Origin of the sequence: Rothia sp. HMSC065G12 (genome assembly GCF_001811455.1) — a bacterium.
GTDB classification, from domain to species: Bacteria; Actinomycetota; Actinomycetes; order Actinomycetales; family Micrococcaceae; genus Rothia; species Rothia dentocariosa.
Window position 1 is genome coordinate 209,592 of sequence record NZ_KV804815.1, and the last position, 57,671, is coordinate 267,262.

Annotated in this window: 51 protein-coding genes, 4 tRNA genes, 1 other RNA gene, 1 CRISPR repeat array and 1 riboswitch (1 of these 58 only partly in view); of the genes, 39 read left to right on the forward strand and 17 right to left on the reverse strand. The window is 49.6% G+C overall.

All coding sequences use genetic code 11. The features are described 5' to 3' along the window. Nucleotides 1-4: 4 nt before the first annotated feature. A CRISPR array of direct repeats spans nt 5-276; the repeat unit is 28 nt; unit sequence ATGTTCCCCGCACCCGCGGGGATGAGCC. 124 nt (nt 277-400) lie between these two features. Then, nucleotides 401-473 (forward strand) — tRNA-Glu (locus HMPREF2804_RS06190). A 163-nt stretch (nt 474-636) separates the two neighbouring features. On the opposite strand, the gene HMPREF2804_RS06195 is transcribed toward HMPREF2804_RS06190, so the two are convergent. The 3 genes from HMPREF2804_RS06195 to msrA form a co-directional block, all read right to left on the reverse strand. After that, complete coding sequence (locus HMPREF2804_RS06195; protein ID WP_239661835.1) at nt 637-1,404, reverse strand: DUF6318 family protein; 768 nt, start codon at nt 1,402-1,404, stop codon at nt 637-639. A gap of 129 nt (nt 1,405-1,533) precedes the next feature. Continuing rightward, on the reverse strand, nt 1,534-2,298 hold the full coding sequence (locus HMPREF2804_RS06200) for a DUF6318 family protein (RefSeq protein WP_070448628.1): 765 nt from the start codon (nt 2,296-2,298) through the stop codon (nt 1,534-1,536). A 134-nt stretch (nt 2,299-2,432) separates the two neighbouring features. Continuing rightward, nucleotides 2,433-2,957 (reverse strand): peptide-methionine (S)-S-oxide reductase MsrA, encoded by a 525-nt coding sequence (msrA, locus tag HMPREF2804_RS06205; protein ID WP_070448629.1) that lies wholly within the window; start codon nt 2,955-2,957, stop codon nt 2,433-2,435. Nucleotides 2,958-3,091: 134 nt separating this feature from the next. On the opposite strand from msrA, the gene HMPREF2804_RS06210 reads away from it, so the two are divergent. Continuing rightward, entirely contained in the window at nt 3,092-3,982 is an 891-nt protein-coding gene (locus HMPREF2804_RS06210) for a Nif3-like dinuclear metal center hexameric protein (protein ID WP_070448630.1), read from the forward strand. A gap of 169 nt (nt 3,983-4,151) precedes the next feature. Here HMPREF2804_RS06210 and HMPREF2804_RS06215 read toward each other — a convergent pair whose 3' ends face one another. Beyond that, a complete protein-coding gene (locus tag HMPREF2804_RS06215) occupies nt 4,152-4,910 on the reverse strand; it encodes an S-layer homology domain-containing protein (RefSeq protein WP_238382316.1) in 759 nt (252 codons plus the stop codon). 271 nt (nt 4,911-5,181) lie between these two features. Beyond that, nucleotides 5,182-5,967, reverse strand: coding sequence for a YaaA family protein (locus HMPREF2804_RS06220; RefSeq protein ID WP_070448631.1), 786 nt, complete (start codon nt 5,965-5,967; stop codon nt 5,182-5,184). A 65-nt stretch (nt 5,968-6,032) separates the two neighbouring features. Between HMPREF2804_RS06220 and rnpB the strand changes: the two genes are divergently transcribed. After that, an RNA gene (gene rnpB / locus HMPREF2804_RS06225) (RNase P RNA component class A) lies at nt 6,033-6,422 on the forward strand. 85 nt (nt 6,423-6,507) lie between these two features. Here the strand turns inward: rnpB and def are convergent. The 4 genes from def to HMPREF2804_RS06245 form a co-directional block, all read right to left on the reverse strand. Further along, nucleotides 6,508-7,080 (reverse strand): peptide deformylase, encoded by a 573-nt coding sequence (gene def, locus HMPREF2804_RS06230; RefSeq protein ID WP_004004524.1) that lies wholly within the window; start codon nt 7,078-7,080, stop codon nt 6,508-6,510. 61 nt (nt 7,081-7,141) lie between these two features. Then, nucleotides 7,142-8,335 (reverse strand): acyl-CoA dehydrogenase family protein, encoded by a 1,194-nt coding sequence (locus HMPREF2804_RS06235; protein WP_070448632.1) that lies wholly within the window; start codon nt 8,333-8,335, stop codon nt 7,142-7,144. Between the two features lie 64 nt (nt 8,336-8,399). Next, nucleotides 8,400-8,472, reverse strand: a tRNA-His gene (locus HMPREF2804_RS06240). Nucleotides 8,473-8,605: 133 nt separating this feature from the next. Continuing rightward, the gene (locus tag HMPREF2804_RS06245; protein WP_070448633.1) at nt 8,606-9,268 is read right to left on the reverse strand and encodes a single-stranded DNA-binding protein; all 663 of its coding nucleotides are present in this window, start codon (nt 9,266-9,268) and stop codon (nt 8,606-8,608) included. Between the two features lie 384 nt (nt 9,269-9,652). Between HMPREF2804_RS06245 and HMPREF2804_RS06250 the strand changes: the two genes are divergently transcribed. Further along, nucleotides 9,653-10,558, forward strand: coding sequence for an HNH endonuclease family protein (locus tag HMPREF2804_RS06250; RefSeq protein WP_048754295.1), 906 nt, complete (start codon nt 9,653-9,655; stop codon nt 10,556-10,558). A 104-nt stretch (nt 10,559-10,662) separates the two neighbouring features. Here HMPREF2804_RS06250 and HMPREF2804_RS06255 read toward each other — a convergent pair. Then, a tRNA-Arg gene (locus tag HMPREF2804_RS06255) sits at nt 10,663-10,735 on the reverse strand. A gap of 172 nt (nt 10,736-10,907) precedes the next feature. After that, on the reverse strand, nt 10,908-12,551 hold the full coding sequence (mptB, locus tag HMPREF2804_RS06260) for a polyprenol phosphomannose-dependent alpha 1,6 mannosyltransferase MptB (RefSeq protein WP_070448634.1): 1,644 nt from the start codon (nt 12,549-12,551) through the stop codon (nt 10,908-10,910). A 255-nt stretch (nt 12,552-12,806) separates the two neighbouring features. Here mptB and orn point away from each other — a divergent pair, with 255 nt between their 5' ends. From orn to fabF, 14 genes are all read left to right on the forward strand, one after another. After that, nucleotides 12,807-13,442, forward strand: a complete 636-nt coding sequence (gene orn, locus HMPREF2804_RS06265) for an oligoribonuclease (RefSeq protein ID WP_070627764.1) — start codon at nt 12,807-12,809, stop codon at nt 13,440-13,442. A gap of 255 nt (nt 13,443-13,697) precedes the next feature. Continuing rightward, entirely contained in the window at nt 13,698-14,045 is a 348-nt protein-coding gene (rplS, locus tag HMPREF2804_RS06270; RefSeq protein ID WP_004004530.1) for a 50S ribosomal protein L19, read from the forward strand. A 94-nt stretch (nt 14,046-14,139) separates the two neighbouring features. Next, a complete protein-coding gene (gene lepB, locus HMPREF2804_RS06275; RefSeq protein ID WP_239664683.1) occupies nt 14,140-14,700 on the forward strand; it encodes a signal peptidase I in 561 nt (186 codons plus the stop codon). A gap of 105 nt (nt 14,701-14,805) precedes the next feature. Further along, nucleotides 14,806-15,933 carry a signal peptidase I gene (lepB, locus tag HMPREF2804_RS06280; RefSeq protein WP_037230864.1) on the forward strand — a complete coding sequence of 376 codons (1,128 nt, stop codon included), beginning with the start codon at nt 14,806-14,808 and terminating at the stop codon, nt 15,931-15,933. A gap of 163 nt (nt 15,934-16,096) precedes the next feature. Continuing rightward, nucleotides 16,097-16,891, forward strand: coding sequence for a ribonuclease HII (locus HMPREF2804_RS06285; protein ID WP_070627766.1), 795 nt, complete (start codon nt 16,097-16,099; stop codon nt 16,889-16,891). Then, complete coding sequence (locus HMPREF2804_RS06290; RefSeq protein ID WP_037230865.1) at nt 16,891-17,226, forward strand: DUF2469 domain-containing protein; 336 nt, start codon at nt 16,891-16,893, stop codon at nt 17,224-17,226. The genes HMPREF2804_RS06285 and HMPREF2804_RS06290 overlap by 1 nt, the downstream gene beginning before the upstream one ends. A 280-nt stretch (nt 17,227-17,506) precedes the next feature. Then, nucleotides 17,507-17,953 (forward strand): YraN family protein, encoded by a 447-nt coding sequence (locus HMPREF2804_RS06295; RefSeq protein WP_238789094.1) that lies wholly within the window; start codon nt 17,507-17,509, stop codon nt 17,951-17,953. After that, nucleotides 17,953-19,497 carry a YifB family Mg chelatase-like AAA ATPase gene (locus tag HMPREF2804_RS06300; protein WP_070448636.1) on the forward strand — a complete coding sequence of 515 codons (1,545 nt, stop codon included), beginning with the start codon at nt 17,953-17,955 and terminating at the stop codon, nt 19,495-19,497. Before HMPREF2804_RS06295 ends, HMPREF2804_RS06300 begins: the two co-directional genes overlap by 1 nt. 50 nt (nt 19,498-19,547) lie before the next feature. Further along, a complete protein-coding gene (dprA, locus tag HMPREF2804_RS06305; RefSeq protein WP_070448637.1) occupies nt 19,548-21,032 on the forward strand; it encodes a DNA-processing protein DprA in 1,485 nt (494 codons plus the stop codon). A 61-nt stretch (nt 21,033-21,093) separates the two neighbouring features. Beyond that, the gene (locus HMPREF2804_RS06310) at nt 21,094-22,164 is read left to right on the forward strand and encodes a tyrosine recombinase XerC (protein ID WP_083297319.1); all 1,071 of its coding nucleotides are present in this window, start codon (nt 21,094-21,096) and stop codon (nt 22,162-22,164) included. A gap of 294 nt (nt 22,165-22,458) precedes the next feature. Further along, the gene (locus tag HMPREF2804_RS06315) at nt 22,459-23,358 is read left to right on the forward strand and encodes an ACP S-malonyltransferase (RefSeq protein WP_070448638.1); all 900 of its coding nucleotides are present in this window, start codon (nt 22,459-22,461) and stop codon (nt 23,356-23,358) included. Nucleotides 23,359-23,414: 56 nt separating this feature from the next. Further along, on the forward strand, nt 23,415-24,440 hold the full coding sequence (locus tag HMPREF2804_RS06320; protein ID WP_070448639.1) for a beta-ketoacyl-ACP synthase III: 1,026 nt from the start codon (nt 23,415-23,417) through the stop codon (nt 24,438-24,440). 202 nt (nt 24,441-24,642) lie between these two features. Then, nucleotides 24,643-24,885, forward strand: coding sequence for an acyl carrier protein (locus HMPREF2804_RS06325; RefSeq protein WP_004004541.1), 243 nt, complete (start codon nt 24,643-24,645; stop codon nt 24,883-24,885). Nucleotides 24,886-24,973: 88 nt separating this feature from the next. After that, nucleotides 24,974-26,242 (forward strand): beta-ketoacyl-ACP synthase II, encoded by a 1,269-nt coding sequence (gene fabF / locus HMPREF2804_RS06330; RefSeq protein WP_070448640.1) that lies wholly within the window; start codon nt 24,974-24,976, stop codon nt 26,240-26,242. 208 nt (nt 26,243-26,450) lie between these two features. Here fabF and HMPREF2804_RS06335 read toward each other — a convergent pair whose 3' ends face one another. Beyond that, a complete protein-coding gene (locus tag HMPREF2804_RS06335; RefSeq protein WP_070448641.1) occupies nt 26,451-27,926 on the reverse strand; it encodes a GH25 family lysozyme in 1,476 nt (491 codons plus the stop codon). Nucleotides 27,927-28,410: 484 nt separating this feature from the next. Continuing rightward, nucleotides 28,411-28,550: riboswitch (FMN riboswitch) on the forward strand. A 123-nt stretch (nt 28,551-28,673) separates the two neighbouring features. Here HMPREF2804_RS06335 and pnuC point away from each other — a divergent pair. The 12 genes from pnuC to lgt all read left to right on the forward strand — a co-directional run bounded on the left by pnuC (nt 28,674) and on the right by lgt (nt 40,668). Further along, nucleotides 28,674-29,393: a nicotinamide riboside transporter PnuC gene (gene pnuC / locus HMPREF2804_RS06340; RefSeq protein WP_070448642.1), complete on the forward strand. Its 720-nt coding sequence runs from the start codon at nt 28,674-28,676 to the stop codon at nt 29,391-29,393. Then, nucleotides 29,390-30,637 (forward strand): bifunctional diaminohydroxyphosphoribosylaminopyrimidine deaminase/5-amino-6-(5-phosphoribosylamino)uracil reductase RibD, encoded by a 1,248-nt coding sequence (gene ribD, locus HMPREF2804_RS06345; protein ID WP_070627768.1) that lies wholly within the window; start codon nt 29,390-29,392, stop codon nt 30,635-30,637. Before pnuC ends, ribD begins: the two co-directional genes overlap by 4 nt. A 191-nt stretch (nt 30,638-30,828) precedes the next feature. Further along, a complete protein-coding gene (gene ribB / locus HMPREF2804_RS06350; RefSeq protein ID WP_070627769.1) occupies nt 30,829-32,106 on the forward strand; it encodes a 3,4-dihydroxy-2-butanone-4-phosphate synthase in 1,278 nt (425 codons plus the stop codon). Beyond that, nucleotides 32,103-32,864 carry a GTP cyclohydrolase II gene (locus tag HMPREF2804_RS06355; RefSeq protein WP_070627771.1) on the forward strand — a complete coding sequence of 254 codons (762 nt, stop codon included), beginning with the start codon at nt 32,103-32,105 and terminating at the stop codon, nt 32,862-32,864. The genes ribB and HMPREF2804_RS06355 overlap by 4 nt, the downstream gene beginning before the upstream one ends. Nucleotides 32,865-32,946: 82 nt before the next feature. Then, nucleotides 32,947-33,420, forward strand: a complete 474-nt coding sequence (ribH, locus tag HMPREF2804_RS06360) for a 6,7-dimethyl-8-ribityllumazine synthase (protein WP_070627773.1) — start codon at nt 32,947-32,949, stop codon at nt 33,418-33,420. Nucleotides 33,421-33,559: 139 nt separating this feature from the next. Beyond that, nucleotides 33,560-35,152, forward strand: coding sequence for an anthranilate synthase component I (locus HMPREF2804_RS06365; RefSeq protein ID WP_048751640.1), 1,593 nt, complete (start codon nt 33,560-33,562; stop codon nt 35,150-35,152). A 24-nt stretch (nt 35,153-35,176) separates the two neighbouring features. After that, nucleotides 35,177-35,860: a Trp biosynthesis-associated membrane protein gene (locus HMPREF2804_RS06370; RefSeq protein ID WP_048754310.1), complete on the forward strand. Its 684-nt coding sequence runs from the start codon at nt 35,177-35,179 to the stop codon at nt 35,858-35,860. Between the two features lie 171 nt (nt 35,861-36,031). Beyond that, the gene (locus HMPREF2804_RS06375; protein WP_070627775.1) at nt 36,032-36,286 is read left to right on the forward strand and encodes an HGxxPAAW family protein; all 255 of its coding nucleotides are present in this window, start codon (nt 36,032-36,034) and stop codon (nt 36,284-36,286) included. 91 nt (nt 36,287-36,377) lie between these two features. Next, nucleotides 36,378-37,172, forward strand: coding sequence for an indole-3-glycerol phosphate synthase TrpC (gene trpC, locus HMPREF2804_RS06380; RefSeq protein WP_070627777.1), 795 nt, complete (start codon nt 36,378-36,380; stop codon nt 37,170-37,172). Between the two features lie 187 nt (nt 37,173-37,359). After that, nucleotides 37,360-38,691: a tryptophan synthase subunit beta gene (gene trpB / locus HMPREF2804_RS06385; protein WP_070448648.1), complete on the forward strand. Its 1,332-nt coding sequence runs from the start codon at nt 37,360-37,362 to the stop codon at nt 38,689-38,691. Further along, on the forward strand, nt 38,688-39,539 hold the full coding sequence (trpA, locus tag HMPREF2804_RS06390; protein WP_070448649.1) for a tryptophan synthase subunit alpha: 852 nt from the start codon (nt 38,688-38,690) through the stop codon (nt 39,537-39,539). Before trpB ends, trpA begins: the two co-directional genes overlap by 4 nt. Before the next feature lies 1 nt (nt 39,540). Then, complete coding sequence (gene lgt / locus HMPREF2804_RS06395; protein ID WP_083308359.1) at nt 39,541-40,668, forward strand: prolipoprotein diacylglyceryl transferase; 1,128 nt, start codon at nt 39,541-39,543, stop codon at nt 40,666-40,668. A 228-nt stretch (nt 40,669-40,896) separates the two neighbouring features. Here lgt and HMPREF2804_RS06400 read toward each other — a convergent pair whose 3' ends face one another. Beyond that, complete coding sequence (locus HMPREF2804_RS06400; protein ID WP_013398977.1) at nt 40,897-41,469, reverse strand: flavodoxin domain-containing protein; 573 nt, start codon at nt 41,467-41,469, stop codon at nt 40,897-40,899. A 509-nt stretch (nt 41,470-41,978) separates the two neighbouring features. Between HMPREF2804_RS06400 and pyk the strand changes: the two genes are divergently transcribed. Further along, nucleotides 41,979-43,457, forward strand: coding sequence for a pyruvate kinase (gene pyk, locus HMPREF2804_RS06410; RefSeq protein ID WP_013398979.1), 1,479 nt, complete (start codon nt 41,979-41,981; stop codon nt 43,455-43,457). Between the two features lie 199 nt (nt 43,458-43,656). Here the strand turns inward: pyk and HMPREF2804_RS06415 are convergent. After that, a tRNA-Leu gene (locus tag HMPREF2804_RS06415) sits at nt 43,657-43,736 on the reverse strand. A 211-nt stretch (nt 43,737-43,947) separates the two neighbouring features. On the opposite strand from HMPREF2804_RS06415, the gene HMPREF2804_RS06420 reads away from it, so the two are divergent. Further along, nucleotides 43,948-44,562 carry an ANTAR domain-containing response regulator gene (locus HMPREF2804_RS06420; RefSeq protein ID WP_048754317.1) on the forward strand — a complete coding sequence of 205 codons (615 nt, stop codon included), beginning with the start codon at nt 43,948-43,950 and terminating at the stop codon, nt 44,560-44,562. A 440-nt stretch (nt 44,563-45,002) separates the two neighbouring features. Here HMPREF2804_RS06420 and HMPREF2804_RS06425 read toward each other — a convergent pair whose 3' ends face one another. Next, nucleotides 45,003-45,467, reverse strand: a complete 465-nt coding sequence (locus HMPREF2804_RS06425) for a PaaI family thioesterase (protein ID WP_048754318.1) — start codon at nt 45,465-45,467, stop codon at nt 45,003-45,005. A gap of 112 nt (nt 45,468-45,579) precedes the next feature. Here HMPREF2804_RS06425 and HMPREF2804_RS06430 point away from each other — a divergent pair, with 112 nt between their 5' ends. Further along, nucleotides 45,580-45,993: a nuclear transport factor 2 family protein gene (locus HMPREF2804_RS06430; RefSeq protein ID WP_037230878.1), complete on the forward strand. Its 414-nt coding sequence runs from the start codon at nt 45,580-45,582 to the stop codon at nt 45,991-45,993. 79 nt (nt 45,994-46,072) lie between these two features. Here the strand turns inward: HMPREF2804_RS06430 and HMPREF2804_RS06435 are convergent, their stop codons facing one another. Continuing rightward, nucleotides 46,073-47,350: a dicarboxylate/amino acid:cation symporter gene (locus HMPREF2804_RS06435; protein ID WP_048754319.1), complete on the reverse strand. Its 1,278-nt coding sequence runs from the start codon at nt 47,348-47,350 to the stop codon at nt 46,073-46,075. Nucleotides 47,351-47,579: 229 nt separating this feature from the next. On the opposite strand from HMPREF2804_RS06435, the gene polA reads away from it, so the two are divergent. Both polA and rpsA read left to right on the forward strand, forming a co-directional pair. Next, a complete protein-coding gene (gene polA / locus HMPREF2804_RS06440) occupies nt 47,580-50,525 on the forward strand; it encodes a DNA polymerase I (RefSeq protein WP_080972532.1) in 2,946 nt (981 codons plus the stop codon). Nucleotides 50,526-50,846: 321 nt separating this feature from the next. Next, a complete protein-coding gene (gene rpsA / locus HMPREF2804_RS06445) occupies nt 50,847-52,307 on the forward strand; it encodes a 30S ribosomal protein S1 (protein ID WP_004004572.1) in 1,461 nt (486 codons plus the stop codon). A 116-nt stretch (nt 52,308-52,423) separates the two neighbouring features. On the opposite strand, the gene coaE is transcribed toward rpsA, so the two are convergent. After that, nucleotides 52,424-53,044: a dephospho-CoA kinase gene (gene coaE / locus HMPREF2804_RS06450; RefSeq protein ID WP_246822564.1), complete on the reverse strand. Its 621-nt coding sequence runs from the start codon at nt 53,042-53,044 to the stop codon at nt 52,424-52,426. Nucleotides 53,045-53,065: 21 nt separating this feature from the next. Here coaE and HMPREF2804_RS11315 point away from each other — a divergent pair, with 21 nt between their 5' ends. The 4 genes from HMPREF2804_RS11315 to HMPREF2804_RS10785 all read left to right on the forward strand — a co-directional run. Then, a complete protein-coding gene (locus HMPREF2804_RS11315) occupies nt 53,066-53,770 on the forward strand; it encodes an IMPACT family protein (RefSeq protein WP_246822565.1) in 705 nt (234 codons plus the stop codon). Nucleotides 53,771-53,909: 139 nt separating this feature from the next. Beyond that, entirely contained in the window at nt 53,910-55,109 is a 1,200-nt protein-coding gene (locus tag HMPREF2804_RS06455) for a hypothetical protein (protein WP_246824197.1), read from the forward strand. A gap of 114 nt (nt 55,110-55,223) precedes the next feature. Then, nucleotides 55,224-57,392: an excinuclease ABC subunit UvrB gene (gene uvrB, locus HMPREF2804_RS06460; RefSeq protein WP_070627781.1), complete on the forward strand. Its 2,169-nt coding sequence runs from the start codon at nt 55,224-55,226 to the stop codon at nt 57,390-57,392. A gap of 248 nt (nt 57,393-57,640) precedes the next feature. Beyond that, nucleotides 57,641-57,671: the beginning of a transcriptional initiation protein Tat gene (locus HMPREF2804_RS10785; RefSeq protein ID WP_246824199.1), read on the forward strand. Its footprint extends 614 nt past the window's final position; the window shows 31 of its 645 coding nt (coding positions 1-31); it begins with the start codon at nt 57,641-57,643; its stop codon lies off the right edge, out of view.

The following is a 57,671-nucleotide window of genomic DNA, read 5'->3' on the forward strand; positions in this document are numbered from 1 at the left end:
CATTATGTTCCCCGCACCCGCGGGGATGAGCCCGTACACGCCGCGGGGTATTAGAAAGGGTCACAATGTTCCCCGCACCCGCGGGGATGAGCCCGACTGGGACCCGCGCAACGAATTCTAAGGAGCATGTTCCCCGCACCCGCGGGGATGAGCCCAGTGGGAGAGATGACGGAAATCACCATCGAATATGTTCCCCGCACCCGCGGGGATGAGCCGAACCCTGAAGAAGCAGCTGCCACACTCTCGCTGTTTTCCCCGCACCTGCGGGGATAATTTTTCAACCCTATGAGGAATACTCCCTTAAATCTAGTGATGCATATCATGCTTATTGGAGTTGGTGGGGTATTTCCTTAACTGTATAGTTATATATGTTGTTCGGGCGGGTCCCGAAAAACAGTCCGGCCCCATCGTATAGCGGCCTAGTACTCCGCCCTCTCACGGCGGCAACACCGGTTCAAATCCGGTTGGGGTCACACTAGGAAAAGAGAATTCCCCGGTTCAGGCGAACCGGGGAATTCTCTTTATCTTTATAAATGCCAAGGGGGTCAGGATTTTCTAAAAGGCACTTATATAACCTTTTCAGCAAAACCTAACCTGCTCGCGTCATAATGTGAATAACCAGAAACGGGGAGCAGCCTACTTATTCTCCCCGCCCGCACTCGCAGACCCTTGCGCACTGGCAGAAGCACCCGCTGCGGCAGGAGCACGGTGCACCATACGCCACGTTCCCTCAAGATAATGAGCCGTCACCTGGCCCGAGACAGCCCCGCTCGGCACCTTAAAAACCTCAGGAAGCGGCTGCGAACGGTTCGTCGTCTTCGTATACACCGCAGACTCCCGATTAACCTTCATCGTTGTCTTCCAGGTATAAAATCCGTTCTTCTCATCCTTCGTTGGGTGATCTGTATCCAAAGACATCGTCAACGGGTTCTGCACGCCAGTCACCCAGCCAGTCTCTGAAGCGTACATATCCTGCATGAAATCGGCAATAGTTGTGTAATCGCCCGTATGATCAATATTCGTGAAATAGTTACCGTCACCCGTCAAAAGCATATAATTCAAAGTCGCGAGCCAGTAGGTTACAAAGGCATGTAGGCCCTCAACCGAATCTTCACGCAGTTTCGCGGGTTCCACAGGAACAGGAACATGCTGCGCCGGATGCTCCTGCGTGCCGGGCTCAAATTCACCAGACGATCTGTAGTTCTCCAACTTCAACTCGCCCTTAAAACTAGGGCCAGAAGGGGTAGCAGATGCAGAAGCAGCCGAATGTGATGGCGATGTAGCCTTGGCAGATGCGCTAGCACTTGGCGCCGCATCCTTGTTCTGCGACGAGCACGCGGTAAAAGTAGCTATAAAACCGGCACCTACAACAGTGAAAGCGCCACGACGCGACATTGAGCTCATGAGAAACCTTCCCATCAAAAAACGTTTCCGCCTGCGCGAAAAACTTCACAAGAATAGAACGTAAAATATATACGTTCTCTATAAAATCTACCGGTAAAACCCTAGCACACCTAAAATGTGTAGAGATCTCTAAGGAGCCTTAGTGCCACCGGGCGAAGCCTGCGAGCCGTCGTCCTTGAGCATACGCCATGCGCCGTTCTCATATTGAGTGATCACCGAGACCCTAGACCCAGACTGCATAAGGTCATTAAGGGGGTAAGTCTCCTGAGTCTGCGAATTATAGATTTCAGTACCTTCACCAAACTCAACGGTAGCAATCCACATATACGATGTTTCACTCCGCGGATTCTTCACCGGTTTTGCAGAGTTGAGTGAAATTTTCATAGTATGCTGTTCCCCAAGAACCCACACTACACCGCTGTCGTATAAGGCTTTATAAAGATCAATACTTTCGGTGTAATCGTCAGCCGGATCAGCTTTACGCGACAGAGCACCGTCACCCGTTAAGTAAAGATAATTTTGTGCCTCAACCCAGAAGGCAATGAACGAATACATGCCGTCCACAGACTCTTCATGCATATTTTCTGGTTCCACAGGAGCCGGTACGTTCTCTGCCTTATGCTCGCGGGTGCCCGGTTTGAACTCACCTTTAGAATCGTATTTCTCTAGTTTTACAGGTCCTTGATAGTTCTTCCCAGAACTTTGCAGGCCCTCCGATGCTGATGGGGAAGCCCCCGCAGCCGAGGCTGCGCTCTCAGCAGATGCGGTACCGCCGGGCGATGGAGAAGCATCATTACCTGCCGGCTGAACCTTTGGCGCACAGGCAGTAACCGTTGCCGCTGTGAGACCTGTACCGGTCAAGCACACAGCTTGGCGACGTGAAACTAGAGTCATGATGCCCTTTCAAATCTGTACTAATTCCATCATAACGTCATCCTGCACGTGAAACATGGAAAATTTCTATTTCTCAAGGACAGATTTACGGGAGTTCAAACTCTCCGTGGGAATAATAATGGTCTGATCTGTATTTAGTCTTTCAAAAGATGAGCATATTGTTTGCGTACTTTCACTACCTTAGGCCCAACTACTATGGAACAGTACCCCTGGTAAGGGTTCTTTGCGTAGTAATCCTGGTGGTATCCTTCTGCTTCCCAAAACTCAGTCAACGGCTTAATCTCGGTGACAACTGGGGCGTCGAAGAATGACTGGGCTCGCTCTTTCGCAGCCTCAAATGCAGCCTTTTGTTCGTCAGAGGAATACAGCAGCACGGAACGGTACTGCGAACCACGGTCGGCACCTTGCTGATCCCAGCTTGTGGCATCATGCGCGGCGAAGAAAATATCCAAAATCGCGTCTTCACCTATAACCGATTCATCAAAATCAACCCGAACAACCTCGTGATGCCCCGTCGTTCCCGAGCATACAGACCGATAATCGGGGTTTTGGGTGTGCCCGCCCGCATACCCGCATACGCTTGCTTTCACACCCTGGAACTGCCGAAAAACAGCGTCAATACACCAAAAACAACCGCCGCCAACAACAAAGCTTTTCATAAGGCCTCTCCCACAAATAGATGTACATTCCTTTACAGCATAGCTGTATCAACTATTATTCCCCGTCCTACCCGATGTCTGCTACGGGACGTGTAATAGCTCGTCTTTCTGCTGCTAGATGCCACAATAGAATCATGACAACACCTACGCTATCCCACATTGTTGATACTTTTCATGGCCTGTATCCGCCGCACCTTGCCGCTAGCTGGGATTCTTCCGGGCTAGTTTGTGGGCGTTTACAGGCACCCGTCGAACATGTGCATTTTGCGGTTGATGCCATATCAGCAACCGCCCAAGAAGCTGTAAATCTTGGGGCCGGTCTTCTTATTACTCACCACCCGCTTCTTTTGCGTGGTACCAGCTTCATACCCGACTCCGATTACAAAGGCAACGTGCTCCATACTCTCATTGAAGGTGGATGTGGCCTGCTCGGTGCGCACACCAATGCTGATGCCGCCGTCGCCGGTGTCAACGAGGCTCTCTGTGAAGCGCTTAATCTGCAAGGATACGAACCGCTGACTGATCAGCAGCAACAGGAACTTGTGGGCGAGGAATATAGCGTTGGAACAGGCCGTGTAGGTGTTCTTGCCCGCCCTCTTACATTGCAGGAACTCTCTAAAGAACTAGCTGCTGCTCTTCCCGCAACAGCGGGTGGGCTGCGCGTTGCGGGATCCCCACAAAAACTTATTCGTCGTGTTGCTCTCTGCGGAGGTGCCGGTGACTCTTTGTTTGAAGCCGTGCGGGCGTCTGAAGCAGATGTCTATATCACCGCAGATTTACGGCATCACCCCGCCAGCGAGTTCCGTGAACAAGAACTTGTGCGAGGTACTGATACTGCGCTTATTGACTGCTCGCATGCTGCAAGTGAATCTTTATGGTTGAACCGTGCCGCAGAACGTCTGCAAGAAACCCTAGCGGACCAAGGATACAGTATTGAAATTTCGGTATCCTCACTAAATACCGACCCCTGGGATTTTCATGTAGATACCGGACCAATTGCTGGTTCAGCAAGCACACCTCGCTAAAAATATTCAGAGCAGCTCGACGGGACTTCTAAAATAAATGTGAGAAAAATTTATATTTTGTAGCATTACTATTTTTCCTGAATAGTATTTTGGTGATAATGCAACGGTATAAGTATGGCGTGCCCCTTATTGTATTAGGAGCACGCCATACTTTTCTAAAATCCGATTGTTAATGTTTCATATGTGCATAACGATAAATAAACGCCGCCATTGCTTCACGTGAAATAGGCTCATAGGGATGGAAAGAACCATCTGACCACCCGGTCGTAATATCTGTGCTGCGAAGCCAGGTAATCTCTTTATAGAAAGGCTCGTCTGGGCTCAAATCCCAGAAAGGAGAGACAGCAGGTGCCTCGAACTGAGGGCTGCCCGCAAAGCGGTAGAAGAACGCCGCCATAGCATTACGATCTACCAGGTCATGCGGGCGGAAAGTTCCATCAGACCAGCCAGTGGTAAGACCCTGCTGATGGAACCAGACCATTTCCTTGTACCACATATCGTTAGGAGAAACGTCTGTGAAAGGCGACTTTTCGGGAAGATCAACTTGCGGGGAGCCTGCCAGACGATAGAAATAAACAGCTATACCCGAACGCTCAATATAATCTTTCGGGTGGTATGTGCTATCGGGGTAACCAATCGTGATTTTACGGTTAAAAAGCCAAGTAATCTCATTATAAAAAGCAGAAGATTCAGGAACGTCAATAAAACGTTTCTGGGGCGAAACGGTCTGCGGAGTTGCGTTACCTTCCACCTGATTTAGGGTCGAGAGATCTTCCTGTGCAATAACGGCAGGCTGCCCCTGAGAATCGGTGGTTTGGGGTTGCTGAGTCTCTGCAAAGACGGGGGTGCTAGGCGCAAGAGTAGCGCCAACTAGGGTAAGCGAGCATATAGTTGTGGGAGCTTTACGAAGTTTAAAAGTGAAAGACATACAATAATCCATCATGGCTAGTGCGATATGACTCCCTACAATGTACCAGGGATGTCATATATGGTAAAGGAGCTTCGAAGATATTTATAAAACTGTTATAAACCTTGTGGGAAAATTTTCTGGACACATTCTTAGAAAATGTGCCGGGTATGCAGAATCTATTTCCTCCACACTTCGAAATTAAGAACAACAGTTCTTTCCCAGGGTGTTGATAGCGGGAGAATTCTCGTAGATACCAGAAGAGTACACACTATATTCACACCTGAAAAATCTATTCACGGATAAGAAGGGTCAGTGTTCCTGCTTTCTTAGGTGTCGGTAAGGTACATTCAAGGTCCCAATCGCGGTCAAGCGCCTCTAAGAATTCTGAAATGCCCGCTGTGCCTTCAAAAGGTCGCTCAGCAAGGGTATGAGTGATCACGTAACGCGCTAACTTTCCGCGATAATGCTTTGCCATATGTGAGACAACCTTGCGTGAACCATCTTCTGCAACGCGTTCAACACGAACCGCTAATGTCTGGGCTGACGGCGATACCCACGATTTTGCGTAAGCGCTGGAGCGGCAGTCAAGAATGAGCTGCCCCTGCGCGTATGCGGTCAAAGCATTCCCCAAAACTCCGCGCCAATATGTAGCCAGAGCACCTATAGCGCCAAGCTTGGTTCCCATAGACAGCCGATACGCAGGAATATGATCCTCAAGTTGCACCACACCCCATAAAGCAGATGAAATAAGAACGGACTTCTGAGCCAACTTCCGTTCATCGGGGGAGAAACTGGCGTAATCCAGCGCCTCAAAGAGCACACCCGTATAGACTTTAGCTGCCGAATGCGCCGGTTCCTCCACTAACCGCGTGTTTCGTTCAATCTCCGCCGTGAGTGATGCACCCACCCCGAGGACATCTAGAGCGTCTTCCTGAGCGGAAACTCGCATGAGTTCTTCCAGCACATCTTCACGTTCGGTTGTGAGCTCTGGAAACGATAACTCGGCAAGATTAACTGGTGCGTGTGTGCGAGGCGCAGGGGTCTTACCCTCAGAAGGAGGCAGAAGAATCAGCATGCTTCTTATTCTACCGGGCAGAAATAGAGCAGCGATAATAACTCCGCTAGAATAGAAGGCTGAAGCAGGGTGCCTGGGCAATCGCGAGATACCTCTTCTGAGGGGTATGTCGAGGAAAGTCCGGGCTCCACAGCACAGCATGGTGGATAACATCCACTCGGGGTAACTCGCAGGCTAGTGCCACAGAAAGTAAACCGCCTCATCGAGGTAAGGGTGAAAGGGTGGTGTAAGAGACCACCAGTGGGCGCGGTGACGTGCTCAGCTAGGTAAACCCCATGCGGAGCAAGGCCAAACAGAACACGCCATGATAGGGTAGTGCGCCCGAGCCTGCGGCGCGTGTTCGGGTAGGCCGCTTGACGCTTATGGCAACATAAGCCCTAGATAGATGATTGCCTCAGGTACAGAGCTTTCATCGGTACCGATGACAGAACCCGGCTTATAGGGCACCCTGCTTCTCATGACGCTCGTATACAACACCGGTGCGCCTAATTCTGTGTATCAAGAATCAGGCGCACCGGTAGTGTGGATGATTTTATGTTTTTAATGTCCGAACGGGTCAGGATCTACACCGGGCATCCAACTATTACCCTCAACAGTCCAGCCTTCGCGTTTAACAACTTTCTTCATGCGAGAGGTCCATTTTTTATTAAGACGATTCACATATAGTTTTCCATCAAGGTGGTCGGTCTCATGCTGCATACAGCGGGCAAACCAGCCGGTTGCCTCAAACCTGAGCGGATTGCCTTCGACATCAAATCCATTGACAGTAACCCACTCAGCACGTTTGAGGGGAAAACCGTAGCCTGGGAACGAAAGACACCCTTCTTCTTCGTCATGGGGGTCGGGCTCTGCCGCGGACACCTTGCCGAGAGTTAGCCTGGGATTAACGATGCACCCGCGGGGAGTAACACCATCTTCATTTTCCATCTGATAGGTAAAAACTCGTAAACCTACCCCGATTTGAGGAGCCGCGAGACCCACTCCGTGGGCTGCATCCATAGTTTCATACATATCGGTAACAAGAGCTTTGAACTCATCGTCAAAGGCCGTGACTGGAGCAGCCGGTCGGTGTAAAACGGGATTGCCATAAATAACAACAGGGCGAATAGCCACAGGTAAATCCTTCGTTCTCGAAATCACAAAGTAAAGAGCTGTTGATAGAGTATATTGGCGTCTACTCAGCGAGTAGGTCAAATCCTATGTTATCGCGCAGAAGCTCGTTTGTACCCCCAAAAATAGGCAGTAGCCGTGCCGCGAGGAACGCTTGGGCTACAGGATGCTCATTAATATAGCCGTAGCCGCCGAAAAGCTGCAGACACCGATCGGTAATTGTGCAGGCCTGTTCAGAGGCAAAGACCTTGGCTTTAGCGGCGTCCTCAGCGGTAAGCTCCCCAGCGTTAAAAGCCGCTATAGCGCGTGCCACGTAGAGTTCGGAAAGTTCGGTATTCATGAGAGCATTAGCTAGTTCAAAACGGGTATTCTGAAAATCTGCCACACGAGACCCAAAAACCTTACGTTCTTTTACATACTCTAGTGTGGCGTTGAGAGTAGTCCTGCTGATGACAGCGGACGCAGCGGCAATCGCTAAACGCGCTTGGGGCAGATGCTGTTTGATATAGGTCAAGCCTTGACCGGGCTCACCGATAAGGTTCTCAGCGGGAACACGTACATTCTCGAAGAATAGTTCGGCAGTGTCTGAGGCTCGAATACCTATCTTGTCGAGCTGTCGCCCCGGGGTGTAACCATCAGATTTTTCGACGAAAAAGAGGGAAAATGAATCCTCAGAAGCACGTTCAGAGGAACCATCAGTGCGGGCCAACACGAGGGCTGCATCCCCCGAAATACCGGATCCGATAAAAGTCTTCTGCCCGGTGAGAAGGTAAGAGTTCTCATCACGTACTGCGGATGTGCGGCATGCACGCAGATCAGATCCTGCACCTGGTTCTGTAAAAGCGCATGAAGTCACGAGGTCACCGCTTACCATTTGAGGCAGCCAACGTTCCTTTTGCTCATGTGTACCGCATGCGAGTAAATAGGGGAGCACCAGATCTTGTTGAAGATGCACCGCGAGCGCAAACCCATATCCTCCAACGGCTGCGAGTTCTTGGGTTAGAACTAATTGATACTCGTAATCGGGCAGATGGGCTCCGCCAAATTCTTCGGGGACCGCAAGTCCTAATACTCCTGCTTCTCCGGCGGCTTGCCATACTGAGCGAGGCATAATATGTGCTTGTTCCCATTCGGGGTAGTGAGGGGTTATTTCGTGTGCCACGAATTCACGGACTGCTTCTCGGAACAGCTCATGGTCTTCAGAAAATGTCAGAGTTGATTGCACAGAAAATCCTCTTTCCTCAGGGGAATAAAACATATAAAGTCTAGTAGGTAAAGCTATAGGGCCGCTATGGGGATTACCATAACGACCCTAGTGACGGGGTGATCGACGGGGGTTGAACCCGCGACCTCCTGGACCACAACCAGGCGCTCTGCCAACTGAGCTACGACCACCATGTACATCATGCGGTTTCCCGCGCGATTGCAACGGATACTACTCTACATGAGTTCGATAACTTGTGACAAATCAATTCAAGGTGATACGCGGCACGCTATATGCGGTTTTTAGAAGTTGTGATGTTGAATTCTAGAAGGGTGCCATTTCAGATATTTGATCGCTTTGTTTCTCATACTCAAAACTATTTGTAGGTTCTGAAGATTGTTGAACAGTCTGGTGCGTATCTGTAGATGCTGAAACAGTGTTTTTGGGTTGTGAAAATTCCCGTTGAGGTGAAGATGCTGTTCCTCGTGGTCCAGTTTCTTGAAGGGCGCGGTTTAGGTATTGCTGTGTACTCGATGGTTGTTGGGGAGCGGCATGGCCGTCCTGCGATACATCCTTCTGAATCGGGTTTGTTGTGTCATCCTGAGTGTGGGATTGCGTGCCGCTGTGCTCTACAGCGCGTGAGAATGTGCTGGTGCCGAAGGTAAGGTCAAGACCGATGCTGCTGGCATCAACTTCGACGGATGCACCTTGAGAACCGTCTTCGCGCTGCCACTGTTGTGTGCGAACGCGCCCGGTGAGGAGTACGGGACTTCCCACTGTGAGGGAGGCGGCAATATTTTGTGCCAGCTTGCGGTAGGCGCAGACAGTGTACCAGCTTGTTTGTCCCTCGCGCCAGGAGTTTGTTGCTGAGTCAAACCAGCGTGGCGTGCTTGCCAACCTAAAATTGACGACTGGAATTCCGGTCGGAAGTGTGCGTAGCTGTGGGGCGGTTGCGGTAAACCCGCGTAGGATAACGGTATCAGCCATGATAGAGCTCCCTGAAATGTTAGGTGGTGTGTTATTTAGATAATGTGCGTCCCCTGTCAGAGTGGGGCGCGGTTTTTCTAGTGTGCCTCAATGTAGTGTGATAAAGAGAGCGTTGTATGTGCACATGTGGATAGCCTATCTGAACGGGACAAGAATTCTGATCCTGTGGATAGACAGGAGAGGCGGGGAACTTCTGATACGTGTCACAATATTGGTAAAGAAAACCCTTTACCTCTGGATTTCTTTCTAGCTCTATAAACCCCTATCCTTGTAGTGCAATACCGGTGAATTCGGTTTTAGCATGAGATTTTTTATCATTCGTAAGCTTTATGAGCGCACTAAATCTAACAGCATATCTATGCCGTAGACGTACTGGAGAACATCGTGACAAAGTCTAAAAGGCCTCCTACGCCGAATCTTCGCGATTTTAAGAAGATTGCCGATGTAGACCCGCGCAAGATTTTGCCTCCAGATATGGATCCTAAGAACAAGCGTTTTCTCTATACTGCTTTGGCTATTCTTGTGATCATCGTGCTGATTATTGCCGTTATCTATATTGGGCGGCATAGCCAAGGCGGGCTGTTGGGTAACCCTAGTGCCTCATCTTCTGCTACAGGGGACGGCGAAGAGCAGAACGTCAAAACTGAGTCTCTGGAAGAGGTCAAGAACCCGCATGATGCGGTTGATCCAGCCACAGCATATGCACCTAACTTATCGACGGCGAAGAAGGAGCTTGCTGCCCTGCCTGTGAAAGAGCGGGCATCAAAAGCCGGGTATACGCGTGAGCAATTTGGTGCTGCCTGGGACGATGTCGATCATAATGGATGTAATACTCGTGATGATATTTTGCGTCGTGATTTAACAAATATTCGTTTCAAAGCGGGAACTCGTGCTTGCACCGTACAAACCGGAACTCTTGACGATCCTTATACCGGCAGGACAATCGAATTTAAACGAGGTAAGAAGTCTTCAAGTGCCGTTCAGATCGACCATGTGGTGGCGCTTTCGAATGCGTGGCAGACCGGGGCTCAAGATATTGGCGAGGAAAAACGTCGTGAGCTCGCGAACGACCCCGAGAACCTGGTAGCAGCAGACGGGCCCGCAAATATGCAGAAATCTGATGCCGATGCTTCTGATTGGCTTCCTGGCAATACGGCCTACCGATGCACATATGTGGCGCGGCAGGTGCATGTAAAAGCAAAGTATCAGCTATGGGTCACTGCCGATGAAAAACGCGTTATGGAGAACGTGCTGAACTCGTGTAAAGACACGAACCCTGTGAAGAAATAACGGTACACACCTGTTTGCAAGAATGCGCAGGTGGTTACGGGGTTATCGGTACAAGCACAAGCGCCGCTCCCTCAATTTGAGGGAACGGCGCTTGTGCGTACAGGTACCCCAGGAGGGAATCGAACCCCCGACCAAGAGATTAGAAGGCTCCTGCTCTATCCTCTGAGCTACTGAGGCATGCATTTCACTGTCTTCGATATCGGTGTGAAATACATTTATAGAGTACACCGAAAAGTCACATTATGGTAAACGAACTCGAAAAATGACACAAATTTATGGAAAAAATCCTGAATCGCCATAGCCTGGTTCCGCGCCATGACAGGGGTTTACCCCCAAGTGTTCGTCGAGCTTAATGTTTTTGTAATATTTGACGGGTGCGCCGCGCACGGAGCCTTTCACGTGTCTGAGGGAAGAGCTGCCACCACATCCGTGTGATAGTTCGCTTTACCTGATGCGGATGGAAGCTCAAGTACACCATACGTCGCGTTGCCGGGTCTAACGCCATCAGATAGACGATATAGGCCAGACAGATCAAAATGGCGATAAGACGCGCCATTCCCTGGTTGAAATCGTTCAGATATGGTGAGATATACAGCTGATCACATACCGCATACGCCATAAAGAACAGGGTTGTCACGAAGTACCACATCAGCTGGAAGTGAGAGCGCAGACCTGTCGCGGCGATCATAGGAACAGCCCAGAGAATGTACCATGACTGAATCATAGGGCTGAAAAAGAGCATGGCGAGAATCGCGAGACCTGCGTATCGCACCACGTTACGGTATCGACCGACAAATGCGAAGCTTAACGCGCTCAGGATGCCTAGAAGTTTGCCAATATTCTCAAGAATTTTCTTGACAGCATCGAAGGAATCACCGTGTGCGAAAAGCCCAATGAAACCGATCACTAAGCCGATGGGAGTGTACCAAATGTACTGACCGCCCGTAGTAGATAGCGCGCTGACCCAACCGAAACCAAGGTCGCTTATGTAACCTAAAATAGCGAGCTCGGCAAGAAGAATAATTCCTGAGATAAACCAGATAGTGAATTTGCGTACCCAGCTGGCGTTATTACCCGCCCACAGCAAGCCAACAAAGGGGAGCACCACAAGTGCTAGAGGCTTCACCCCGACGCCGAAAGTCACCATCGTAACGCCAAGAACGCCACCATAGACATTGGGGTATCGCTTCGCAAAGTAGAGACCTGCAAGCATAAACATGGTCATCAAGGAATCGTTGTGACCACTCGCTATGAAAGAAGCTATGAACAGGGGATTAGCGCCTACCTGCCAGAGCGCTCGCGTTTGATTATATTTGTAAAGCTGTGCGAGTTTTACGACAAAGAACAAAATGCCGATAACGGCGAGGACACTGACAAGACGAAACAAGAAAATGGCGAGATCGATATTTCCATCGACGATGCGAGCGATGAATTCTTCGATTTTGAGTGAGATAGGCCCGTAGGGCGGAGGAGACTCAGCCCATTGCGGGTCCGCACCATTTTGCATGAAGTTCGCTATCTCAGAAACCCCCTGTTTATAGGGGTTCAGTCCGTGAGCCATAACCATGCCCTGCCCATAGTAGGAAAACATGTCGCGGCTGTAAATAGTAAGAGCAAAAACCTGGGGCAGTGACCAGCAGGTAACAATTGCGATCATCCACCTGAGCGAAGAATTATTCCAGGTACCCATCTTCTGGTAGATACGCAGCCACTCACGGCACATAATCATGGCACCTAGTGAAAGCGCGATAATACAAACGATTACCCACGAAACTTCATAACGTATAGTGCGTATCAGATTGTTGCGCCAAAAACCTGAGCTATCTGCAATCCAACCAACGCCGTATGAGCTGAGAGTGATAAGAATAGAGCCAAAGGCACCCAGCAGTAGCGTGCGAAGACGGTTACTGTCAATGTACTTTTGCAGACGCGGCGACGTTGCGGTGGGCTTTGTAAAAAATCTTGACCGCCACTGCATATACCGCGTTTTCATGCGTTAGGAATCCCTTCACTAGGGGTTTTAGCTCTACATCCAATACGCTCTCCATAATACCCGAGCACCTTCATTGTCTCCTGTGTGAAACCCACAAGACTACCGTTCTTCGCACGTGTTTTAGGTCGCGTGTGGAGAAGGTTTAATTCTCATATAGGTCACAATCAAACTTTTTAGGGCGGTAGATACAGAAAATAAGAAAGCTATGAACTGCTGTAGCTGGGAGAGTACGTAGAAAATCTGTAGAGTTAAAGCGTGAGTATTTCAAGTGAACGTATTGTATGGATTGACTGCGAAATGACCGGGCTCGATCTTACACAGGATGCACTGATTGAAATAGGTGTTCTTGTGACGGATTCTGACCTCAATATTTTGGGTGAAGGCGTGGAGCTCGTGATCAAACCCGGTTCTGAGGCACCCGCTGGCGCTCTCGAGAACATGAATAGCTATGTGCGAAATATGCATGAGTCTTCGGGGTTATTAGAGGACCTTGAACACGGCGTATCTATGCATGAAGCGCAGGAAGCAGTTCTTAAATACGTCAAGAAGTATGTTCCTGTAGCGGGCAAAGCGCAGTTGGGCGGAAATTCAGTCGGCATGGATAAACGCTTTTTGGAGCGCGATATGCCAGATCTTATGAAGCATTTGCACTACCGCGTAATTGATGTATCGACGATCAAAGAACTCGCTGCTCGCTGGTACCCGGCTGCTCGTCATAATGCGCCAGTTAAGACCGGAAACCACCGTGCTCTTGGAGATATCAAAGACTCGATTGATGAACTCAAATACTACCGTCGCGCAATTTTTGTTCCAGATGCGCCGGATGCGATTACCGCAGCTCGTATAGCTCGCGACGTAGAAGTGGAACGTCAGACTCTTGAAAAGACGTAAGAGATACGCCCTCTTAGGCTCTGAAAACGTGCTTCGATAGAAGCTCGTAGTTGCCCACCGCTGCAGCATCTGCCATAATAAAAAACTGTGTTTGCGCTGGGCACGCCCCTGCCGTAGGGGGAAGAGCGACCATAACAGTGCGAACCTTAGAACATCAATCATGTTCTAAGTTATTAGAACTTCTATCCACCACCTTGGACGATAGATTTAATCGAGTCTATTTGACCTGCGGCAGATGACTCAGGAGAACAACACATGCAAACTCTTGATTTCCTCGACAAGAAGTCCCTTCGTGACGACATTCCCGAATTTGCACCCGGCGACACCCTGAATGTTCATGTGAACATCGTTGAGGGTAAGAACCGCCGTGTTCAGGTTTTCAAAGGTTTTGTTGTTGGACGCCAGGGCGCTGGTATTCGCGAAACCTTCACCGTGCGTAAGATTTCTTTCGGTGTTGGTGTTGAGCGTACTTTTCCGGTGCACTCCCCGGTAATTGAGAAGATTGAGCTTGTTAGCCGCGGCGATGTTCGCCGTGCCAAGCTGTACTATATGCGTGATCGCCACGGTAAGGCAGCTCGTATCCGCGAGAAGCGCGAGTTCTAAGACATATCAAGGTCTTATACATATGGAGTTAGCCGATTCTTCGGCAGAACCTCAGATGAGGCGTCATTCCGTTAGGGGATGGCGCCTTGTTCTTGTGGCTTGCGCTCTTGCACTATGCATTATGCTGGGCATCCGTACCTTTATAGCGGATGTTTACTACATTCCATCTAACTCTATGGAACCTACCTATATGCCCGGGGATCGTGTTTTAGTCTCGAAGCTGTCTGATAGCTCCCACATACATCGAGGCGATATTGTCGTTTTCGATGGTGCCGGTTCACTGTCGCCTTATAAATCAGGGGATGGGTTCTGGAACGACCCAGTAAAACACACAGGTCAGTGGTTGGGTTTAGCCCCTACAGAAACCGTTTACATTAAACGAGTGATTGCACTTGAGGGCGATACCGTATCCTGCTGCACTGACCAAGGAAAGATAACTCTTAACGGAGAGCCTCTAGACGAGCCTTATATCTACCCACAAGACTCACCTTCAACCACAAAATTTGACGTTGTAGTACCGCACGGACGCATGTGGGTCATGGGCGATCATCGCTCGGTATCAGTTGACTCTAGGTCTTTGCTAGGAGCACCTGGTGGAGGGCTAATCCGAACCGATAAGATTATTGGAACCGTGGATTTTCGTCTCCATTTTTGACATCTGTGTATGTCTACAGGCGTAAAACCCCCAAATAAACTGCATTTGAAGGGCAGACACCTATACAATAGCTAAGAACCATTCGCCCCTAGAAAGGTCTTCGATATGGCTAACCAGTACGGCTCGTCACGTTCATCACGCGATGAGAACTCCGTCCCAGCTAACTATCAGCCGCGGAGCCGCCGTGAGCGCCGGGAGCTTGAAGAGCGCCTGGTCTATGAAGAACAAGAACAGTCGTACATTGAGTCGCAAGACGATCCAGAGGGCGAGTACACGGATTATGCTTATGAAGACGAGCAGAATGTGTATGAACCGGAAGAATATGATGCCTCAGAGTATGTGGAATACCCGGAATATGAGGAAGAACCAGTAGATTTTGAGGAAGCCTCGGCTGAATATGACGATTATCTTTCCGAATATGATGGTAATGATGAGGCAGAATATACGGAAGACATAGAAGCTGATGAGGAAGAACCAGAGACAGAGCCCGCTCCAGCTCTCAGCGCTAAAGAAGAAAAGAAGCGAAGGAAAAAAGAGAAACAGGCTTTAACCCTCAAACAGGCGCAAGCTGAGGGTCGAGTAAGCGAATGGGCTTGGACTCAAGTTCGTGAAACAGGCACGATCATCCTTTATGCTCTGATTATTGCTTTCGTTATTAAAACATTCCTGATTCGCGGCTTTTACATTCCCTCAGGGTCTATGGAAAATACTCTGCAGGTTAACGATCGGGTCTTCATTAACGTTGCCGGGTCGTATTTCAATGACCCCAAACGTGGTGATGTTGTTGTCTTCAAAGACTCACAGGGCTGGATTCCCTCAGGACAGAAGAACTCCAACCCCATTTCCGACGGACTTACCTTTGTTGGCATTCTGCCCGACACATCCTCAAACTACTTGGTGAAACGAGTTATTGGTCTGCCCGGTGATACGGTAGAAAGTGATGGCAGCGGAAAGATCAAGGTTAACGGTATCGAGATCACGGAACCCTATCTACATCCCGGGTCAAACCCCTCAGACATTCCCTTTAAGGTGACGGTACCCGAAGGAAAGTACTTTATGATGGGCGACCACCGCGATAACTCTGCCGATTCCCGGTTTCACATTGCCGACGGGCACGCCTTCATCCCACGAGATGACATAGCGGGAACAGTTTTCGTCATCGCCTGGCCGCTGAACCACTTCGGAATGTTGGATGACGAAAAGAAGGTCTTCGACTCGGTCCCCAACCCGTAATTGACCAGCGCAAACATATTGCCCATTCACGAGGTGGAATAGGAAGAAAATCCTATTCCACCTCGTACCTATAAAACTGTATATCTCATATACACGATGTTTATATAGGCGATACCAAGCCCCTCGTCCGTTTGCATTTTCACGTGGAAAGATAAGACTACACATGCATAGCGCGAATCTTGAGCATGAACAAAAACTTTTTACCGCAGGGTATCGCTTTATCGCTGGTCTCGACGAAGTCGGACGTGGAGCATTAGCAGGCCCCGTAAGCGTAGGTGTTGCCGTGTTAGACCAACAAAATCAGCGGATACTTGAAGGACTCACGGATTCAAAAGCTCTAACCCCAAAACGCCGTGAAGCTCTCATACCGCGCATCCAAAAATGGTGTTCCTACGCTATTGGGCACACTACACCCGCCGAAATAGACGTTTTAGGAATGACCTACGCACTGCGACTGGCGGCGCAGCGAGCACTCGCCGATCTGGCGTATCGCGGTTTATACCCGGAGGCTGCGCTTTTGGACGGAAAACACGATTGGCTTAGCCCGCCGCCTGAGAATCTATTCGACTCTATGGACCCTGTACATCGCCGGTATGAGGAATTGCTTCACCGTGTATGGAACGGTGCTAACTCGGCCGTAGAAAAAGGTTGGAGTGGCCCAGTCACCACGATTATTAAGGGCGATTATCAGTGCGCTTCTATAGCTGCCGCATCGGTGGTTGCCAAAGTCGATCGTGACGCCTTTATGGAATCCTTATCGGCAGAGAACCCACACTACGACTGGGTGAAGAACAAGGGGTATGGGTCTGTTGCGCATCGTCAGGCTATTAGTGAGTATGGACCTAGCATTTACCATCGTCTTTCATGGTCATTACCGGCTACGGAAGAACAGCTGACGAATACACGTATCGGTCGCAGCGAAGTATTGAAAATTTTGGGGGAAGACGGGGAAAGTTAATGAGTGCAGAAGAACTGGAAAATTATGAGACCGATGCTCAACTGGCATTGTACCGAGAGTACCAAGATGTTATGTCGCTATTCAGCTATGCCATTGAAACGGACCGCCGGTTTTATCTCGCAAATAAGGTCGATGTAACGCCTCAGATCCGGGAGGGAACCATATACTTTGAGGTCGTGATGAATGATGTGTGGGTGTGGGATGTTTTTCGCACTAATCGGTTCGTCAAGAATGTTCGAGCTTTTTCGACTCGTGACGTAAATGTTGAAGAACGGCTACCAAATCAGGACTTTACGGTGCCAGAAATTGCTGATCTCCCCGATGATTTAGGATAAAAGCGACCGTAGCGCGGCAAAAAGACTGAGCTTAATATAGCGGTTTATAGCCGGCTCTCAGATTCAAATTTTTGGGGGTTAATAGGAAGTTTTCGCATAAATCGCTGTGGATAACAAAGAAAAGTGTCCCACTCCCTTAGGTTTTCCACAAATCTCAGAGTAGAGCCCGCGTACTATGGATACAGCGGTCATAGTAGAGGCAAGAACATCTGCTATGCGCCAAGAATCTGGGGAGCTAGTGAGCTTCGCATGAGTTTTGGTGTTCTCATGAGGAGCCACTATGACAGCTATAACGTCGCGCACGCCATCGAGCCGCACACTGGGAAAGCCAAGCTGGATTCGTAGACCTGCGAAGGCACATCGGGTGGGGCGCTGGGGCGAAGACCTAGTTGCCCAGATTCTTAGTGTTAATGGGTACCGGATTCTGGAACGTAATTGGCGTCCGCCCGCAGGGCTAGATATTCCGCTGCGGGGAGAGCTAGATCTTATTGCTATTACTCCCCAGGACGAGCTGGCTTTTGTCGAAGTTAAAACTCGATCCTCAGAAGAGTACGGGCATCCTTTTGAAGCTATCAATGGTGATAAGGCTAAACGCACACGTGAACTCGCTATACTATGGTGTCGTCTACGCGAGAACCTTGATTTTGGGCATTTTCGTGTTGATGCTATTGCGGTGACAGGAACTCCTGAAAAGTTCACCTTCGAACACTTGATGGGGGTGGCGTAGTGGGGTTTGCACGTACGTACTCTGTAGCATTGGTTGGGCTTCACGGCCATATCGTTGATGTTGAGGCGGATGTCTCTCAAGGGCTTCCCGGATTTGTGCTCTTGGGCCTTCCTGATACAGCTCTTAACGAATCTAAAGAGCGTGTTCGCTCTGCCGCTAAGAACTCGGGTATTTCGTTAACACAGCACAGACTCACCATTAACCTGACACCCGCAACACTGCCTAAGCGTGGCTCTGGGTTTGATCTTGCGATGGTAATCGCGGCTCTGCAAGCTGAACGAAATTTACATCCTAGCGGCGATTGCGTTTTTCTTGGGGAGCTAGGGCTCGACGGTTCTTTGCGGTCTGTTCCTGGCATACTGCCAGCTGTAAAAGCTGCCGCTGATGCGGGGCACTCGCGCGTAGTGGTGCCCCATGCCAACGTTGCAGAGGCATCGTTAATTCCGGGAATTCAGGTTGCCGGATTTCGGTGTTTGGCAGAAGTATTTTCTGCTTTCGGAGCGAGCACAGAGAACCTGAAATATCCACCAGCGCCGGTTGAGTCGATGACTCCGAATCCTTCTGCGCATACTGCGGTATTAGCTGATATGTCTGATGTTGCGGGGCAACAACAGGGAAGATTTGCCCTCGAAATTGCTGCCGCCGGGGGACATCATATTTTGTTGCAGGGTCCTCCCGGATCTGGGAAAACAATGCTGGCAGAGCGGCTTCCTACTATTCTGCCTCTTCTTGATGATGAAGCAGCTATGGAGGTAACAGCGATTCAATCGCTCTGCTCATCGGACGCATCTTTGAGCGAACTAGTGCGTATACCGCCTTTTGAAGCTCCGCACCATAGCGCATCTGCACCCGCTATTTTGGGAGGAGGCAGCGGAATCCCGCGACCGGGTTGCGTTTCAAAAGCCCATCGCGGAGTACTTTTTCTGGACGAAGCTCCAGAGTTTAAACGTACAGTGCTCGATTCGTTGCGCCAGCCTTTGGAGAGCGGAGAAATAGTTCTTGATCGAGCTGCGGCCTCAGCAATTTACCCGGCCCGGTTTCAATTAGTTCTTGCTGCCAACCCTTGCCCTTGTGGAATGAACGTAGGTACCGGTGCTGATTGCACCTGTACCCCTCGTGAGCGACGCTCATATTTCAACCGTTTATCGGGACCACTTCTTGACCGTATAGACCTCAATCTGATGGTTCCTAAAGTATCCTCCGCCGAGCTTGCTAGCCAAGAACGCGGGGAAAGTTCTCGTAGCATTCGAGAAAGGATTATCACAGCTCGTGCTGCTCAGGTGGAAAGATTATCTCCCTATGGGTTACGGGTTAACGCTGAGACGAATGGAAAAATTCTACGCGGACCGCTTCGGCTGAACTCAACCTTGGTACAAGGTCTTAACCGAGCCGTAGACCGGGGCACTTTAACAGCGCGCGGATACGATCGCGTGTTACGCACCGCATGGACCCTGAGCGACCTAGACGGCACGACCTCACCCCAACAGGAACATCTTGATGTGGCTTTATTCCTGCGGCAGCAAGGTGGGCATCAAGGGCTATAAAAATCATCCACGTTGATGGAATAAACGAGCATAGTGAAGAGAGAAATATCATGTCAGACGTACTTTTAGACGTAGAAAACCATACATATTTTCAACAGCTAATGATGTATCGCCGGAAAGAGCTTGAAAGCCTAGACCAAGCGTACATCCCGGAACCTTTTGAAAGTTCAACACCGTTTCAGTGGCGAATAAATGCGAAGTTGCAGGATGAAGAAGCCGAGCTGCTATTTGAGGAAAACCTGGAACCGGAAGAACGGATACGCCAGGTGCGAGCCTATATTCGGTTATGTACCGCCCTTATTATGCGCTTTGCTGATCCTGCGGACCCTCTGATCGTTGAGGGACTAAAAACTTTGGGGGCTCCGCTTACTTTGTATTGCGTGACTAATCCGGAAGGAATGACGGAAACGTGGTGGAATGGGGGAGAACCCAGCGAAGAAATTGCCGATGTACTTCGTGCCGCAGGGGTCAGTTATACACCCGGTCAGCATTCCATGAGCTATGAGGACTTTACTCGTGGTATCGCGAAGAAGCGTAGGAGATGGCAGGGGCGTCAGCGATTTGAACCTCGACGTGAATGCGCTATGGCGGTATCTTGCGGCATATGGCTTGTAACCCCTGTTGATGATTTTTGGCCTAACTACCTGCAAGATTTAGGGGATGAAACTCCGTATGGCCTGTGGGGCAAGGGTGATCCCGTAAAATTACGGATACTAACAGAGTATTTTCAGAAATGTGTTGCGGTCGTGGGTTCGCGCGATGCAAGTGTGTACGGTGCTGATGCAACATCATATTTAGTACATGAATTAGCACAGAAGGGGCACATTATTATCTCCGGTGGTGCTTATGGCATTGATGTAGCTGCCCATCGTGCTGCGCTTGCCGCAGGAAGTTCTTCGGTTCCTACGATTGCGCTCATGGCTGGGGGTCTAGATCATTTCTATCCCGTACAGAACAGTGAGGTCCTGCACCGTATTGTGGAGGAGGGTCTTATTCTGAGCGAAGTATCTATTGGAAATACCCCCACACGGTGGAGATTCCTAGAGCGTAACCGTCTTATTGCCGCCCTTTCACACGACATTGTGGTGGTGGAAGCACGTTGGAGGTCGGGCGCCCTCAACACCGCCCGGCACGGACTTGAAATCGGACGGGAACTTTGGGCTGTTCCAGGGAATATTAACTCTCCGAACTCTGTAGGTTGTCACAGGCTTATTCGGGATGGCTATGCTCGTATCCTGAGCGAGATACAAGATATCCTGGAAGCTCGTGAAGGGTTCGATGCTCTGCAGGAAGAAAAGCAAAGTCATGATCACGAGCAAAGCACAGTTCTCGATACCATGTCGGAGGTGCAGGGACGGCTTTGGGACATGATGTCCCCGCGGACCTATCGATCGGCGGAGGAGCTTGCGGGCCACATCGGCTTGCCTTTGCGCGGTACTATGGTAGAACTGAGCCAATTGGCGCAACAAGGTCTGGCAGAAAGCGATGGGTTCGGGTGGCGTAAAATACGGCAGGCAGCTCGCTCAGCATCATAGCTTAGTACATGGACTTGCTAACCTCGCAGAAGAGATAGGGGCAGAAGGGGGGGAAAGAGAAATGACAGCAGCATTTTGGGATGATAATAAAGAGCTTTCAAAGACTTTACCTATGCCCGATGCAGTTTTACCGGAAAGTTCATTAGCCCCTACCCTCCCCATATCAGCAAGCCAGCAGGATTCCACCCCAGACCTTGCTCCCGCCTTATCTGGAGAAGTATTTTTACCTATTGTCGAGAATTTCGAACGTTATCTCAGGTACGAGAAGTATCGTTCCGAAGAGACTATCCGATCGTACATATCTGATCTCTGCGGGTTTTTCGGCTTTATCGGACGACGGGGAATTAGCCGTGTTGAAGATGTAAACCTGCAGCTTATCCGTGAATGGCTGGGGTCTATGCACCTAAAACAAAATGCCAAGACAACTGTAGCTCGACGTGGTTCAACCCTGCGCACTTTTTTCAGCTGGGCTCATGAGGAAGAACTCATCGTAGAAAATCCTACCCGGGGAATGAGTACGCCTAAGCGTGACCGACATCTTCCTGCTGTCCTGAGTCAGGAACAGATGAGCTCCGTTTTGGACACCGTAGCACTGCGATGCCGCGAAAATCCGCAGGATATCCGGATGCTGAGGCTTTGGGCTGTTCTAGAGGTTCTGTACTCATCGGGTATGCGTATCTCAGAACTTACAGGCTTGAATCTATCGAGTATAGACCGAGCTAATAAGACGGTTCGCGTTATCGGTAAAGGTAATAAAGAACGTGTTGTACCATTGGGAACCCCCGCGATGAAAGTTCTTTCACAGTGGGTCAAAATAGGGCGCCCGTATTGGATAGCCAAAGGTTCACGCGATGTAACTGCCCTGTTTATAGGGCCACGCGGCAAACGTGCAAACCCTCGACAAATTCGTGAAGATATTAGCCGAATCCTACGTACACTTGAGAATACCGAGGTTTCAGGGGCACATGTCCTTCGTCATTCTGCTGCAACTCATCTTGTTGACGGAGGGGCAGACATTCGTACCGTTCAAGAGCTGTTAGGGCACGCATCGCTCTCAACGACACAGATCTATACCCATGTCTCCATGAAACGTTTAGCAGATACCTATATTCGTGCTCATCCGCGAGCTTGATTGTACGGAAGCGGAAAAGGCTATTGAAGTTTTTCGTGTGCTTGCCCTGCGCGGTAAGCGAAAAATGATGACGTTACAAGAAGCAACTGGTGCTTAGAAGGCATAAGATGTCAAGACCAATATCCAGCGGAGCCTGTGGTGGGCGCTTATGGAATATACCGGCTAGGACAAAAGATGAGTAGAATATCTCTGGAGCGTTTATCATAATATGTGGCATTTTGAGCTACTCCGTACGATGATAAAGCGATAGAATACTATACGCGAGAGCGTCATGAGCTATTTGAAAGGTCAAGAATGTACGCTATTGTCTGCCCCGGTCAAGGATCTCAAAAAAAGGGCTTTCTCACTCCTTGGCTTGAGATTGTCGGAGTTCGTGAACACCTTGAGCGTCTCTCACAAGCAGCAGAGCTTGACCTTATCCATTACGGCACCGAAGCCGAGGAAGAGGCTATTAAAGACACCGCTATTGCCCAGCCTTTGATTGTTGCTGCAGGTATTGTCACCGGGCGTCTAACGCTTGCTCGTCTAGGAACAGAGAATTTACTTTTCGCAGGGCACTCCGTAGGAGAAATTACAGCAGCTGCGCTTTCTGGAATTCTTAGCGATGAAGATGCTATGCGTTTTATTCGCGTTCGTGCCACCGGCATGGCCCAAGCCGCCACTGCATCCCCAACCGGTATGGCAGCAGTCCTGGGCGGCGATGAAGAAGAGGTTCGTGAAGCAATTAAAGCGGCGCAGCTGGTTGCAGCCAACTCCAATGGCGGTGGACAAATCGTTGCAGCAGGCGCACTTGACGCTCTTGAAAAATTCACTGAGAATCCACCGGCTCGTACTCGTGTTATTCCGCTTAAAGTTGCTGGTGCCTTTCACACAGAAGCTATGGCCCCGGCCGTGGAACCACTCAAGAAATTTGCAGACACGATCACGGTTGAAGATCCAAAGCACAAAATTTTGAGTAATCGCGATGGCTCTGTGGTCGCTACCGGACAGGAATTTCTCGATTCTCTCGTCAAGCAGGTTACAAACCCTGTGCGGTGGGATCTGTGTATGGCTCAGATGTTGCAAGACGAAGTCACCGATATTATTGAGGTAACACCTGCAGGAACCCTCGTCGGATTGGCAAAACGCGCAATGCGTGGTGTACCTTTCACCGCCGTTAACGCTCCTGAAGACCTCGAAAAATTTGGTGTATAGGTTTAAGGCGTATCAGATCAGACCCACGAAGAAACAGCTCAAGGAACAGTAAACACGTGACTACCCTCAAACAATATGAGAACAATCGTTACTCCCGCATTTTAGGCTATGGGGCTTCCCGTGGTGAGGTGATTGTTCATAATAACGATATCGTTGAAGCTATCAACTCGTCTGATGAGTGGATTAAGCAGCGTACCGGGATTTCAACCCGACATCGAGCTAGCGAAAACCAAACCGTTAATGACCTTGCAATCGCAGCAGCTCATGATGCGCTCGCCAACTCACACGTGATGGGTGAACAGATTGATGCCGTTATTATCTCAACAATTTCCCATCCGTATGCTACTCCGTCACTAGCTGTTCTGGTTGCGGATGCCATTGGGTCTCGGTGTCCTGCTTACGATATTTCTGCGGCCTGCGCTGGCTTCTGCTATGGTATAGCTCAGGCAGATGCTATGGTTCGTTCTGGTATGGCGCAGAATGTTCTCGTGATAGGCGTTGAAAAACTCTCAGATTTTATAGATAATACGGAACGTTCTATCTCATTCTTGTTGGGAGATGGAGCGGGTGCGGCTGTTGTTGGCGTATCAGATGAGCCTGGTATCGCCCCGACTATTTGGGGATCAGACGGCTCTCGTTGGGGAACTGTTGGAATGACCCATTCCCTCCTCGATATCCGTAACCGTGATTTTGTCGCTAACCCCGTGCAGGAAGACGAAAAGATTTGGCCTACCCTGCGTCAAGATGGACCTTCAGTCTTCCGCTGGGCCGTGTGGGAAATGGCAAAAGTTGCACAGCAGGCTTTAGAATCGGCAGGTATTACTCCGGATGAGCTGGGTGCATTAATTCCGCATCAGGCTAATGCTCGCATTATCGATCAGATGGCAAAAACCCTGAAATTGCCTGAAAATGTCGCTATTGCGCGAGATATTGCTGATGCTGGTAACACGTCTGCCGCCTCCGTTCCTTTGGCAGCGCATCGTCTTTTGCAGGAACAGCCTGAACTTTCTGGAAGATTTGCATTACAGATTGGTTTTGGGGCCGGTCTTGCATATGCGGCACAGGTTGTTGTTCTTCCGTAAGTTATCGAGATCATTCTTAAGGTATCTGAATATAACTTTTATGAGATAGCTCAAATTCGTACCTGCAAACACTAGATTTACAGTACGAATTTGAAAAACTCGGGGTTATTGTGTGAGATACTTACACAGACACGATAAACTCGATTATGCACATGCTCTTAACCAGGAGCGTGCTACCACTTCTATGACAAAGGAGCCCTTCATGGCTAACAAAGAAGAGATCCTCGCAGGTCTTGCTGAGATTGTAAACGAAGAGACCGGTGTTGAAGTTGAAGATGTTCAGCTGGATAAGTCCTTCACCGAAGACCTCGATATTGACTCTATCTCGATGATGACTATCGTAGTGAACGCTGAGGAAAAGTTCGAAGTTACTATTCCAGACGAAGAGGTCAAGAACCTCAAGACTGTTGGTGACGCAGTAGACTTTATCGCAAAAACAGCCTAAATTAGGCTGCCGACGGTGGGCGCGGGCAAGTAACCGCGCCCACCTGTCTAGTTTCACCCTCCACCGATATAACCAAGAAAGTGTGAAGATGTCTCGAAAAGTGTTGGTGACCGGTCTCGGCGCAACCACTCCTATTGGCGGCGACGTCCCCACCACCTGGGCAAATGCGCTTACAGGCGTCTCGGGTATCACTAAAATTGATGAGCCCTGGGTAGAAGAATACAGCTTGCCTGTTTACATCGCTGGGCGCCTCGCAGAGCCTGCTCACGAGTCAGAACGACTCACCAAAGTTGAAGCAAAGCGCTTAGATCCTTCAGGACAGCTAGCACTTATCGCTGCTCGTGAAGCCTGGGAAGATGCTGGTTTTTCGGGTTCCGACGCTGAATCCGCAGAAGAAGTTGATCCCTTACGCACCGGTGTAGCATTTGGTACTGGTATCGGTGGTGTGTGGACCCTGCTTGATGCGTGGGATACATTGCGTGAGAAAGGACCTCGAAGGGTTCTTCCCATGACAGTTCCCATGTTAATGCCTAACGGCAACGCAGCCGCTGTGTCGATGAACCTGAAAGCGCGCGCCGCTGCTCAAACCGTCGTATCTGCCTGTGCTTCTTCAACGGAAGCTATGGAGTTGGGGGTCGATATGATTCGCACAGGTAAAGCAGATGTGGTTGTTGTCGGCGGTTCCGAAGCAGCAATTCATCCTCTTCCGTTAGCGGCCTTTGCGCGTATGCAGGCACTATCGTCGCGTAACGATGACCCCGAAAAAGCCTCACGCCCTTATGATGTGGATCGTGACGGATTTGTGATGGGCGAAGGTGCCGCGGCTATGATTCTTGAGTCAGAGGAGCATGCCCGAGCCCGTGGAGCGCGAGTCTATGCCGAGCTAGCAGGTACCGGTGTCTCTGCTGATGCCTTCCATATAACCGCTCCCGATCCTGATGCTCTAGGAGCCACACGAGCTCTACGCGAAGCACTCAAAGATGGGGATATTGACCCTACTACAGTTGTGCATATTAACGCACACGCAACCTCAACTCCTGCGGGGGATCTACCGGAAGCAACTGCTATGCATGCTACTTTCGGTGAGCATACAAAGAATATTGCTGTTTCTGCAACCAAGTCTATGACGGGGCATCTTTTGGGTGGTGCAGGAGCCCTTGAAGCAGTGCTTACCGTATTGGCGATTTACAACCGCAAAGCTCCGACTACTATTAATCTGGAAAACCAAGATCCGCAGATTGATCTTGACGTTGTGACGCAGGCACGGGAGCTTCCTGAAGGAGAGATTGTTGGTATCTCGAATTCCTTCGGCTTTGGTGGACATAATGCAGTCGTCGCGTTCCGTTCTGTTGAGTAACTCTGCATAATACTGCATTGGGGTCTTCTCAGGAATTACCTGAGAAGGCCCTTTTCGTATCTGTGTACAGCTGAAGCCATGAAAAACAGTTAGGTATGCATACCTAACGCAGCTGTCATATCTGAAAGTACAGCGGGTAATAATATCAGGGAGGATTCCCACAGTTTTGTGGGGAATCCTCCCTGATTATTAATGAGAAGCGACTGTTTTACTTGTGCTTATAGCGGTAGATAAACGCTGCCATCGCACCCCGTTCAACAGGTTGCCAAGGACGGAAGGTGCCATCAGCCCAACCGGTAGCGATACCAGTACCTTTGAGCCACATAATTTCTCGATAAAATTGATTGTTCGCTCCAACATCTGAGAAATTACGGCCTGCGGGCACCGCTGGCTTCCCCGCAAAACGGTAGAAGAAAGCTGCCATCGCATCGCGGTTAACACTATCGTGCGGACGGAAGGTGCCATCAGCCCAACCGGTAGCGATACCTTGCTGATGCATCCAGACAATTTCGCGATAGAACTGGTCTTGAGGCGCTACATCGCGGAAAGGTGAACGTGCTGGAAGATTAACCGGGGGAGAGCCAGCCATACGGTAGAAATAAGCTGCCATCGCAGCGCGTTCTACACCTGCGTCCGGTCGGAAAGTGCCATCCGGCCAACCGGTAGTAATTTTCTCGTTGGCTAACCATTCAATTTCTTTATAGAAAGGCGAGCTCTGCGGAACATCTCGGAACCGGGTCTTAGGAGCCGTTTCTACTCGGGGCGCGGGTTGAGGATGCCATGAACGGTTCTTTGCCCCCGCGTTGGTGGCTAGTGCACGTAAATCGTGAACCGTACCTGGGAAGAAATTCGAGTCTCCAACGAAAGGTCCTTCAGAAGAGAACTGCCAGATATCGTAATTACCCCACCCGGCTGGCATAGGACCGGGATAGTAGTTGTAATTTGCCAGATGCAGGAGGTGGTTACCGAACTCTGTTGCGCCTACGCATTGTCTCCACCAGTAATTAGCGGTATAAATCATAGGATATCGACCGGTGAGGCTGCGGTAGGTCTCCATGAAATCACGAATCCACCAAGTGAGATCGGCACTGCTCATGTTGTAGCAGGTGTTGCCAAGACTCGGATATGGGTTGTATTCAATATCGAGTAGGCCGGGCATTGTAATTCCGTCGTTACTCCATCCACCGCCATGTCTGACGAAATAGCGTGCCTGTTCAGCTCCAGAGGTGGAGCGTGGGTTGGCAAAATGATAGGCACCACGAATCATGCCCGACTGTGCGGAACCGTTGTATTGTTGAGCAAAGTAAGGGTTAGTGTAATAGTTACCCTCTGTTGCTTTTGTGTATGCAAAACGGGAGCCCATATTATATGCACGGTTCCAGTCTACATTTCCTTGGTATGAAGAAACGTCCATACCGAGGGTCCCACCTGTGGGAGTCCACATGGAAGTGGCATTAGGGGAGATTTTGCCAAGAGTTGAGGATTGCGACTCTGCAAGGCGAGCTCGCTCACCTGCACCCATTGGAGTATTCATTTCCTCGTGAGCGGGAATTTGAGCTGTAGCAGAAGCATCAGAAGTATTTTCATGAGCTACTGCCGGGCTTATAGTCCCTAAAGCCAGCGCCATAGCGCCAACGGCTGCGATGGTCTTTGAGATAGACTTTTGCCGGTTAAAAAGTTTCATGTTTACCTGCAATTTTATTTAGTTGTGTATGTGAGAGTGATATGTGCTGCGCATGATTTAAAAATACGAATGAGTTTTTCGATTCTTAAAAATGCACTGCAGTTCGTGCTCTTCAGGGGAAGCATGAACGAAATGTATTCTAGAGATAATTTCCTATAAATTTCAAATATTCTGCTGCTTTGTAGCATGGTTTTTCGGGGTTGTGAGTATTTTTTGAGCATCAGGTATTAATATTCCTTATATTCCAGATTTAATATCATTAAATTATATGTTAAACCTCATATATGGCGAAAATGGTTTTATGTTTTTTAATATAAACAGGTGGGAGTGAACAATACATTCTATATGAGAGTGTATAATATATAAATCACAGACTTAGATGTACATAAATTAGTTATATCTTTACCTACACATGTGCAAGTACTGGTGCCTTCTCCAAGACCTGCTTTTGGCGATCTTGCGTGGTATGCCATAATTGACCCGTAATCGTGCTCCGGGGTCGGTGAAATTCCGAACCGGCGGTGACAGTCCGCGAACCGTGCGTATCAGTTATTGTGATGCTTACGGCCGAACCGGTGCAACTCCGGTACCGACAGTACAGTCTGGATGGTAGGCAGCACGAGCAGAAAGCACGGGATGCGGTCACGGTATATATTCGAAACCGTTATCTAATGTTCCAGCAATTGCCGGAATCAATGCATTTTGTTCTCCCCGGAGTCGCCGCAATGACGATGAAAGGGAGGAACAGTGAACGTTCTGCGGTGGCTCTTCGACGCACAAATACAGTTTGGAGACCAGATTCTTCTTGTGCGCGAAGTTTTAGGTAACCTTTTCGGTTTAGCCTCAGCTTTGGGCGGAATGCGCCGTAAAGTCTGGGCATGGCCGATCGGTATAGCCGGAAATCTGCTGCTTTTTACCGTTTTTATGGGTGCCTTCTTCGGCAGCCCCAACCCCATTAATATGCTTGGTCAGGCTGGGCGCCAGGTTATGTTCATAACTGTTTCTGTATGGGGCTGGTATCGTTGGCGGCAGTCCTGCAGAGCTCAAGGAACGCGTGCCGAGGGGGCAGCTGTAATTCCACGATGGGCATCCAGGCTGGAACGTTTTAGCATTATCTCTGTACTTATTCTTGGCACGATAGCGTTAACTCCAATATTTCGTTCTCTAGGGTCATACGAGCCCGTATGGTCAGATGCTTGGATATTTACCGGTTCGCTTATAGCGACCTATGGTATGGCACGAGGATGGGTAGAGTTCTGGCTAATTTGGGTTGCTGTTGATATTGTTGGTGTTCCGCTGCTTTGGAGCGCAGGCTACTATGCCACCTCTCTGATGTATGTTTTCTACGGATGCTTTACTCTTGTAGGCTTCTTCGTATGGTGGAGTACTCGGAATCGTGAAGAAAAAACCCGAGTCCAAACGCAATTTCCGGATATTACTGTTGACGTGGAATCGAGCAAATCATGACAACGTATCTAGGTCCTGAGATGTATACGCCCGTAAATGATCTTGACTATTCTGCTGCGGAGTACGGTCATCTTCAAGGAATACCCGCTTCGGTAACTGTGAAGGTCCCTGAAGGGGCATTGACCGATGATCGTGCTATGAGTTTGGCTATAGAAGCCGCTCGTCAGGGTATACGGGGGGCTAACCCACTTGTTGGAGCGGTTATTACAAACTCTGCCGGTCAAGTACTGCATATTGGATGGCATCGCGGGGCAGGAACACCTCATGCTGAAGCTGATGCCCTAGCTCAAGCCCGCGCGGCTGGCACGGATATGAGCGATGCAAAAATGTATGTGTCGCTAGAACCCTGCAATCATACAGGCAAAACTGGTCCATGCTCGCATGCTATCAAAGAAGCTGGAATTTCTCAGGTCTTTTATGCATATCCAGATAGGAGCGCTCAGGCTTCTGGCGGAGCAGAATATTTACGCTCTCACGGAGTCGTAACAACGTATATGCGAGAATTTGCTGAGGACTCGTACTCGCTAAATGAACGATGGTTTATTTCGGTCGCAGAAAAACGACCGTTTATTACCGTTAAATCTGCTTCAACTCTTGACGGTTTTATCGCGGCAGCAGACGGCACCAGTAAATGGATAACTGGTTCACAAGCACGTGCTGATGGGCATCTCATCCGAAAACGCGCAGACGCCGTGATGATCGGAACCCGCACTACACTCCTTGATAATCCCTCACTAGATGCCCGTGATATCTCAGGGCAACGCTACAAGAAACAGCCTTTACGGGTTGTCATGGGAGAAACAGATATACCAAGCACCTATAAAGTGTGTGGTCTAGGTACAAGAGACCCAGAAAATTACATGCAGGTTTACACTCATGAGCCCCGAGTCCTTCTTGACGAACTTTACAGTCGTGGGGTGCGACACCTCATGATTGAGGGAGGACCGGGAATGGTTGGCCTATTTACCGGGGAAGATCTTCTTGACGAACTTGTTTGGTACCGCGCTCCTATACTCATGGGGCACGGTAAAAGTGCAATGTACCGACTTATTACCAACACGTTGGAAAATGCCCCTCGTCTGCAGCTTGATGATCTTGGGATGTTTCCATCAGTCCGGGTCTTAGGCGAAGACACCGCAACGCACCTGATACCAAGCCCCCGTAGCACTGCAAAAAATACACCGGGTATTCGTCGTGTACTTCCACGTTTCACGCACAAATATTTTCCAGAACCACGAGAATAAAAACTACAAAAGTTATGCATAATTCCTGGAAACAAAGTGTAGGAAAGGGAACATCGTCTTTGAGATCGTTCCGGTATGCACCTGCACGATATTTCGGGGAATAAAAGACTCATCTTTATAGTTATAGTGCAAGTATCGTAGCGGCATCTGAATTCCATCCTGGTGCAGCTGCCACAGAGGAGAAGACACACATGTTTACAGGAATTATCGGTGCGCTAGGTACCGTTGAATCCGTTCAACCAGTCTATAATGCTCAAGGGGCTTCGACCGGAGCTGCATATATCACTATTAACGCTGGTGACATTGTCTCTGACTTGGACCATGGAGGATCCCTAGCTGTCAACGGTGTATGCCTAACTGCCGTTGATGAGGATAGCATTGAACCGCAGCAATTTCGCGCTTATGCCATGGGGGAGACGCTCACTCGGACCAATCTAGGCACACTAACTCAAGGATCGGTCGTTAACCTTGAACGGTGCATGCCTGCCAGCGGAAGGTTCGACGGACACGTAGTCCAGGGACACGTAGATGGTATCGCGACGGTTACATCAATAACGGAACATGATGCATGGTGCACTGTTCGTTTTTCCATTCCTCAAGAACTTGCTCCGTATCTGGTTGAGAAAGGTTCTATTGCCGTCTCCGGCGTATCGCTGACAGTAACAGCGGTTTCTGCCTCTGTTGAGAGCGCTCCCTGGTTTGAAGTCGGTTTAATTCCTGAAACTCTTAGCGCAACTAATCTAGGGCAGCTTACCGTAGGAGATACTGTCAATCTTGAAACAGACGCGCTCGCTAAATATGTAGCCCGGTTGATGGAAACGAGAAATATAGATTTCCATGAAACTTCCGTAGTTGCACAAGAGCTGGATTCTATTCAGGAGGCCATTGAGGCTATCTCCGCCGGTCGAGCTGTCGTTGTAGTGGATGATGAAAACCGTGAAAATGAGGGAGATATAATTTTTGCGGCTGAATATGCTACAGAAGAACTCATGGGATTTACTATCCGCTATACTTCCGGAGTGATATGTGCTCCAATGAGTCACGAACGCGCAGACAGCATGAACTTACCGCCGATGACCGCGCACAATGAAGATCCTAAAGGTACTGCATATACGGTTTCTTGCGATGCGCGTGTAGGAAGCACAACAGGTATTAGCGCTGCCGATCGTGCCCGTACAGTCAGAATTCTTGCAGACGCCTCAGCGGGCCCTGAAGATTTGAGCCGTCCGGGGCACATATTTCCCTTGCGTGCCGTAGCTGGTGGGGTTTTGGAACGTGCTGGGCATACAGAAGCGGCCGTAGAACTTACTCGTGCGGCCGGTCTTTCGGGCGTAGGCGTTATCGCCGAACTTATTCATGATGATGGAAGTATGATGCGCTTTGAGGCTTTGCGCTCTTTTGCAGCTGCACACAGCCTCCCCATGATTTCGATCGAAGACCTTATTCAGTATGTGAAGGAACGAGCATGAGTGATACCCCAGAAAAGCAGAGCACTCAGCACAAGCACATACCCTCAGAGCTCGAATTTGAGAAACGCGATCTTGCTGAGAGATTTGCCCACCGGTACACAGCTTCGCCTTTAGACTTAGTGCCTCATCCCAGCCCGCAACTGGTGGAATCGACCGTTGAGGTTATTGTTCCTACACCCCATGGAAACTTTGGGGTACGTGCTTGGCGGTTTGCCGATGGTGCTGAGCATATGAGCATTCGTGCTTTAGACGACCAAGGGAACCCTATTGCATTTTCGGGAGAAGCTCAGATTCCCGCAGTGCGAATCCACTCCGAATGCGCTACTGGAGATATTCTGGGCTCCTTCCGATGCGACTGTGGTCAGCAGCTTGAGAATGGGTTGAAAATTCTCTCGCGTTATGGTGGTTGGATTCTCTATATTCGCAATCATGAAGGGCGGGGTATTGGGCTTGTAAATAAGTTGCGAGCCTATGCACTTCAAGATGTTGGCCTTGATACCCTAGACGCAAATTTAGCGCTTGGCTTAGACGAAGATATGCGTGATTACACGCAGGCGGCACTTATTCTGCAAGAACTCGGGGTTCATAATCTGCGACTTATCACAAATAATCCGGCAAAGGTTGACGCGCTGACCGAGCTGGGGCTTGAAGTACATGAGGTAATTCCTGACGAAATTCCGGCGCGTGCTGAGAACGCCAAGTACCTTGAAACAAAACGTCGGCGTATGGGGCATAGGCTCCATGGGCCTAGTATATAGTTCTTCTGGCTGATAACAGCTTGCTGTGTGGTCAGAGGACGACTTTGCGATATAAACCAACGACACCAAGGAGTTAAGAAATATGAGCGGCGCAGGAGCAGCAGATACCACTCTCAATCCTGAGGACTACACTGGATTCAAACTAGCTATTGTTGCGGCAAGCTGGCACACTCAGGTCATGGAAGGGTTACTCAATGGGGCGCAGCACGCCGCCGCTGATGCGGGGCTGGAGCCGACTATTGTGCGTGTTCCGGGGACTTTTGAACTACCTGTTGCAGCAACCCGTCTTGCCGAAAAATACGATGCGATTGTTGCCCTCGGCGTTGTTATTCGCGGTGGAACTCCTCACTTTGACTTCGTATGTCAGGGCGCTACGAGTGGTCTGACCGATGTTTCCGTGCTGACTGGTCGCCCGGTCGGTTTCGGGGTACTCACCTGCGATAATGAACAACAAGCTCTAGACCGTGCCGGACTTCCTGGTTCCTCTGAAGACAAAGGCTATGAGGCAACGGCGGCAGCTTTGCAAACCGCAGCGACTCTCAAACGACTGAGCTAATTAACAGCGCGAAGTGTCAATTTTGATACTTCGCGCTGTTTGTTCAAACCACTGTTAGATGTGGTGGAACTTGTACACTAATACGAGAGCCCCAGGCAACAGTTTGGGCATCAGCAATCGAGCACGAAGGATTAGTCCTATGCAGGATTTGGGCATTATCTCACCCTCTCTTGAAGAATTCCGGGAACGCGCAGTGACTCACCGAGTTATTCCGGTGTGCATCAAAATTCTTGCAGACTCGCTCACACCCATTGGTATTTATCGTTCGCTGGTTCTACACGATGGTGCCGCTGATCCTGGAACTTTTTTGCTTGAATCGGCTAAGATCGCGACCGAGGGGGAATCGGCAGCTTGGGACCGGTATTCTTTTATCGGCGCTTCTTCTCGTTCAACCCTGACCACACGAGACGGCAAGATATATTGGCAAGGGCAAACTCCGGCGGGAGCCCCAACAGAAGGCGACCCCGTTGAAGCTATCGATCAAACCCTTCGTATGCTTCATACTGAACCGGTTCCTGGCCTTCCACCGTTAACATCGGGGTTGGTAGGTTACTTGGGCTGGGACGTAGTACGCCGCTGGGAGAACCTGCCGTATCCGCCAGCTGATGACGTGAATCTCCCAGAATTTGCCTTGAACATGGTTTCTGACATGGCAATCCATGATAATACTGACGGTACAGTGCTCTTGATCGCAAATGCCATTAACTTCAACGATACCGATGAAAATGTGGATGATGCATACGTCGATGCGGTCGAACGTCTGCACCGTATGCTGCAGCAGCTAGAACAGGGTGCCTCTGAAACGGCATCGGTCTTAACCGGAGTTTCTGAGGTAAATGCTCGAATTCATCGTGAGGTTACTCAAACTTGGTCGGTGCAAGGTTATCAAGACGCAATTGATCGTTGTAAGAAAAATATTATTGATGGCGACGTCTTTCAGATCGTGATCTCACGTCGTTTTGAAGTTGAAACTGGCGCGGATGCGCTTGACGTCTACCGTGTACTTCGCCAATCTAACCCTTCACCCTACATGTACCTCTTTAACTTTGAGGATGCTGAGGGTATTCCTTTCCAAATTGTTGGTTCCTCCCCAGAAGCCTTGGTGACCCTCAAGGAGGGTCGTGCGACCTCGCATCCTATCGCTGGTTCCCGGCCTCGCGGTGCAACTCGTGAACAGGATATAGCTCTTGCTGAAGAGCTTCTTGCCGATCAAAAAGAGCGCTCTGAGCATTTGATGCTGGTTGATTTGGCGCGTAATGATCTGTCTCGAATTGCAAAGCCTGGAACGGTCTCTGTTGATGAATTCATGGTGATTGAGCGGTTCAGCCATATCATGCATATTTCTTCCTCAGTGAGTGCTGAACTTGACCCTCAATTCAGTGCTTACGATGTACTTCGCGTTGCTTTTCCGGCGGGGACTCTCTCGGGGGCTCCCAAACCGCGGGCCATGCAGCTTATCGACGAGTATGAGCCGACCCGCCGTGGGGTTTATGGGGGTGTCTGCGGATATTTTGATTTTGCTGGAAACATGGACATGGCTATTGCAATTCGTACTGCTGTTCTCAAGGGAACAAAAGCTTACGTACAGGCTGGAGCCGGTATTGTGATGGACTCCAACCCGGAGTCCGAGACTGAAGAGACCGTAAATAAATCAGCCGCTCCGCTCCGTGCCGTATTGACGGCATCGGGCCTGAAACCTCTGCAGACAAAACGCATTACCACAGCAGATTAAGAACCTGCGGGAGGGCATAATCCCATGAATACACAGCGGCATAAATCCTCGTCTTTGAATCAATCAAATAACTACGAGACAACGAGTACTGCTACGGCTTTTAGTGCGGCGGATGAAAACTTACACTCGAAACCTGCGCGACTACAAGCGCCTGGACTGGTGCTTTTAGCAGGGCTTGCTGTGGCTGCCCTTGCCTTTAGCACGACGCTTTTTCCTTGGGTCCAAGCGCATGTGAATGGGGTCTTAGGGGAACAAAACCTTGACATTAACGGGTCTCAAGCGGCGCCCGCAGTAAGCGCGCTGGCGATGGTAGCTTTAGCAGCTCCTTTAGCGGCACGCATAGCCCCTCAGCTTTTGCGGTATGTTATCGCATTTGTAAGTTTAGGATCCGGGGTGGGTATTATTTTTTCTGCGCTGTCGGTGGTGATGAATCCCGCAGGTGCGGTTGTAACTGAGACCAGCAAGGTAACGGGAACCGTGGCGTCTACAGGTACGTATGCTGTGACTGTTTGGCCGTGGATTTCATGCATATCAGGTTTTCTTATTATGTGCGTGGGACTTTGGACTCTTGCGGTGGCTCGCCACTGGCAAGGTGGGCGTAAATATGACCGTACAGTGCGCAACCCGCAAGAAGCCCCTGGTGAGGTCGACAATATGGATGCATGGGACCTGCTGAGCAGGGGAGAAGACCCTACCGTTGAGAAATAGTTTTAATAGTAAAGAGGCTTCAAATACTGCGAGTTGTACAACATTGCTCGTCTAAATATTTGTACGATTCTCACCAGCAAATTCACAGAAGACGAGTTCATGACCTAAAATCGAAGAAAAGATGTCTGTACGTACTATTCGCGTATTTGTGCACACACATGAGGAGTTTTCTTGAAGGAAGAGAAAGTTGTTATTGTTCCTGAACGCCCGTATGCAAATCACGGCAGCACCGTAGCATCATGGGTTATGATCGCCATTATGACGACCGGGGTACTTGTTGGTGCTGTCGCGTATGATCTGGCTCAGCCCGTTATCGTCTTTGTCGGTGCTGGCATTATCGTGTTGGGCCTAGTGGCTGGATTGCTTCTCAAGAGTGCTGGCTACGGCCAAGGTGGTTCTAAAACCAAAAATACTAAGCGTCACTAGTAAATACGCTATGAGCGCCTCGCCCATGACGAGGCGCTCTCTCTTGTGCTATTAACTTTTGGATATTTGATGACTATGAGAAGGAACACTGTTGAGTACCGTACTAGATGAAATTATTGGTGGAGTACGTGAGGATTTAGAAGCTCGTCGTGCAGAACATCCTCTGGAAAAGGTGCAGGAGCTAGCGCTCTCTACGGCACCAGCTCTTGATGCTGTACGTGCTTTACGCGGTGACGGTCAAACTGTGCGCATCATTTCAGAAGTGAAACGTTCGTCTCCATCGAAAGGTGTCCTGGGGGAAATAGCTGACCCAGCGGAACTAGCGGTGAAGTATCAGCGTGGAGGAGCAGCAGCTATTTCGGTGCTTACCGAAGAACGCCGTTTCGGCGGAAGCCTGGAGGATCTGGATGCGGTTCGTGCTCACGTCAGTATTCCCATATTGCGTAAAGATTTTATTGTTGATGAGTACCAGATTTGGGAGGCACGTGCACACGGCGCAGATCTGGTGCTTCTTATTGTTGCTGCCTTGGAAGAAGATGCCTTGAGCGCTTTCTTAGAGCTTGCCGAATCGCTTGGTATGAATGCTCTCGTAGAAGCACATACTTCAGAGGAAATATCTATAGCTCAGCGTGTCGGATCCAAAATTATAGGTATTAACGTTCGTAACCTAAAAACTCTTGAGGTCAAGAACGCGCATTATGCAGAGCTTGCAGCCGACCTGCCAGAAAGCGTTATTAAAGTTGCAGAATCCGGTGTATCTGGGCTGAGCGATGTACAGAACTACGCCCAGGCTGGTGCTGATGTCGTGCTTATTGGTGAGGCTCTGGTCAAATCTGGAGACCCGGAAAAAACTGTACGTGAATTCTCGGCTGTACCTCATCTCTAATGCAGCTTAGAGCTATCCCACGTAGATGACAATTTTTCACACGTGAATAGGCATAGGGGGTTTCTCTATACGCGCTAACGTTACGTCATTCCGCGTAGAATAGTAAGAATACGAACAAGCCGTACCATGAGTTAAGTGTACAAACCTAACTCATGGATGAAAATAAAAGTACCCGGGAAGGACAACAATGAGCGAAAACCTGGCAGACGCATTTCTTGAGGGGAAATCCCTCAAAAATGCACCCGGTCCCTACTTCGGGCAATACGGTGGGCGATGGATGCCTGAGTCGTTAATTGCCGCCATGGATGAGCTTGAGTCTACCTTCCAGAATGCTAAGCAGGATCCAGAGTTTATTGCGGAATTTCAGCGACTCTCTGCTGAATACTCGAATCGTCCTTCATTGCTAACGGAAGTTCCGCGGTTCTCAGAGCACGCTGGGGCTCGGATCTTTCTGAAACGTGAAGATCTTAACCATACCGGTAGCCACAAGATTAACAATGTTTTAGGACAAGCACTTCTCGCAAAGCGCATGGGTAAGACACGTCTGATCGCAGAGACCGGTGCTGGTCAGCACGGTGTAGCAACGGCAACGGCTGCTGCGCTTTTCGGTATGGACTGTGTGATTTACATGGGTGAAGAAGATACCGAGCGGCAGGCTTTGAACGTGGCGCGTATGCAGCTTTTGGGCGCGAAAGTTATTGCCGTTCAGAATGGCTCCCGTACTCTGAAAGACGCTATTAATGAGGCTCTTCGAGACTGGGTCGCTAATGTCGAGAATACCCACTATCTGCTGGGTACAGCGGCGGGAGCACATCCTTTCCCTGCAATGGTGCGTTTCTTTCATGATGCTATTGGTTCTGAAGCACGCGAACAAATTCAACAGATGACTGGGCGTCTTCCCCACGGAGTTTCTGCATGCGTTGGTGGGGGTTCAAACGCCATTGGAATCTTCCATGCATTCCTTGATGACCACGATGTAAAACTTTACGGTTTTGAGGCGGGGGGAGACGGTGTAGAAACCGGACGTCACGCCGCAACTATTAATCTAGGACGCCCAGGAATGCTTCACGGTGCCGTAACCTACCTGATGCAAGACGAAGATGGGCAAACTATAGAGTCGCATTCGATTTCTGCTGGCCTAGACTATCCCGGCGTTGGGCCCGAACACTCGTACCTTTCAGACTTAGGCCGTGTCAGCTACCAGCCGGTGACCGATACTGAAGCTATGGATGCTTTTCAACTGCTTTGCCGTACTGAAGGTATTATTCCTGCCATCGAATCGGCGCATGCACTTGCCGGTGCGTTACGGGTCTGTCAGGAGTGGGCGCATCAAGATTCTGAGTCTGCCCGTGAAAAAATAATGGTGGTGTGCCTATCTGGTCGTGGCGATAAAGACATGGAGACCGCCTTGAAATGGTTCGATCTAGGGAAAGCAACCCCGTCATCTTCTCTCATGACAGGCAATAAAGAGGCAGTTGCTGAGAAGGCAGTGCAGGCAGAAAGCGAGGCGCACGCATGAGCTATCAAGACGCACAGCCGCATGCGGCAAAGTACGAAGTCCTTGACGGTACCTTCCCGCCCCAAAACCCGAACTCGCCTCTCGTGCAGCGGTTACGCGAATGCAAAGAAGATGGGCGTGCAGCACTTATCGGGTACCTCCCCGCAGGTTTTCCCAATTTTGAAGATTCTGTGGCAGCAGCTATCGAACTAGGCAATAACGGTGCCGACATTATTGAGCTGGGTGTACCGTACTCGGATCCGGTCATGGACGGCCCCGTTATCCAGCACGCCACAGGTGCCGCATTAGAAGGCGGCTTCAAACTTTCTCGGGTTTTTGATGCTGTACGGCGCATTACCGAGGCAACCCAAGCTGTCGTTGTCGTGATGACGTATTGGAACCCCGTACTTGCCTACGGTGTTGATAATTTTGCACGTGACCTTGCGGCTGCTGGAGGAGCTGGAATGATCACTCCAGATTTAGTACCCGATGAAGCATCGGCTTGGTTCGAAGCCTCTGAAAAATACGGGTTAGATCGTATTTTCTTGGCGGCCCTATCGTCATCCCATCAACGTTTAGAGACTATCGCTAAGGCTTCGAGCGGGTTCGTTTATGCCGTTTCTGTCATGGGCGTTACAGGGGCTCGCACCTCAGTCTCAGAAGCTGCCCAAGGACTTGTCGAAAACCTTCATGCTGCAGGTGCTGAATACGCGTGTGTTGGTTTAGGCGTTTCAACTCGTGCCCATGTTGAAGAGATCGGAACTTATGCAGATGGTGTGATTGTAGGAACGGCACTTGTAAAAGCTCTAGCTGATGGAGGTCCTACTGCGGTGGGAGCACTAACTCGTGAACTTGCAGGACGTGCATAGTATGAATGTTATATTATCGGAATCCTTTACCTCAGCAGTATCCCTTCCTCTGGCGTCAATCCCGTCGCCGAGTGTATCTTATCTTCAGCTTGGGCCGTTTCGTATCCATTTTTACGCACTTTGCATTTTAGCCGGAATAATCGTGTGTCTATGGCTTAGCGCTCGGCGCTGGGCACAAGTTGGCGGCACACGTGAGCGCGTATATGACGTGGCAATGTGGGCTATTCCCGCTGGAATTATTGGGGCGCGTGCTTACCATGTGCTCATTACAGACCCTGGCAGCTATTTTGGTCCCAATGTCTCTGATCCTTGGGCTTTCCTGAAGATTTGGGAAGGCGGCATCGGCATTATGGGAGCGGTGTCCGTAGGAGCCCTGGGGGCCTGGATTGCTTGTCGCCGATACCAGATTAACTATGCAGCATTTGCGGATGCAGTTGCACCAGGTATTATTTTGGCGCAGGCTTTTGGTCGTTGGGGCAATTGGTTTAATCAGGAGCTTTTCGGTAAGCCTACTACCCTTCCGTGGGGTTTGGAGATTAGTCAATCGAGTGGGAATTTTCCTGCTCAATATCCCGCAGGAACTCTCTTTCACCCCACATTCCTTTACGAATCATTATGGAACCTTGTGGGCGCATTCCTTCTAATTTTCCTGGGGAATAGGTTCCTGAAGCGCGGACAAACTTTTTGGCTCTATGTGCTGTACTACGGTATTGGACGGTTCTTCATTGAAGTGTTCCTGCGTATTGATACCTCTGAAACACTTCTGGGGCTGCGGGTTCACGTGTGGACATCGGGTGCCCTGATTGTACTAGGGTTGATCGGCTTTGTTGCCGCTGGTATCCGTGCTAGGGCTAAAGCTGCAGCGGGCATTGCTGAAGCTCCAGTTCAGGGAGCATCGGTTCAGCATACCCCTGACTCAGAGAAAACTGCCGCCCAAGATCCGGATGAGGTTTCTAACCAGGGTAAAGAGACCTCGAAAGAATCTCGGACATCCGAGAAGAAGGTAGAGGAAGAGAAGAAAGCTACAAAAGACAAAGAACCAGGCGCCCAAGAGTCTGCAGATAAGATTCAGACCGGTGATAGGCAGGATAAAACTCCTGAGATCCCGTGGAAAAAATCTAAATCGTAAATTCCTGGACAACTAACCTTGGGTCCTCTTCACTGTTTCAATGGTGGAGAGGACCTGACTTTTTCCTTGATGAAAGATAAAAGGAGGGGGTGGGCCGCACACACAAGACCCACCCCCTGCAACCGAATACGTTATCGGCGCGGCCTCGCACCCGCATCCGGAATCAAAAGACCGGAGGAGGAGAGAAAACCTCCGGCCAAGCTTATTTTGGTAACCTGCTATGCAATATCAGAGGAATTTGGATATTGCTTCAACAAGTGGTTTTAGAGACTCTCGGTTGGTGTAATCCGCATGACCGGTTTTATAGCACTCAAGCATTTGCTGAATACCTTCGTTGGGGTTTGGATTAGCCATCAACCAAGCGCGAACCGGACCTTTAAGAGCGGTCTTATGAGCAAGTGAAAGCTCTGAAAAGTCAATCCCACCACGTAAATGGAAAGTCGGGCGTCCATCGGTGAGTTCTGCAGTATAACTTTTAGCGACAGCCTTGTCGAGCAGTTTCTTGGAGTACTCGCCTGTGAAGGAAACCGTGAAGAATGCAGTACGTTCCTTTTTAGGGAGAATAAAGGGAACAATCTTCTTCTTGAGGCTGGGAGCGCCTGTAAGGAACCCGCCGTAATCGCTACCGCCAATAATAACGGAGTCCGCTGCTTCCACAAGTTCAGGGGTTACTTCTGTAGCCCGTAAAGTATCGACTTCAGGAGCCTGTGGTAATGCTCGCAGATCTTCTGCTATCCAGTTCGCATAACGCTCGGTGTACCCATAGGTTGAACCGAAGATAATCAGCACACGAATGGTCACTGAAGCCTCCCAAAGCAAATTTGCATACAAGATACTAATTATTGATTCCAGTCTATGGCAGGTGGTGATAAATGTGAAATTGCTTAGCCAATACTGGCGTGTCGTTTTTATCACATGGAAGAGGGGAGTGAGCGATGAACATCAAGGTGTGTCATACATGATGTGGGCATATTTGTTTCTCGGACAGGAGCGCTTGGCCATAGTTTCAAATGAGATGTCAGAAAACAACTAAAACCTAATTATTGTTCTGAGGGGCAGGTAGAGAGCACGTGAGTCTTGAGTGGGCAACATGGTTCGAGGTTAAAACAAGGATTTCCTGAAAATACCGAGAATTTTCCTCCCGAAAACGCTTGAGAAGGAATATACTAGAAGGGATGAATGCCGCACATGCCATGTTGTGTATACATGGTGTTGTGTGGGAATAATTGGGACTCCTGATGGGAAGGTTCCATCTATATTATGGGTATCTTTCTTAGAAGGTTCCACCCCAACACACGAAGGTTAGGTACATGAGGCGCGCAAAAATCGTTGCAACCATTGGTCCGGCTATTTCTTCTCCCGAAAAAATTGCGGAAGCGATCAAGGCGGGTATGAACGTTTCCCGTCTGAATATGAGTCATGGTGACCACGACGTTCACACTAACTCTTACACAACTATCCGTGAACAATCCGCGGCGTTGGGGAAAGAAGTAGCTATTCTTGCTGATCTGCAAGGTCCTAAGATCCGTTTGGAGCGCTTTGTAAACGGGGAAGAATATCTAAAGCCTGGCGCTGATTTTACGATTACTTCTGAGGACGTTGAGGGTACCAAAGATATCTGTGGTACGACTTATAAAGGTCTTCCTGGCGATGTGAAGCCTGGCGATAAACTTTTGCTGGATGACGGTAAGATCCAGCTGGAAGCCGTTGAAGTAACTCCAACTCGTGTTCGCACTCGTGTGATTGTAGGCGGACCTATTTCAAACAATAAAGGCATCAACCTTCCTGGGGCGGCCGTTTCTCTTCCCGCACTGACCGAGAAGGATGAGGCTGACCTTCGTTTTGCCCTGAATTTGGGCGTAGATATTATTGCTCTTTCCTTTGTACGTAGCGGGAAAGACGTAAACCGCGTTCATGAGATCATGGCCGAAGAGGGTATCCGTATTCCGGTGATTGCCAAGATCGAAAAGCCTCAAGCCGTTGATAATCTGCAAGATATTATCGACAAGTTTGATGGCATCATGGTTGCCCGTGGCGACCTTGGCGTGGAACTGCCGTTCTCTGAGGTGCCACTGGTTCAGAAGAAAGCTATTGAGATGGCTCGTCGCTGGGCTAAGCCCGTTATTGTGGCAACTCAGGTACTTGAGTCCATGATCTCTAGCCCGACTCCTACGCGCGCGGAAGTCTCTGACTGTGCAAACGCAATCTTGGATGGCGCCGATGCGGTGATGCTCTCCGGCGAGACTTCGGTGGGCAATTACCCCATTATTACCATTGCGGCAATGGCCTCCATTATTCGTGATACTGAAGAAAAGGGTCTATACCGCGTACCACAGCTGGACCGTAAGCCCCGTACTCGTGGTGGTGCCATCACGCGTGCAGCTGTAAACATTGCGGAACAATTGGATGTAGATTACATTAGTACTTTTACCCAGACGGGTGACTCAGCACGCCGTTTAGCACGTCTACGCCCTGCGCAGCCGGTACTTGCTTTTACCCCCAACCCAAAGGTGCGTGCTTTTATCTCACTGTTGTGGGGTGTTGAAGCTGCGCATGCGCCGGTGGCGACCAACATTGACGGTACGACCGACATCGTAAATGACTACCTGGTCGAGCATAAGCTCGCAGAACCGGGTGATCTTATTGTGATTGCTGCAGGTTCGCCTCCCGGGGTGGCGGGATCAACCAATATGGTTAAGGTACACCGTATTAAGGAACAGGGTTCCGGCGAACATGAACCGGAAGAGCGTGAGCACCTGCGCCCCTACGGGGAAGACGAACACAAGTAAGGTTCTTCTTTATCGTGTAAACATTTTTCGAACTGAATCTATGAGAAGTCCCGCCTCTTTGATGCAGGAGGCGGGACTTTCTATATGCGGAAAGACCCACCATATGAGTTGCGGGTACCCAATCTATTGAACTGGAGCTCCAAGAAAATAAAAACTCGTCTCAAAGCCATAACTATGGTCGAGACGAGTTTAGTCAATGTGCCCGAGGTGGGACTCGAACCCACACTCCGAAGAACCTGATTTTGAGTCAGGCGCGTCTGCCAATTCCGCCACTCGGGCTTGCACTCAAAGGTACGCATAAGATTCTACCCTATCGATTGGCAGAAAATCGAATTACAAAGAGCAAGAAATATCCACAGTATTCTTTGAATCCTCGACGATAGTTTTGCACCTAGACGAGAAACATACAAATTTCAACCTTATACAGTAGATGAAGTTTTATTAACTACTGTAGAATAAAGGCGACTGAAAATAGACCAAGGAGAGAGTTATGTCAGAGAAGACCGCTCACGAACACGAGGGAGAGCAGGTCTCGGCGCGCACCGTTGTGGTTGCCGAAGACGAAGCATTGATTCGCCTGGACATCGTCGAAATCCTGAAGGACCAAGGGTTCGAGGTCGTGGCAGAGACCGATAATGGTAAAACCGCTATCGAGCTTGCCAAAAAACACCATCCCGATTTGGTGCTCATGGATGTCAAAATGCCGATTATGGACGGTATTACAGCCGCCGAGGAAATCGGAAAGGAAAAAATAGCGCCTGTGGTGCTCCTGACCGCTTTCAGCCAGAAAGAGCTGGTGGATCGTGCTGTTGAAGCTGGGGCCATGGCATATGTGGTCAAGCCCTTTACTCCTAATGACCTTTTCCCCGCTATCGAGGTGGCGCTTTCTCGATATGAACAGCTGCGTACGCTAGAGAAAGAGGTTACAACTATTCGTGATCAGTTTGAGACTCGAAAGCTCGTAGATCGTGCCAAGTCTTTGCTTATCACCAAAATGAACCTCACCGAGCCTGAGGCATTCCGGTGGATTCAGAAGACCTCAATGGACCGTCGCCTCTCTATGCGAGAGGTATCCGATACTATTATCAAGCAGCTGTCTGAGTAATATTCTTGGGACCTTAGTGTCAAGTCCCAAACGATGATTAGCTGCTGCTCTAGAATATAAAATTCAGGAGTGTGGATTTTCAGGACAACAAGACTCTTGTTGTCCTGAAAATCCACACTCCTGCTTTACGCTTTTATTTGCTCACGACAGCCTTGAAATGAATGTATTAGCGTCGCATTATACGGGTTATGTCGTCATCGTCATCACTACTATGAGGACCTTTAATCGGGCGTGCTGTTGGGGACCCAGCCCAGAGTAAAACGCCGGCTGCTATGAAAAGTCCTAACCACCAGAAACTTCCTGGATTTCCCATAGCGGCAACCCAACATACCAGTAGAACAGCTATGGCTAAGGGCAATGTAATACGTTTTGCACGGACGATTTTTGGATAGCGTTTGGAATACGGTTGGCGCGCCATATCAATCCTCTATATGTCTGCTTTAGGGTCGTGGAATGATCATATTAGTTATACGAGCTGTACAAATAGTTCGATCGGACTCATCCATAATCTCTATAGTGTGTACGCAAACGGTACGTCCCAGCTTAACTGCCGTACAGATTCCCGTAACGTGGCCACTAATAGCGGGGCGCACGTGAGTTGCATTGAGATCTACCCCAACGGCTATGGAATCAACTCCTCCATGAATACCTGCTGCTAATGAACCAAGAGTTTCTGCAAGAACAGCCGAGGCACCTCCGTGGAGCAAACCGACAGGCTGGGTATTCCCCTGCACAGGCATGGATGCCACAGCTCGCTCAGCAGTTAGCTCACTAAAGATAATTCCCATACGGGGGATTAGCTCTCCCAAACCCTTCGGAAAGAATTTATGAGCCTCTGCGGGTACACCGTACTCGTTGAGCTGCGCTACAAGGTCAGCAGATAGTTTAGGGGTAGATTCAGTCATGCCTTCAAGTGTACTCCCAGTGATAGGGTGGAGTAGAAAAAGAGCTCTTATAAAGTATGTGTTTGTCGGGATTGAGAAGAAACGAGATTCCTGCTTTGGAAGGTGTAAGAATATGGATGATCACGCACGTATCTATGAAGAATGGCATCGGTACGCTAAAAACCGTGATACTGAAGGACTGCTCAGCCTTTATGCTGAGGACGCAGTTTTTGAAAGCCCCCTCGTGCCAGCAATAATTCCCGGAGCTGGCGGCGGAGTTTTGCGGGGACGAGAAGCGATTAAGCATTTTCTGGAAGAGGGCACCCACCGTCGTCCGAATGAACTTGTACGTTGGTACCGCACGGGGGAGTATCTGACTAATGGGAAAACTTTGGTGTGGGAATATCCGCGAGAAACTCCTGAAGGAGAACAAATAGATATCTTAGAGCTCATGGAAATATCTGATGGGCTTATTGTGAACCATCGCATCTATTGGGGTTGGAAAGGATGTCAGCATATTAGCGAAGCCCTCGTACGGAATAAGTAAGGTGTAAGTAAAGCTCCATATGAATAACGGGGTGCGCATCCAAGGTTTCTGGACGCGCACCCCGTCGTTTAGATCAAGGCTATGCCGAAATTGCTTCTGCTTTTTCGATGTCTTCATCGCTAATCCCGGCAGTTGGATCAACTCCCAATATCTTAGAGATACGTTCGGTAAACGTTGCAATGGTGGCATCTCCGGTGACATTAGTTGCGGTACCGAAAGAGTCTTGCGCAAGGTACAGAGCAATCATGAGGGCGATCATGGATTCATTGAAACCAAGCATCGACTCCAGCAGCCCAATGGCGGTCATCACGCCTCCGCCGGGTACGCCCGGGGCCGCGACCATCATAATGCCTAGCATAAGCACTACTGGAGTTACCGAGGCAAAATTGGGGTTTTGCCCAGTCATATACAGGACTGCGACTGCACATGAAGTAATCGTGATCATAGAACCGGAAAGGTGGATGGTAGCGCATAGCGGAATAGCGAAATCAACCACGCGAGGAGAAATACCAGCCTTCTTCGCGGATCGAACCGTTACCGGGATGGTAGCTGCTGAGGACTGAGTTCCAATGGCCGTGAAATAGGCGGGCATCATGGTCTTGAGCATCCTAAACGGGTTGCGTTTTGAAACGCTTCCGGCAACTGTGTACTGTAGCGTTAGCGTTACCCAGTGCAAGATAATGACCATAATGAATACCATGCCAAAGACCGAAAGAATCTTAGCAACCTGGCCCGCAAGGGTCATATTCGCAAAGACACCCACGATATGGATGGGTAGAAGCGGAATAATAACGTAGCTGAGAAGCTTCTCAATGATAACTTGAAAATCCTCGAAGAGATTGAGCATGCTACGAGTCTTGAGGGCTGTTATTCCCAGACCTAGGATAAAGGACAGAATAAGTGCGCTCATCACTCCCATAATGGGGTCAAGCTCAAACTTGATGTATCCTGTCGAGAGTGCATTTTCAGGGTTATCAAAAGATTCTAACCGTTGCCCCTTCAACAAAATAGGGTACAGGAATAGTGCCGCCGTTAAAGCTAAAAATCCAGCAACAATACTGGAAAGATATGACAGAGCTACGGTAATGCCCAGCATCTTACCTGCACCTTGGGCTAGCGAACCAATTCCTGGAACGATAAAACCGATAATAATAAGCGGGATAGAGAAGCTCAGGAACGCACTGAAAACAGTAGAGAACGAGACAAAGATCTGAACTACAACATCGGTAGGGATAGAGATACCCAGCCCGCTATTTATGCCACCGATCATCCCAGGAGTTGTAGCACCGATAAGAACACCTGCAAGAATTGCAATCACAATCCAGGCAAGGAGAGGGATCTTTTTGAGTAGTTTCATAATTTCCTATGTGTGTTGGGACCGATAAGATCCATGCCGCTCATCCCCGGTATTCTCAGGGAACACTCAAGTATAGAGTTATATCCTAGCGTGAATGAATATGTTTATCCAGCGACAGGACAGACGTTCATGACATGAAAACGCCTAGCCGGTACTAGGCCTTTTAGAAGTTTTCAGGCGTGTTGCGTTCACTATCACTCCCGCCGTCGAAAACCTCTAGAATGGGATTGTGAGTAACTCAGAAAATACCCTGCTCCTTATTGATGGACATTCACTGGCCCTTCGCTCTTTCTTTGGCATTTATACAATGGCAGAGAAAACGGGAAACCATGTTTTTGTGCGAAGCGACGGGCAGCATACGGAAGCAGTTCATGCCTTCCTGTCTACCTTGCTGAACATTATTAAAGACCATAACCCCAGCCATATTGCGGTGGCATTCGATCTGCCCGGTGGTACTTTTCGCACGGAGGAATACAGCGAATATAAGAGCGGTCGTAACGTTATCCCTGAAGCCTTCGACGGGCAGCTTGATCTCATCAAGAAGATGCTCGGAGCTCTGAAAATCCCGGCGCTCACCCAGGAGAATTATGAGGCAGATGATATCGTCGCGACCCTGACACGGCAGGGATCAGAAGCTCAATACAAAGTGCTCATTCTTTCAGGAGACCGCGATATTTTCCAGCTTGTTACGGACGATGTTACATTGCTGTATCCCGTAACGACTGGTCCCTCCAAAGGTATTCAGCGTATGGATCCTGCAGCGGTTGAGAAAAAAACAAAAGTACCACCTCGGCTGTATCCGGATCTCGCTGCGCTCACCGGTGAGCAAGCCGATAATCTGCCTGGAGTCCCCGGAGTTGGACCAGGCTTTGCTGCTAAATGGCTTCACGAGTACGGTGATCTTGAAGGTGTACTTGCTAATAGCGAGAACATCAAAGGTAAAAAAGGTGAGGCTCTGCGCGAAAACATTGAGAATGTGCGCAGGAACCGTCGCCTCAACCAGCTTGTTGACACGCTCAATTTGGATATTGAGTTCGATCAAATGCGGTTTATTCCGGACCTTCAGGAGCTTGAAACGTTCTTCGATGAAGTGGAATTCCGCACTATTCGTAAGCGGGCCCAGGATATATTAGGGCCTGTCATACGTGCTTTGGGCGCGCAAGCTCGTACCGCAGGTGAAGAACCCATGACAGATAACGGGGTTCCGAGTGGTCCCACCTTTGAGCCGATTCGTACCGATGATTCGATCACCGTGACATCGGCCGCAGATTTTCGTGCATGGTGCGAGCATGCAACCCACGTTGGGTATGGGCGTGACGCATCGGGGAATGCCATAGAGGTCCCCGAAAGGCTTGAAGGCGCGGTTACGCTCTTCCCTGTGATTGATGTGCCTGTAGCTCGTGAAGGTGTGAAAGTTACCAAGACTAAGATTCGTGCTGCTGAAGAGAATCCGGTACTGCGAGGAATTATTCTGACCTCGAAAGAATCGTCGCTGTGGATCAACCTGACGAATATTTCCGAAGATCTCGCCTCAGCATTCGCGGAGTGGGTTTCTGACCCTCAAATGCGTAAGATCGTGATGGATCTCAAAAATCAGCGGAAACTCTTACGTGAGTACGGGTATAAACTCGATGGAGCCATCGAAGATCCGTCGTTATCCTCGTACATGTGCGGATACATAGCAGCTGCGAATCGTAGGCTCTTTGCTGAACGTATTGAGGATTTAGCTGAGAAATATCTTTGGATTCCCCAACAGGAATTCAGTGAACTTGTCTTCCCAGAGGAAGCACCCTCACTTTTTGAGATGCCTGGTGAAGAGAACCTACGTTACTTTACCCAGGTTTCACGGGTTATTCACGAACTGGCGCGTATTCTGCACTTCGAAATGCAAGAACAGGGCCAGCTTAAGATTTATGAAGATATTGAGCTGCCGCTTCTGTACGTTCTGGCTGATATGGAGCAGGCGGGTATCGCTGTCTCAGATGCCTTACTAAACGAGCTTAATGATACGTTTAGCTCACGCGCATCCATGGCCGAGGAACAGGCGAAAGTACTTATTGGCGGTGACGTCAATGGTGAGCCCCTCAACCTGGCATCTGTGAAACAGCTCCAAACTGTACTCTTTGAGAGGCTCGGTCTTCCGAAGACCCGCAAAATTAAGTCCGGGTATTCAACGGATTCAGAATCTGTGGCTGACTTGTTGACCAAAGTATCGCCGGAATCAGATGGTGCTCAATTCTTGATTGCGCTCCAGGCGTACCGAGATAATATCAAGCTCAAGCAGACTGTCGAAGGTTTACAAAAAGCGGCAGTCACAGATGGTCGTGTACACACTACTTTCCAGCAAAATGCTGCATCAACGGGGCGTCTTTCCTCGACGGCACCGAACCTGCAGAATATCCCAATCCGCACTGATGAAGGACGACGTATCCGCGGTGCCTTTATCGTGGCTCCAAAAGTTTTAGACGGTGTAGAGTATGAAGGTTTGCTCACCGCCGACTACTCGCAGATTGAGATGCGTATTATGGTGCATCTTGCCGCCGATGAGAAATTAATCCAGGCTTATGCGGATGGTGAAGACCTGCATCGGTACGTTGGCTCTGAGGTGTTCGGGGTTGCCCCCGAAGAGGTGACACCCCAGATGCGTGCGAAAGTTAAAGCAATGTCTTATGGATTGGCATACGGTCTTTCTCGGTTTGGTCTCGCAAAGCAGCTCAATATTAGTTCCGATGAGGCAGGGGAGTTGCGTACCAACTACTTCAAACGATTTGGTCGTGTGGGGCGTTTCCTGCGCGGGGTCGTCAAACAGGCTCATAACGACGGTTATACCGAAACTATTTATGGGCGCCGACGTTCACTGCCAGATCTTGACTCTCCAAACCGAACTCGACGTGAGGCAGCCGAACGAGCTGCCCTCAACGCTCCAATTCAGGGGACAGCTGCAGACATCATTAAAATCGCAATGATTAACATTCACCGCCGACTTCAAGAAGAGAATCTCAAGACCCGCATGCTCTTGCAGGTTCACGACGAGATTATCCTCGAAGTTGCCGTCGGTGAACGCGAAGCAGCGCAGCGCATCCTAGTAGAGGAGATGAGTGAAGCTATTGAGCTGAAGGTTCCTCTCGACGTGCAAGTTGGCTGGGGCAAGTCCTGGGAAGAAGCCGGACACTAGTCAGAAGCCGCGAAGAGAGATGAACGATGCCGTCGGACTTATTCGGAATATATTGCACACAGAATAGTGCAAGAAATACCCGCATCGATGCGCGTCGTTCATTGACGACACGCCCGAAAAACACGTACACTAGTAATCGCGTGTATCAGCATCCCTATGCACCAGAGGCATGTACCTACGCATCTTCCGGATGATACGCGCGGTAAGTATCCGTCAGACTCGACGTCACCTCTCGTGCTTTGAGTAGGAAACAGTAAGTGAGCGCTCGCAAACTTGCCGGAGACGTCGACCTATTATTAATCCAATTGGAGCCCTAACTACATGAGCACCAACATCCCTCAGGTCGCAATCAACGACATCGGCAACGAGGAAGAATTCCTCAAGGCAGTTGACGAGACCATCAAGTACTTCAACGATGGCGATCTCGTCTCCGGTCAGGTTGTTAAGGTTGATCACGACGAGGTTCTGCTCGACATCGGTTACAAGACCGAAGGCGTCATTCCCTCTCGCGAGCTTTCTATCAAGCACGATGTAGATCCCGGTGAAGTAGTCGCAGTTGGCGATGAAATCGAGGCTCTCGTCCTGACTAAGGAAGACAAGGAAGGTCGCCTGATCCTCTCCAAGAAGCGCGCACAATACGAGCGTGCATGGGGCGACATCGAAAAGATCAAGGAAAACGACGGCGTCGTCACCGGTACCGTTATTGAGGTTGTCAAGGGCGGTCTTATCCTTGACATTGGTCTGCGAGGCTTCCTGCCCGCATCCCTCGTTGAGATGCGTCGTGTTCGCGATCTTGCACCCTACATCGGTCAGCAGCTCGAAGCTAAGATCATCGAGCTTGACAAGAACCGCAACAATGTTGTTCTCTCTCGCCGTGCATGGCTTGAGCAGACTCAGTCCGAGGTTCGCTCCACTTTCCTCAACCAGCTCGAAAAGGGCCAGGTACGCGAAGGTGTTGTATCGTCTATCGTCAACTTCGGTGCCTTCGTCGATTTGGGTGGCGTGGACGGTCTGGTTCACGTTTCCGAACTCTCCTGGAAGCACATCGACCACCCCTCCGAGGTTGTCGAAGTTGGTCAGCCTGTAACCGTTGAAGTTCTTGAGGTTGATCTGGATCGTGAGCGTGTCTCGCTGTCCTTGAAGGCTACCCAGGAAGACCCGTGGCAGGCATTTGCTCGCACTCACGCTCTGGGTCAGATCGTACCCGGTAAGGTTACTAAGCTCGTTCCCTTCGGTGCGTTTGTTCGTGTTGAAGATGGTATTGAGGGTCTGGTTCATATCTCTGAGCTTGCTGTGCGCCATGTTGATTTGGCAGAGCAGGTTGTTTCGGTGGGCGAAGAGCTCTTCGTCAAGATCATTGATATTGATATGGATCGTCGTCGTATCTCCCTGTCCCTCAAGCAGGCTAACGAAGGCGTTGATCCCAACGCTACTGAGTTCGATCCCGCACTCTACGGTATGGCAGCTGAATACGATGAAGCTGGCAACTACAAGTACCCCGAAGGCTTCGATCCCGAAGCTAACGAATGGCTTGAAGGCTTTGACGCACAGCGCGAGGCTTGGGAAGCACAGTATGCAGAAGCACAGGCTCGTTTCGAGGCACACAAGGTTCAGGTTGCTAAAGCACTTGAAGCTGACGCAGAGGCAGCCGCTGCTGCTCCCGTTGCCGCAGCTGAGCCAGCACCCGCATCATCTTACTCTTCCGATGAGAAGTCTTCCGCTGGTACTCTCGCATCTGACGAGGCTCTAGCAGAACTGCGTAAGAAACTGACTGGCAACTAAGGTTTACTCGTTTATGTAGTAGCCTCTAGTTCTAGAGTATAAGTATCACGCATGAGGGTTCCCCAAACCTGGGGAACCCTCATGTAGTATTTGTGCGCTTTTTCTCACGTACAGATCTAGACCTCAGCACGTAGCTCGTCCCAGACCTTTTGAACCTGTGCTTGAGTATCATCACGAGATCCGCTATTGGTAATAACCCACCGAGCAATGGCGGAGCGCTGTTGGTCGGTGGCTTGAGCAGAAATGCGTGCTTGAGCTTCTGCATAAGACATATTCCGATTTTTGCTAAGTCGCTCTAGACGAATGGGGAGATCTGTCTGTACCGCAATGACACCGTCGAACTCTGCAGCGCGTTGAGTCTCAACCAGGAGGGGAATATCGTCAATGATAATGCCCGAAAAGTTGGGGGAGTTTACTGCATCGTCAACAAGCTCAGCGGCGCGAGCACGAACTTTGGGATGCACAATAGCATTGAGTTTCTCTCGCTCTGCGTCATGGGCAAAGATACGTTCCGCTAAACGAGCGCGATTAAGGGTTCCGTCTGCATTGAGGACGGACTCTCCGAAGAGGTTGACTGTGCGAGTGAGGACTTCCTGCCCAGGCTCCATGAGTTCACGCGAGATCGCATCTGCATCAATAATAACGGCGCCTAGATCCCTGAACATCCGCGCGACTGTGCTTTTACCGCTTCCAATGCCGCCTGTCAGAGCGTAGCGACGGTACTGTGTAACGTCCATGAAACCCCTAGAATAGTAGTTGTGAGTACTCAAATGTTCCAAGAATCCCGCACACAACGATACACAGTATTGCATGGAATAGAACCCTATGAGAGTCTTCTTGAGATTAAGCGTAGCGAATTTATTGGTCATGTTAAACGCGTATACACAACAGATGAGGCACGTGCTTACATAGATTCGCTTCGGAAGAGCTATCACGATGCCCGTCATGTGTGTTCAGCATTTGTTCTTGGAGCGGACCGTGAAATTCAACGTTCATCGGACGATGGCGAGCCTGCCGGTACTGCAGGAATTCCAATGCTTCAAGCTCTTTTAGCACGCCAGACACGCATCGATGAGGGCGGTACTGATCTTTCTGATCTTGTGGCCGTTGTTGTGCGTTATTTTGGGGGTATCAAACTGGGCGCTGGCGGATTGGTGCGCGCCTATACCGATGCGGTGGTGCAGACTCTCGATAACGCCCATTTTGATTCTCGGGAACGGATGCGGGTAGGCACCGTTTTAGTTTCTCTGGCTGAGGTTGGGCGAGTGGAGAATGAGATTCGGGCATCAGGAATTGAAGTATTAGGTACGGATTATCTTGTAGACGGCGCCCAGATCTCTCTAGGTGTTTTCGACCGGGAGCAGAAGAAGCGCGAGGCACAGGAACGTGTTATAGCAATAACTTCTGGTCGGAAAAATATCGTATGGGGCGATACCCGGTGGGTAGATATTCCCTGTTTTTAGCCTAGCCATATTAGATTTGGAGCATACCCTAAATTTTAAACTAGGATAGGCATAGTATCTTGGTGTTGATTGTGGTACGTTGAATACGGTGCAGCATTGTCTGCCACATACACCGCAAGTGAAAGCCGAGAATTTTCCCGTGCATTTTAACTCTGAACAGCATAGCTCCATCACACATACGTCTAAACCCGATATTGGACCTGCGACTGTTGAGCAGATTCTCAATGCTTATGCGCAGGGTAACCTAGATACGCTCCTGAATGTGTTGACGCAGCGGCCGCATGATTTTGCGCAACAGCTTAACTGTATTTGCCGTGCTTTTCCTTCTGAAATTGAACGTATTGCAGTCACTCTTCAAGAAGTAGGCGAAAATCTTCCTCAAGGAACCCTAGTTCGCCTCTATAATCAGTATTCCAACGCAGCTCGCGGCGTGGGGGAGAAAATCTCTCAAGATAATTCTCGTATGCTGCATATCATCCAGGCTCCTCTGATAACTCGTGCTCATGCTGCCCGTCTACTCCTAGCCCTAGAGCTCTGTTTGGCACCTAAGATGCGTGGACTAATTGTGACCATGCCGCCTCAAGATTTTTACCAGCCTATGGAAGCCGAACCCCAGCCGGTCTCATGTAATCCAGCGCTCGATGGTGCAGTTAACCCCTTTATACCCAGTCTGTGGGAAACTTTTCCGTTGGGAAACTTCAATGAAGCTGTGGCGCTGAGTGCTACAGGTATACGCGAAATTCCTGACGGGTATGAGCTATCTGTTATGCTCCTCGACGATGACTACCAACGCGTGCATACCATAGAGCGGGGTGCACCAGATACATGTTTCTCATGTTTCTGGGATGAAGAAGTAGAAGATTCAGAGAACGATATTCGATGTGGGCTTGAGCTGGGATACCGTGTTGAAGAATACGCTGAAATTAACGTGCACCGCGTCATGAAAATGGGAGCGCGGTATATTGTGGTGACGGCTCTTGTAGGTGAGTGCTTTCCTCAGAGCACTGATGAGGATGATACCTGTAATGCATCGTCGCAAAATGGCGCTCCACGGTTTGATTCTCGGGTTGCGCCAGATCTGCGATCTTTGATTATTACCCCGGATAAAAATATTCGCCCGGTTGCACATCGCGGTAATTTTCACGTTCTGGATGTTCCAGGGCGCACGGTTTGTGCCGTACTCGATCTTTATAAGCAACGAATTACTATGCCTGCGGTCGGCATTCCAATGAAAGCTGACGAAGACAATACGCTCGCCGCTCTCATGGGAGCGCTAAATGGTTACCTGCCCATGACAGTACGAGATTTCATGCAGCTATCGGGAGCTGTAGTTAAATAAGTATCAAGTTTGGATCGTGTGGAATATGAGACCCATTAATTTCTTAGATGGTGGCATACATCTTCCTAGAGTGAAACCCTCTGATTTCTCGAATACATCAACTAGAATAGATGTATGAGTCTTGCTCCGGAGATTAAACGAGTCGTAGCCCCTTTTGAAGTTGTCAGCCCATATCAGCCAGCTGGTGATCAGCCTAAGGCTATTGCTGAGCTTACTGAGCGCGTGGAGAACGGTGAAAAAGATATCGTTCTGATGGGCGCCACCGGCACCGGTAAATCTGCTACGGCGGCATGGCTGGTCGAATCTGTGCAGCGCCCTACGCTTGTTATGGTGCAGAATAAGACTCTTGCTGCTCAGTTAGCCAATGAACTACGTGAGCTCTTGCCCAATAACGCAGTCGAGTATTTCGTCTCATACTATGACTACTATCAGCCTGAGGCCTATGTTCCGCAGACGGATACTTTTATTGAGAAAGACTCCTCAATCAATGAAGAAGTAGAACGCTTGCGGCACTCTGCTACGAATTCCCTTTTGACTCGCCGCGATGTTGTTGTGGTCTCGACTGTTTCGTGTATTTACGGTTTGGGTACGCCCGAAGAATATGTGGAGCAGATGGTCACTCTTAAGCGCGGGGATGAGATAGATCGTGATGATCTGCTGCGCCAATTCGTGAATATGCAGTACGCCCGCAACGACATGGATTTTCACCGTGGAACCTTTCGGGTGAGGGGCGATACTGTCGAAATCATCCCTATGTACGAAGAGCATGCTATTCGTATTGAATTTTTCGGCGATGAAATTGAGGCTATCTATACTCTGCACCCGCTCACGGGTGAGGTTATTCGAGAAGAAGACGAGATGTATGTCTTCCCGGCGAGCCACTATGTTGCTGGTCATGAGCGTATGGCTCGCGCTATTGCCTCCATCGAAGACGAGCTCCAGGAACGTCTACAAACGCTAGAATCTCAGGGGAAGCTTCTGGAGGCACAGCGGCTACGTATGCGTACCACCTATGACCTTGAGATGATGGAACAGATGGGGTTCACCAGTGGTATTGAGAACTATTCACGCCATATCGACGGTCGTTCAGCAGGTTCGGCTCCGCATTGTCTGTTAGACTATTTCCCCGATGATTTCCTGCTTATTATCGACGAGTCACACGTGACGGTACCTCAAATCGGCGCCATGTACGAGGGCGATATGTCTCGTAAACGTACGCTCGTGGAACATGGGTTCCGTCTGCCTTCTGCCATGGACAACCGCCCTCTAAAATGGGATGAATTCTTAGAGCGCATAGGGCAAACTATTTATCTTTCGGCTACTCCCGGCAAGTATGAGCTTTCGCAGGCTGATGGTTATGTTGAGCAGATTATTCGTCCAACAGGACTGGTGGACCCAGAGATTATTGTAAAGCCTACGAAGGGGCAGATTGACGACCTTCTTGAACAAATTCAAGAGCGTACTGAACGCGACGAGCGTGTTTTGGTGACGACTCTAACCAAACGTATGGCAGAAGACTTGACCGAGTATTTGGTGCAGCATGGAGTACGTGTGCAATATTTGCACTCCGATGTAGATACTCTCAAACGCGTAGAGCTGTTACGTGAGCTTCGCATGGGCACTTTTGATGTTCTGGTAGGTATTAATCTGCTTCGTGAGGGACTGGACCTTCCTGAGGTTTCACTGGTGGCTATTTTGGACGCTGATAAAGAAGGATTCTTACGTTCGACGACCTCGCTCATCCAGACGATTGGTCGTGCAGCGCGTAACGTCTCGGGGCAGGTACATATGTATGCAGATACTGTCACCGATTCAATGCGTACTGCTATTGACGAGACGAACCGTCGTCGAGAGATTCAGCAGGCGTATAACCGGGAGCATGGCATAGATCCGCAGCCTCTGAGGAAGAAAATTGCGGATATTACAGATGTTCTCGCTCGCGAAGAGGAAGACACCCATGAGCTTTTGCAATTACGCAAGAGCGGTAAGAAAGGTTCTCGAACAGTTGAAGCCGGAGCGAAGACAGGGTCAAGTACTTCTTCGAAGATCGTAGCAAGTACTCCAGAGTCGGATGCTCTTCTTGCCAAAGCTCAAGACCGTGTTCGCGCCGATGGTCTCGCAGCTGAGCCTGCTGAGGATCTGTTGGAACTTATCGAACAATTGAGTGAGCAGATGCGTCTGGCTGCAGAAAACCTGCAGTTTGAGTTAGCGGCACGTTTACGTGATGAACTTACCGATCTCAAAAAAGAATTTCGGCAGATGCGAGAAGCTGGGCATGCGTAATGTCTTATTAAGAATGAAAATATAAAGGTTCAACCTTATACTTGTTGAGATATTGTGTTTTGCCCTAAAATTTAGAATATTGCTTCGATGAAGATATGCGTCATTTTCGCTTCACAGATGTATAGGAATTTGCGCATTATAATTACTTATCAGCAGAGAAGCAATTACACTCACTCACAAGATATGCGTAGGCACTCAAGGAGAAGCTTTTGCCCAGAAATAAGTCAATATCTATTAATCGACGTGCTGTGGCTAAGGGCGTCGCATGGGCTACCCCGA

Bases quoted from the DNA above. Each gene is read 5' to 3' on its own strand.
- HMPREF2804_RS06210 (WP_070448630.1), top strand. From the start codon at position 3,092: ATGACAACACCTACGCTATCCCACATTGTTGATACTTTTCATGGCCTG.
- HMPREF2804_RS06315 (WP_070448638.1), top strand. From the start codon at position 22,459: ATGTACGCTATTGTCTGCCCCGGTCAAGGATCTCAAAAAAAGGGCTTT.
- HMPREF2804_RS06285 (WP_070627766.1), top strand. From the start codon at position 16,097: ATGCATAGCGCGAATCTTGAGCATGAACAAAAACTTTTTACCGCAGGG.
- trpA (WP_070448649.1), top strand. From the start codon at position 38,688: ATGAGCTATCAAGACGCACAGCCGCATGCGGCAAAGTACGAAGTCCTT.
- HMPREF2804_RS06355 (WP_070627771.1), top strand. From the start codon at position 32,103: ATGAGTGATACCCCAGAAAAGCAGAGCACTCAGCACAAGCACATACCC.
- dprA (WP_070448637.1), top strand. From the start codon at position 19,548: ATGTCAGACGTACTTTTAGACGTAGAAAACCATACATATTTTCAACAG.
- msrA (WP_070448629.1), bottom strand. From the start codon at position 2,957: ATGAAAAGCTTTGTTGTTGGCGGCGGTTGTTTTTGGTGTATTGACGCT.
- lepB (WP_037230864.1), top strand. From the start codon at position 14,806: ATGGCTAACCAGTACGGCTCGTCACGTTCATCACGCGATGAGAACTCC.
- HMPREF2804_RS06215 (WP_238382316.1), bottom strand. From the start codon at position 4,910: ATGTCTTTCACTTTTAAACTTCGTAAAGCTCCCACAACTATATGCTCG.
- HMPREF2804_RS06195 (WP_239661835.1), bottom strand. From the start codon at position 1,404: ATGAGCTCAATGTCGCGTCGTGGCGCTTTCACTGTTGTAGGTGCCGGT.
- mptB (WP_070448634.1), bottom strand. From the start codon at position 12,551: ATGAAAACGCGGTATATGCAGTGGCGGTCAAGATTTTTTACAAAGCCC.
- ribH (WP_070627773.1), top strand. From the start codon at position 32,947: ATGAGCGGCGCAGGAGCAGCAGATACCACTCTCAATCCTGAGGACTAC.
- HMPREF2804_RS06310 (WP_083297319.1), top strand. From the start codon at position 21,094: ATGACAGCAGCATTTTGGGATGATAATAAAGAGCTTTCAAAGACTTTA.
- HMPREF2804_RS06245 (WP_070448633.1), bottom strand. From the start codon at position 9,268: ATGGCTGATACCGTTATCCTACGCGGGTTTACCGCAACCGCCCCACAG.
- rpsA (WP_004004572.1), top strand. From the start codon at position 50,847: ATGAGCACCAACATCCCTCAGGTCGCAATCAACGACATCGGCAACGAG.
- HMPREF2804_RS06200 (WP_070448628.1), bottom strand. From the start codon at position 2,298: ATGACTCTAGTTTCACGTCGCCAAGCTGTGTGCTTGACCGGTACAGGT.
- trpB (WP_070448648.1), top strand. From the start codon at position 37,360: ATGAGCGAAAACCTGGCAGACGCATTTCTTGAGGGGAAATCCCTCAAA.
- HMPREF2804_RS06335 (WP_070448641.1), bottom strand. From the start codon at position 27,926: ATGAAACTTTTTAACCGGCAAAAGTCTATCTCAAAGACCATCGCAGCC.
- ribD (WP_070627768.1), top strand. From the start codon at position 29,390: ATGACAACGTATCTAGGTCCTGAGATGTATACGCCCGTAAATGATCTT.
- lgt (WP_083308359.1), top strand. From the start codon at position 39,541: ATGAATGTTATATTATCGGAATCCTTTACCTCAGCAGTATCCCTTCCT.
- HMPREF2804_RS06430 (WP_037230878.1), top strand. From the start codon at position 45,580: ATGGATGATCACGCACGTATCTATGAAGAATGGCATCGGTACGCTAAA.
- uvrB (WP_070627781.1), top strand. From the start codon at position 55,224: ATGAGTCTTGCTCCGGAGATTAAACGAGTCGTAGCCCCTTTTGAAGTT.
- rplS (WP_004004530.1), top strand. From the start codon at position 13,698: ATGCAAACTCTTGATTTCCTCGACAAGAAGTCCCTTCGTGACGACATT.
- fabF (WP_070448640.1), top strand. From the start codon at position 24,974: ATGTCTCGAAAAGTGTTGGTGACCGGTCTCGGCGCAACCACTCCTATT.
- HMPREF2804_RS06290 (WP_037230865.1), top strand. From the start codon at position 16,891: ATGAGTGCAGAAGAACTGGAAAATTATGAGACCGATGCTCAACTGGCA.
- ribB (WP_070627769.1), top strand. From the start codon at position 30,829: ATGTTTACAGGAATTATCGGTGCGCTAGGTACCGTTGAATCCGTTCAA.
- HMPREF2804_RS06235 (WP_070448632.1), bottom strand. From the start codon at position 8,335: ATGTTTTATTCCCCTGAGGAAAGAGGATTTTCTGTGCAATCAACTCTG.
- HMPREF2804_RS06220 (WP_070448631.1), bottom strand. From the start codon at position 5,967: ATGCTGATTCTTCTGCCTCCTTCTGAGGGTAAGACCCCTGCGCCTCGC.
- HMPREF2804_RS06425 (WP_048754318.1), bottom strand. From the start codon at position 45,467: ATGACTGAATCTACCCCTAAACTATCTGCTGACCTTGTAGCGCAGCTC.
- pyk (WP_013398979.1), top strand. From the start codon at position 41,979: ATGAGGCGCGCAAAAATCGTTGCAACCATTGGTCCGGCTATTTCTTCT.
- HMPREF2804_RS06325 (WP_004004541.1), top strand. From the start codon at position 24,643: ATGGCTAACAAAGAAGAGATCCTCGCAGGTCTTGCTGAGATTGTAAAC.
- HMPREF2804_RS06370 (WP_048754310.1), top strand. From the start codon at position 35,177: ATGAATACACAGCGGCATAAATCCTCGTCTTTGAATCAATCAAATAAC.
- coaE (WP_246822564.1), bottom strand. From the start codon at position 53,044: ATGGACGTTACACAGTACCGTCGCTACGCTCTGACAGGCGGCATTGGA.
- HMPREF2804_RS06295 (WP_238789094.1), top strand. From the start codon at position 17,507: ATGACAGCTATAACGTCGCGCACGCCATCGAGCCGCACACTGGGAAAG.
- HMPREF2804_RS06365 (WP_048751640.1), top strand. From the start codon at position 33,560: ATGCAGGATTTGGGCATTATCTCACCCTCTCTTGAAGAATTCCGGGAA.
- HMPREF2804_RS06420 (WP_048754317.1), top strand. From the start codon at position 43,948: ATGTCAGAGAAGACCGCTCACGAACACGAGGGAGAGCAGGTCTCGGCG.
- HMPREF2804_RS06435 (WP_048754319.1), bottom strand. From the start codon at position 47,350: ATGAAACTACTCAAAAAGATCCCTCTCCTTGCCTGGATTGTGATTGCA.